The 56972-nt window shown below is 67.1% G+C and carries 55 protein-coding genes and 2 pseudogenes (1 of these 57 running past the window's edge); 23 read left to right on the top strand and 34 right to left on the bottom strand.

What is annotated here, in order from left to right; translation table 11 throughout:
* On the top strand, positions 1-10 hold the 3' end of the coding sequence (locus BN1186_RS00630) for a hypothetical protein (protein WP_040281557.1). It extends 188 nt beyond the left edge of the window; the window shows 10 of its 198 coding nt (coding positions 189-198); the start codon falls outside the window, past its left edge; its stop codon occupies positions 8-10.
* A 1-nt stretch (position 11) separates the two neighbouring features.
* Here the strand turns inward: BN1186_RS00630 and pntB are convergent, their stop codons facing one another.
* The 7 genes from pntB to dnaK all read right to left on the bottom strand — a co-directional run bounded on the left by pntB (position 12) and on the right by dnaK (position 7755).
* The gene (pntB, locus tag BN1186_RS00625) at positions 12-1418 is read right to left on the bottom strand and encodes a Re/Si-specific NAD(P)(+) transhydrogenase subunit beta (protein ID WP_040281555.1); all 1407 of its coding nucleotides are present in this window, start codon (positions 1416-1418) and stop codon (positions 12-14) included.
* Between the two features lies 1 nt (position 1419).
* The gene (locus BN1186_RS00620; protein ID WP_040281554.1) at positions 1420-2928 is read right to left on the bottom strand and encodes a Re/Si-specific NAD(P)(+) transhydrogenase subunit alpha; all 1509 of its coding nucleotides are present in this window, start codon (positions 2926-2928) and stop codon (positions 1420-1422) included.
* 216 nt (positions 2929-3144) lie between these two features.
* Positions 3145-3318, bottom strand: coding sequence for a hypothetical protein (locus BN1186_RS15300; RefSeq protein WP_180348984.1), 174 nt, complete (start codon positions 3316-3318; stop codon positions 3145-3147).
* Positions 3319-3571: 253 nt separating this feature from the next.
* Complete coding sequence (locus tag BN1186_RS00615) at positions 3572-3988, bottom strand: heat shock protein transcriptional repressor HspR (RefSeq protein ID WP_040281553.1); 417 nt, start codon at positions 3986-3988, stop codon at positions 3572-3574.
* 6 nt (positions 3989-3994) lie between these two features.
* A complete protein-coding gene (gene dnaJ / locus BN1186_RS00610) occupies positions 3995-5161 on the bottom strand; it encodes a molecular chaperone DnaJ (protein ID WP_040281552.1) in 1167 nt (388 codons plus the stop codon).
* A gap of 159 nt (positions 5162-5320) precedes the next feature.
* Complete coding sequence (locus BN1186_RS00605) at positions 5321-5896, bottom strand: nucleotide exchange factor GrpE (RefSeq protein WP_082031037.1); 576 nt, start codon at positions 5894-5896, stop codon at positions 5321-5323.
* Positions 5893-7755 (bottom strand): molecular chaperone DnaK, encoded by a 1863-nt coding sequence (gene dnaK / locus BN1186_RS00600; protein ID WP_040281551.1) that lies wholly within the window; start codon positions 7753-7755, stop codon positions 5893-5895. Before dnaK ends, BN1186_RS00605 begins: the two co-directional genes overlap by 4 nt.
* A 268-nt stretch (positions 7756-8023) precedes the next feature.
* On the opposite strand from dnaK, the gene BN1186_RS00595 reads away from it, so the two are divergent.
* From BN1186_RS00595 to BN1186_RS00585, 3 genes are read left to right on the top strand one after another with little or no spacing between them, the layout of a single operon-like run.
* The gene (locus BN1186_RS00595; protein WP_040281550.1) at positions 8024-8236 is read left to right on the top strand and encodes a hypothetical protein; all 213 of its coding nucleotides are present in this window, start codon (positions 8024-8026) and stop codon (positions 8234-8236) included.
* Complete coding sequence (locus tag BN1186_RS00590) at positions 8166-8531, top strand: hypothetical protein (RefSeq protein WP_052459610.1); 366 nt, start codon at positions 8166-8168, stop codon at positions 8529-8531. Before BN1186_RS00595 ends, BN1186_RS00590 begins: the two co-directional genes overlap by 71 nt.
* A gap of 4 nt (positions 8532-8535) precedes the next feature.
* Positions 8536-8979 (top strand): GNAT family N-acetyltransferase, encoded by a 444-nt coding sequence (locus BN1186_RS00585; protein ID WP_040281548.1) that lies wholly within the window; start codon positions 8536-8538, stop codon positions 8977-8979.
* 10 nt (positions 8980-8989) lie between these two features.
* Here the strand turns inward: BN1186_RS00585 and BN1186_RS00580 are convergent, their stop codons facing one another.
* Both BN1186_RS00580 and BN1186_RS00575 read right to left on the bottom strand, forming a co-directional pair.
* Positions 8990-9274: a hypothetical protein gene (locus BN1186_RS00580; RefSeq protein ID WP_040281547.1), complete on the bottom strand. Its 285-nt coding sequence runs from the start codon at positions 9272-9274 to the stop codon at positions 8990-8992.
* A gap of 328 nt (positions 9275-9602) precedes the next feature.
* Positions 9603-10418, bottom strand: coding sequence for a DUF2382 domain-containing protein (locus BN1186_RS00575; protein ID WP_040281545.1), 816 nt, complete (start codon positions 10416-10418; stop codon positions 9603-9605).
* 188 nt (positions 10419-10606) lie between these two features.
* Between BN1186_RS00575 and BN1186_RS00570 the strand changes: the two genes are divergently transcribed.
* The 3 genes from BN1186_RS00570 to BN1186_RS00560 all read left to right on the top strand — a co-directional run bounded on the left by BN1186_RS00570 (position 10607) and on the right by BN1186_RS00560 (position 13292).
* Positions 10607-10960 (top strand): iron chaperone, encoded by a 354-nt coding sequence (locus BN1186_RS00570; RefSeq protein WP_040281543.1) that lies wholly within the window; start codon positions 10607-10609, stop codon positions 10958-10960.
* Between the two features lie 246 nt (positions 10961-11206).
* Complete coding sequence (locus BN1186_RS00565; protein ID WP_040281541.1) at positions 11207-11395, top strand: hypothetical protein; 189 nt, start codon at positions 11207-11209, stop codon at positions 11393-11395.
* A 52-nt stretch (positions 11396-11447) separates the two neighbouring features.
* Positions 11448-13292, top strand: coding sequence for a N,N-dimethylformamidase beta subunit family domain-containing protein (locus BN1186_RS00560; protein WP_040281539.1), 1845 nt, complete (start codon positions 11448-11450; stop codon positions 13290-13292).
* A gap of 63 nt (positions 13293-13355) precedes the next feature.
* On the opposite strand, the gene BN1186_RS00555 is transcribed toward BN1186_RS00560, so the two are convergent.
* The 9 genes from BN1186_RS00555 to mptB form a co-directional block, all read right to left on the bottom strand.
* Positions 13356-14399: a glutathione synthetase gene (locus BN1186_RS00555; protein ID WP_040281537.1), complete on the bottom strand. Its 1044-nt coding sequence runs from the start codon at positions 14397-14399 to the stop codon at positions 13356-13358.
* Positions 14396-15565, bottom strand: coding sequence for a peptidase MATCAP family protein (locus BN1186_RS00550; RefSeq protein WP_040281535.1), 1170 nt, complete (start codon positions 15563-15565; stop codon positions 14396-14398). Before BN1186_RS00550 ends, BN1186_RS00555 begins: the two co-directional genes overlap by 4 nt.
* Positions 15562-16386, bottom strand: coding sequence for an N-formylglutamate amidohydrolase (locus BN1186_RS00545; RefSeq protein ID WP_218975368.1), 825 nt, complete (start codon positions 16384-16386; stop codon positions 15562-15564). Before BN1186_RS00545 ends, BN1186_RS00550 begins: the two co-directional genes overlap by 4 nt.
* Positions 16387-16460: 74 nt before the next feature.
* Complete coding sequence (locus BN1186_RS00540; RefSeq protein WP_139650715.1) at positions 16461-17222, bottom strand: hypothetical protein; 762 nt, start codon at positions 17220-17222, stop codon at positions 16461-16463.
* A complete protein-coding gene (locus BN1186_RS00535) occupies positions 17219-17611 on the bottom strand; it encodes a hypothetical protein (RefSeq protein WP_040281531.1) in 393 nt (130 codons plus the stop codon). The genes BN1186_RS00540 and BN1186_RS00535 overlap by 4 nt, the downstream gene beginning before the upstream one ends.
* 529 nt (positions 17612-18140) lie before the next feature.
* Positions 18141-19571 carry a threonine synthase gene (gene thrC, locus BN1186_RS00530; protein WP_040281529.1) on the bottom strand — a complete coding sequence of 477 codons (1431 nt, stop codon included), beginning with the start codon at positions 19569-19571 and terminating at the stop codon, positions 18141-18143.
* A 60-nt stretch (positions 19572-19631) separates the two neighbouring features.
* A complete protein-coding gene (locus BN1186_RS00525; protein WP_139650713.1) occupies positions 19632-20492 on the bottom strand; it encodes a hypothetical protein in 861 nt (286 codons plus the stop codon).
* Positions 20493-20522: 30 nt separating this feature from the next.
* A complete protein-coding gene (locus BN1186_RS00520) occupies positions 20523-21485 on the bottom strand; it encodes an ABC transporter ATP-binding protein (RefSeq protein WP_052459608.1) in 963 nt (320 codons plus the stop codon).
* A 9-nt stretch (positions 21486-21494) separates the two neighbouring features.
* Positions 21495-22895 (bottom strand): polyprenol phosphomannose-dependent alpha 1,6 mannosyltransferase MptB, encoded by a 1401-nt coding sequence (gene mptB / locus BN1186_RS00515; protein ID WP_052459607.1) that lies wholly within the window; start codon positions 22893-22895, stop codon positions 21495-21497.
* Between the two features lie 69 nt (positions 22896-22964).
* On the opposite strand from mptB, the gene BN1186_RS00510 reads away from it, so the two are divergent.
* The 6 genes from BN1186_RS00510 (at position 22965) to BN1186_RS00485 (ending at position 28314) form a co-directional block, all read left to right on the top strand.
* On the top strand, positions 22965-24320 hold the full coding sequence (locus BN1186_RS00510; protein WP_040281525.1) for an NAD(P)/FAD-dependent oxidoreductase: 1356 nt from the start codon (positions 22965-22967) through the stop codon (positions 24318-24320).
* Between the two features lie 2 nt (positions 24321-24322).
* Complete coding sequence (locus tag BN1186_RS00505) at positions 24323-24907, top strand: DoxX family protein (protein WP_052459606.1); 585 nt, start codon at positions 24323-24325, stop codon at positions 24905-24907.
* Between the two features lie 63 nt (positions 24908-24970).
* On the top strand, positions 24971-25696 hold the full coding sequence (locus tag BN1186_RS00500) for a response regulator transcription factor (protein ID WP_040281523.1): 726 nt from the start codon (positions 24971-24973) through the stop codon (positions 25694-25696).
* On the top strand, positions 25693-27168 hold the full coding sequence (locus BN1186_RS00495; RefSeq protein ID WP_074436867.1) for a sensor histidine kinase: 1476 nt from the start codon (positions 25693-25695) through the stop codon (positions 27166-27168). The genes BN1186_RS00500 and BN1186_RS00495 overlap by 4 nt, the downstream gene beginning before the upstream one ends.
* A gap of 172 nt (positions 27169-27340) precedes the next feature.
* The gene (gene deoC, locus BN1186_RS00490) at positions 27341-28027 is read left to right on the top strand and encodes a deoxyribose-phosphate aldolase (protein ID WP_040281521.1); all 687 of its coding nucleotides are present in this window, start codon (positions 27341-27343) and stop codon (positions 28025-28027) included.
* Positions 28028-28134: 107 nt separating this feature from the next.
* Positions 28135-28314: a hypothetical protein gene (locus BN1186_RS00485; RefSeq protein WP_139650711.1), complete on the top strand. Its 180-nt coding sequence runs from the start codon at positions 28135-28137 to the stop codon at positions 28312-28314.
* Positions 28315-28422: 108 nt separating this feature from the next.
* Here BN1186_RS00485 and BN1186_RS00480 read toward each other — a convergent pair whose 3' ends face one another.
* The 4 genes from BN1186_RS00480 to BN1186_RS00465 form a co-directional block, all read right to left on the bottom strand.
* Complete coding sequence (locus BN1186_RS00480; RefSeq protein WP_246043192.1) at positions 28423-30288, bottom strand: ABC transporter ATP-binding protein; 1866 nt, start codon at positions 30286-30288, stop codon at positions 28423-28425.
* A gap of 7 nt (positions 30289-30295) precedes the next feature.
* Positions 30296-30871, bottom strand: coding sequence for a dCTP deaminase (gene dcd / locus BN1186_RS00475; RefSeq protein WP_040281517.1), 576 nt, complete (start codon positions 30869-30871; stop codon positions 30296-30298).
* Between the two features lie 87 nt (positions 30872-30958).
* A complete protein-coding gene (locus tag BN1186_RS00470) occupies positions 30959-32551 on the bottom strand; it encodes an RDD family protein (RefSeq protein WP_052459604.1) in 1593 nt (530 codons plus the stop codon).
* 338 nt (positions 32552-32889) lie between these two features.
* Positions 32890-33558, bottom strand: a complete 669-nt coding sequence (locus BN1186_RS00465) for an acylneuraminate cytidylyltransferase family protein (RefSeq protein ID WP_040281513.1) — start codon at positions 33556-33558, stop codon at positions 32890-32892.
* A gap of 116 nt (positions 33559-33674) precedes the next feature.
* Between BN1186_RS00465 and mutA the strand changes: the two genes are divergently transcribed.
* Both mutA and scpA read left to right on the top strand, forming a co-directional pair.
* On the top strand, positions 33675-35546 hold the full coding sequence (gene mutA, locus BN1186_RS00460; RefSeq protein WP_040281511.1) for a methylmalonyl-CoA mutase small subunit: 1872 nt from the start codon (positions 33675-33677) through the stop codon (positions 35544-35546).
* A 1-nt stretch (position 35547) separates the two neighbouring features.
* Positions 35548-37728 (top strand): methylmalonyl-CoA mutase, encoded by a 2181-nt coding sequence (gene scpA / locus BN1186_RS00455; protein WP_040281508.1) that lies wholly within the window; start codon positions 35548-35550, stop codon positions 37726-37728.
* Positions 37729-38052: 324 nt separating this feature from the next.
* On the opposite strand, the gene BN1186_RS00450 is transcribed toward scpA, so the two are convergent.
* Both BN1186_RS00450 and BN1186_RS00445 read right to left on the bottom strand, forming a co-directional pair.
* Positions 38053-39318 (bottom strand): type II toxin-antitoxin system HipA family toxin, encoded by a 1266-nt coding sequence (locus tag BN1186_RS00450; RefSeq protein WP_052459603.1) that lies wholly within the window; start codon positions 39316-39318, stop codon positions 38053-38055.
* The gene (locus BN1186_RS00445) at positions 39315-39578 is read right to left on the bottom strand and encodes a helix-turn-helix domain-containing protein (protein ID WP_052459602.1); all 264 of its coding nucleotides are present in this window, start codon (positions 39576-39578) and stop codon (positions 39315-39317) included. The genes BN1186_RS00450 and BN1186_RS00445 overlap by 4 nt, the downstream gene beginning before the upstream one ends.
* A 385-nt stretch (positions 39579-39963) precedes the next feature.
* Between BN1186_RS00445 and BN1186_RS00440 the strand changes: the two genes are divergently transcribed.
* The 3 genes from BN1186_RS00440 (at position 39964) to BN1186_RS00430 (ending at position 43775) form a co-directional block, all read left to right on the top strand.
* Positions 39964-41055, top strand: coding sequence for a VanZ family protein (locus BN1186_RS00440; protein WP_052459601.1), 1092 nt, complete (start codon positions 39964-39966; stop codon positions 41053-41055).
* Between the two features lie 188 nt (positions 41056-41243).
* Complete coding sequence (locus BN1186_RS00435; RefSeq protein ID WP_040281506.1) at positions 41244-42440, top strand: AbiH family protein; 1197 nt, start codon at positions 41244-41246, stop codon at positions 42438-42440.
* Positions 42441-42590: 150 nt separating this feature from the next.
* Positions 42591-43775, top strand: a complete 1185-nt coding sequence (locus BN1186_RS00430; protein ID WP_040281504.1) for a zinc-dependent alcohol dehydrogenase — start codon at positions 42591-42593, stop codon at positions 43773-43775.
* A gap of 144 nt (positions 43776-43919) precedes the next feature.
* Here BN1186_RS00430 and BN1186_RS00425 read toward each other — a convergent pair whose 3' ends face one another.
* The 3 genes from BN1186_RS00425 to BN1186_RS00415 all read right to left on the bottom strand — a co-directional run bounded on the left by BN1186_RS00425 (position 43920) and on the right by BN1186_RS00415 (position 47756).
* A complete protein-coding gene (locus BN1186_RS00425; RefSeq protein ID WP_052459600.1) occupies positions 43920-45347 on the bottom strand; it encodes an HNH endonuclease signature motif containing protein in 1428 nt (475 codons plus the stop codon).
* A gap of 139 nt (positions 45348-45486) precedes the next feature.
* The gene (locus BN1186_RS00420; protein ID WP_139650709.1) at positions 45487-47187 is read right to left on the bottom strand and encodes a YncE family protein; all 1701 of its coding nucleotides are present in this window, start codon (positions 47185-47187) and stop codon (positions 45487-45489) included.
* Between the two features lie 5 nt (positions 47188-47192).
* On the bottom strand, positions 47193-47756 hold the full coding sequence (locus BN1186_RS00415) for a carbohydrate binding domain-containing protein (protein ID WP_040281499.1): 564 nt from the start codon (positions 47754-47756) through the stop codon (positions 47193-47195).
* A 273-nt stretch (positions 47757-48029) separates the two neighbouring features.
* On the opposite strand from BN1186_RS00415, the gene BN1186_RS00410 reads away from it, so the two are divergent.
* The gene (locus BN1186_RS00410) at positions 48030-48602 is read left to right on the top strand and encodes an acyltransferase family protein (RefSeq protein ID WP_040281497.1); all 573 of its coding nucleotides are present in this window, start codon (positions 48030-48032) and stop codon (positions 48600-48602) included.
* A 10-nt stretch (positions 48603-48612) separates the two neighbouring features.
* Here BN1186_RS00410 and BN1186_RS00405 read toward each other — a convergent pair.
* From BN1186_RS00405 to BN1186_RS00380, 6 genes and pseudogenes are all read right to left on the bottom strand, one after another.
* Positions 48613-48906 (bottom strand): annotated as a pseudogene (locus BN1186_RS00405) (integrase core domain-containing protein); the annotation flags it as partial.
* Positions 48907-48910: 4 nt separating this feature from the next.
* Positions 48911-50260: an IS30 family transposase gene (locus tag BN1186_RS00400; protein ID WP_425471456.1), complete on the bottom strand. Its 1350-nt coding sequence runs from the start codon at positions 50258-50260 to the stop codon at positions 48911-48913.
* Positions 50261-50328: 68 nt separating this feature from the next.
* Positions 50329-50709: pseudogene (locus BN1186_RS16405) on the bottom strand (transposase); the annotation flags it as partial.
* Positions 50710-50970: an integrase gene (locus tag BN1186_RS00390; protein WP_139650705.1), complete on the bottom strand. Its 261-nt coding sequence runs from the start codon at positions 50968-50970 to the stop codon at positions 50710-50712.
* On the bottom strand, positions 50967-51275 hold the full coding sequence (locus BN1186_RS15665; protein ID WP_040281607.1) for an IS3 family transposase: 309 nt from the start codon (positions 51273-51275) through the stop codon (positions 50967-50969). The genes BN1186_RS00390 and BN1186_RS15665 overlap by 4 nt, the downstream gene beginning before the upstream one ends.
* A gap of 84 nt (positions 51276-51359) precedes the next feature.
* Complete coding sequence (locus BN1186_RS00380; protein ID WP_040281494.1) at positions 51360-52097, bottom strand: alpha-1,2-fucosyltransferase; 738 nt, start codon at positions 52095-52097, stop codon at positions 51360-51362.
* 161 nt (positions 52098-52258) lie between these two features.
* On the opposite strand from BN1186_RS00380, the gene BN1186_RS00375 reads away from it, so the two are divergent.
* The 3 genes from BN1186_RS00375 to BN1186_RS00365 all read left to right on the top strand — a co-directional run bounded on the left by BN1186_RS00375 (position 52259) and on the right by BN1186_RS00365 (position 55041).
* Positions 52259-53008 carry a glycosyltransferase family 2 protein gene (locus BN1186_RS00375; RefSeq protein ID WP_040281492.1) on the top strand — a complete coding sequence of 250 codons (750 nt, stop codon included), beginning with the start codon at positions 52259-52261 and terminating at the stop codon, positions 53006-53008.
* A 108-nt stretch (positions 53009-53116) separates the two neighbouring features.
* On the top strand, positions 53117-53791 hold the full coding sequence (locus BN1186_RS00370) for an acyltransferase family protein (protein ID WP_052459599.1): 675 nt from the start codon (positions 53117-53119) through the stop codon (positions 53789-53791).
* Positions 53752-55041, top strand: a complete 1290-nt coding sequence (locus tag BN1186_RS00365; RefSeq protein WP_139650702.1) for an acyltransferase family protein — start codon at positions 53752-53754, stop codon at positions 55039-55041. Before BN1186_RS00370 ends, BN1186_RS00365 begins: the two co-directional genes overlap by 40 nt.
* A gap of 29 nt (positions 55042-55070) precedes the next feature.
* Here the strand turns inward: BN1186_RS00365 and BN1186_RS00360 are convergent, their stop codons facing one another.
* The gene (locus BN1186_RS00360) at positions 55071-55916 is read right to left on the bottom strand and encodes a glycosyltransferase family 4 protein (protein ID WP_139650700.1); all 846 of its coding nucleotides are present in this window, start codon (positions 55914-55916) and stop codon (positions 55071-55073) included.
* Positions 55917-56240: 324 nt separating this feature from the next.
* Here BN1186_RS00360 and BN1186_RS00355 point away from each other — a divergent pair.
* Positions 56241-56972 (top strand): glycosyltransferase family protein (locus BN1186_RS00355; protein ID WP_040281485.1); only part of this gene is annotated, 732 nt, incomplete at its 3' end.

The following is a 56972-nucleotide window of genomic DNA, read 5'->3' as shown; positions in this document are numbered from 1 at the left end:
CCAGCCGTAGATCAGGCGGTGATGGCGGGGGCGGGCAGCGCGGCGTTGATCGCCGAGACGCTGGCCTTCGCATCGCCGAAGCACATCACCGTGTTCTCCTTGAAGAACAGCGGGTTCTGCACGCCCGCATAGCCCGCGCTCATGGAGCGCTTGAACACCACGACGGTGCCGGCCTCCCACACCTTCAGCACCGGCATGCCGGAGATCGGCAGGCCCGGTTCCTCCGCGGCGGGGTTGACGGTGTCGTTGGCGCCGATGACGAGCACCACGTCGGTCGATGAGAAGTCGTCGTTGATCTCGTCCATTTCCTCGACGATGTCGTAGGGCACGTGGGCCTCTGCGAGCAGCACGTTCATGTGGCCGGGCAGGCGGCCGGCGACGGGATGGATGCCGAAGCGCACCCGCGTGCCGTTCTTCTGCAGGGCCTCGGTCATCTCCGCGACGGGGTACTGCGCCTGCGCGACGGCCATGCCGTAGCCGGGCACGATGATGACGCTCTCCGCGTCGGCCAGCAGCGCCGCGACCTCAGCGGTGGAGGCCTCCCTGTGCTCGCCGTCGGCCCCTGCGACGGCGGCGGCGCTGTCGTCGCCGAAGCCGCCCAGGATCACCGAGATGAAGGAGCGGTTCATGGCCTTGCACATGATGTAGGACAGGATCGCGCCGGAGGCACCGACGAGGGCGCCGGTGATGACCAGCACGCTCATGTCCAGCATGAAGCCGGAGAACGCCGCGGCCCAGCCGGAGTAGGAGTTGAGCATGGAGACCACCACGGGCATGTCGGCGCCGCCGATGGCCGCCACCAGGTGGATGCCCAGCAGCAGCGAGAGCACCGTCGCGATGATCAGCGGGATGATCGAGTGGGTGGCGACGAACCACCAGCCGAGGAACGCCAGCGCCACGACGATGCCGAGGTTGAGCCAGTGGCGGCCGGGCAGCGTGAGCGGCTTGGAGGCGAAGCGGCCGTTGAGCTTGCCCCACGCCACGATCGAGCCGGTGAAGGTGACCGCGCCGATGAACACGCCGAGGTAGACCTCGACGGTGTGGAAGGCGTCAGCACCGGGGTTGTCGAGGTAGACGTTGTAGCCCACCAGCACCGCGGCGGCGCCCACGAAGGAGTGCAGCAGCGCGATGAGTTCCGGCATGCCGGTCATCTCCACCTTGCGGGCGCGCCAGATGCCGATGAGCGCGCCGATGCCGATCGCCGCGTACAGCAGGGCGGCCGAGACGGGCTGCAGGTTGTGGTTGGCGTAATCGGTGTAGGCGATGGCGAAGTTCGTCGCGATCAGTGCGAAGGCCATGCCCATGATGCCGAAGGCGTTGCCCTTCTTGGCGGTCTCGTGCTTACTCAGCCCGGCCAGCGCCAGGATGAACATGAGGCCGGCTGCGATGTAGGTGGCGTCGATGAAGTTGCTCAGCATTTCAGGCCTTCCGGAACATGTTGAGCATCCGGTGCGTGACCGTGAAGCCACCGAACACGTTGATGCTTGCGATGAGGACCGCGACGAACGCGAGGATCTTGACTGTCCAGGAGTCGCTGGCCAGTTGTGTCATGGCGCCCACGATGATGATGCCGGAGATGGCGTTGGTCACCGACATGAGCGGGGTGTGGAGCGCGTGGGTGACGTTCCAGACCACGTAGTAGCCCACCACCACGGCCACCACGAAGATGCCGAACAGCCCCACCAGGCCCTGCGGCGCGAAGGTGAGCGCGGCGATCATCGCGAGGGAGCCGAGGCCGACGGCGAGCACCTGGTGCCACCAGGGGCGGGGGGCCTTGGGCTCGGGCACCGCCAGAGCGGGGGCGGCGGCCACCTGGACGGGCGGCGGCGGGAAGGTGACCTCGCCGTCGCGGGCCACCGTCATGGTGCGGATGACCTCGTCGTCGAAGTCGACGACTGCCACGCCGTCCTTCTCCGGCGTCATGAGGCCCAGCGCGTTGACCAGGTTGGTGCCGTAGAGCTGCGACGACTGGCCGGGCAGGCGGGAGGCCAGATCCGTCCAGCCGATGATGGTCACGCCGTTGTCGGTAACGTAGGCCTCGCCGGGGCGGGTGAGCTCGCAGTTGCCGCCACCCTGGGCGGCGAGGTCGACGATCACGGAGCCGTTCTTCATCGAGGCCACCATGTCCGCCGTGATGAGCTTCGGCGACGGGCGGCCGGGGATGGCGGCGGTGGTGATGATGATGTCGGTGACGGGCGCCTGCTCGGCGTACAACTCCGCCGCGCGGGCGGCGTAATCTGCGCCCACCTCCTTGGCGTAGCCGTCGGAGGAGACGCCCTGGTCGGCAGTGGCGACGTGGAGGAACTTCGCGCCCATGGATTCGACCTGCTCGGCGGTCTCGGGGCGCACGTCGGTGGCGGAGACCACCGCGCCCATCGAGTTCGCGGCGCCGATGGCGGCGAGGCCCGCCACGCCGGTGCCCGCGACGAGCACCTTCGCCGGTGGCACCTTGCCCGCCGCGGTGACCTGGCCGGTGAAGAAACGGCCGAACGCGTGCGCGGCCTCGACGACGGCCCGGTAGCCGGAGATGTTGGCGAACGCGCTCAACGCATCGAGGGCCTGCGCGCGGGACGTGCGCGGCACCATGTCCATACTGAGGGCGGTGATGCCGCGCTCGGCGTACTGGGTGGCCACGCCGTCGTTCTGCCTTGGGAAGAGGAACGAGAAGAGGATGGCGCGGGGCCGCACCAGGTCGAGCTGCTGCGGCAGCGGTGCGTTGACCGTCAGCACGACGTCGGCGCCCCAGGCGCTGGCGGTGTCGACCACCCGCGCCCCGGCGTCGAGGTACTGCTGGTCGTCGAACGAGGCGAGAGCTCCTGCCTCGCTCTCGACGAGCACCTGGTATCCGAGTTTCAGGAGGGCTTCCACCGTCTTGGGAGTTGCGGCCACGCGCGTGTCGTCGGCCTCCCTGGGCACACCGATATCCATGCCCGAACCGTACCGTTACCGATCCCCTCAGGGAGTCGCGGGGTGCCCTAGCCCCCGCTCGGGCGGCAACAACAGGCCGCGCACTGAGCGCGCCCCGCGACGAGGCCCCCCGCGCCCTCAGCGTGCCCCGCGACGAAGGAGCCGGGGCACGACGAAGGGCACCGCAGGGCCGCGGGGCGTCGAGACCTTGGGTGCGTCAGCCAGTCTGCGTTGGGTTCACTCCCCCTTGGGCTCAGCGTCGGTGTTGTCGTCGCCGCCGATGAGGTCGTCGACAGAGCGCTCCACCGTCTCGTTCAGTTCGTCGCCGGTGGGCTCGGCAGCATCGCCAGGGTGGGCAGCACCCTCCTCGTAGAGTTCCTCGCCACCGGAGGGGATGGGCTCGTCAGTCATCGTTGGGCTCCTTTGTTTCGGTCTGGCCAGTATGCCCTCCAGCGGGGCGGGCCACGCGCAGTTCGTCGAACTGGGATTGCCCGCGCCCCCCCCATCTCGCTGATCAACGCCAACGCAGATTCCAATCGGCCTCCACTCAGTGCCCTCGCCCCCGCTATAACAAGGGCGGCGGCACCTTTCGGCGGCGTTCGTCGATGTGCGTTGGCGTTTGGTGCGCTGCGTTGGCGATTGTGCTCGACGGTTGGCGCTCGGGTCAGCCGGGAGGGAGCGCCAAGCGGTGCTCGGGGCGGTAGCGGCCATGATGCACGCGGCCGCTCGACTCTGCGGTGAAGACGCGGGCGACCTGGTCTGCCGACTGAAGCCGACGCACCATGTCGCTCAGCTTGTCCACCTGTTCACGCAGCGCGTCGGCCTGCTCCTCCAAGGCGAGGATGCGGCGGATGCCCTCGAGGTTGATGCCCTCGGTCTGCGACAGGTACTGCACGTGCCGCAACTTGGCGACGTCGCGCAGCGAGTACCGCCGGCCCCGGCCCCGCGCCCGCTGGGGGACGACGAGGCCGAGCCGGTCGTAACCGCGCAGGGTCTGCGCGTGCATGTCCGCCAGCGACGCGGCCACCGAGACGGGGAAGACCGCGGCGTCAGGGTCGAACGGCTGCAGGTGCTGGCTCATGGCTCATCACCCGAACAGCGCGTCGCGCGGGTTGACCTGGTGGGCCTTCTCCGCGTACTCCTGCAGTGCCGCCTTGGCTTCCTCGCTGAGGTCGTCGGGCACCTCGACCTTGATGGTCACCAGAAGGTCGCCCTTGGTGCCGTCAGGCCTCCGCGCTCCCCTGCCACGCACGCGCATCGTGCGCCCGTTGGGCGTCGACGGCGGGATCCGCAGCTTGACCTTGGGGCCGTTCATCGTGGGGATCTGGATGTCGGCACCCAGCGACGCCTCGGTGAAGGTCACGGGCACCTCCAGCGTGAGGTTGGAGCCGCTGCGGCCGAACAACTTGTGCGGCGTGACGTGGACGGTGACGTACAGGTCACCCGGGGCGCCGCCGTTCTCACCGGCCGCACCCTTGCCCTTGAGCCGGATGCGCTGCCCGTCCTCGACGCCTGCGGGGATCCGCACGTTCATCGTCTTGGTGGACTTGCCCCGGCCCGAGCCGGCGCAATCGGGGCAGGGCGTGTCAACGATCAGGCCGCGACCCAGGCAGTCGACGCACGGCTCGCTCATGTGGAACACGCCACCGGACTGCGACGACTGCATGCCGGAGCCCTCACAGGTGGGGCACACCCGCGGGAGCGTGCCCGCCTTCGCGCCGGTGCCCCGGCACGACGGGCAGGGCTGATCCGAGACGGTCCGCATGCTCACGGTGGCGCCGTCGACGGCCTGCTCGAAGCTGATCGTCACGTCGCCCTCGATGTCAGCACCTCGACGGGGGCCGCGCTGCGTCGCCCGACGCGTGGCCCCGCCCCCGGCGTTGCCGAACAACCCGCCGAAGAGGTCCCCGAAGCCGGGCTGGGCCCCGCCCGGGGTGCCCGCGTTGCGGAACAGATCCTCGAACGACGGCGATCCCCCACCGCCCGGCTGGCCGGGACGGTTGAACCGGAAACCGCCGCCGAACAGGCTGCGGGCCTCGTCGTACTCCTTGCGCTTGTCCGCGTCCGACAACACCGCGTTGGCCTCGGAGGCCTCCTTGAACTTCGCCTCGGCTTTCTTGTCGCCGGGGTTCTGGTCAGGGTGGTTGTCGCGCGCGATCTTGCGGAAGGCCTTCTTGATCTCGTCGGCCGTCGCGTTCTTGGAGACGCCGAGAACCTTGTAGTAGTCCTTCTCCAGCCAGTCCTTCGTGCTCATCTCTGGTTCATCTCCTCTCCACGTTTCGTGCCTTGAGCCTGCCTACCGAGCTTGCGAGCCCGGCAGGCCGAAGGGTCACCGAGTTATCCTCGCCGGGGCGGCGACCTCGCATGGCGCCCTTCGACCAGCCGCAGGCGGCTGGCTCAGGGAGCGTCCGGGTCACGGGTTCGCCACGCCCACGCGGGCCGGGCGGATGACGCGGCCCTTGAGCTGGTAGCCCTGCTGCATCACCTGCGACACCGTGGTGACCTCGACGGGCTCCTCCATCGGCACCTCCATCAGGGCGTCGTGCAGGTTGGGGTCGAAGACCTCCCCCACCTCGCCGAACACCACTAGGCCGTGCTTGGCGGTGACCTTCTCGAGCTCGTCGGCCACCATCTTGAACCCGCCGGCGATATCGTCGTGCTGGCGGGCCAGGCTGATGGCGTCGAGCACCGGCATGAAGTCGCTCAACACGGACTCGACGCCGGCCGCGCGGGCCTGGTCGCGGTCACGGTCGACGCGCTTCTTGTAGTTGACGTACTCCGCGCCGAGGCGCTGCAGGTCGGCAGTGCGCTCCTCGACAAGCTTTTCCAGCTCCGCGATGCGGTCACCCTCCTCTGCGGCGGCGAACTCCACGGGAGTCTCCTCGACGGTGGCTTCTCCTTCCTCCGGAGTTGCGCCCGTGGGCGAGAGCGGCTCTTCGACGCCCTCGCCCACAGCTTCGCCGTCCGGAACGAACTGCGAATCAGTCACTTGTTGTCCTCTTCCTCGTCCACGATCTCAGCGTCGACGACGTCCTCCTCGCCCTCAGGCGCGGTGGCGTCGGCGGCGGGCTCGCCGTCGGCGGTGGGAGCGGACTCCTGCGCCTTGGCCTGGGCCGCAGCGTAGATTGCCTGGCCCATGGAGGCGGCCTTGGTGTTGAGGTCGTCGATGGCGGCCTTGACCGCGTCGTCGTCCTCGCCCTTCAGGGCCTCCTTGAGCGTGTTGGTGGCCTCAACGACGGGCTGCTTGACGTCCTCGCCGATGGTCTCCTCGTGCTCGGAGAGCAGCTTCTCGGTGCGGAACACCAGGGCATCACCCTCGTTGCGCATGTCGACGGCCTCGCGGCGCTTGCGGTCCTCCTCAGCGTGGGACTCGGCGTCCTTGACCATCTGCTCGATGTCCTCCTTGGCGAGGGCCGAGCCGCCGGTCACCGTCATGGACTGCTCCTTGCCGGTGGCCAGGTCCTTGGCGTTGACGTGCACGATGCCGTTGGCGTCGATGTCGAAGGTGACCTCGACCTGCGGCACCGAGCGCGGCGCCGGCAGGATGCCGGTCAGCTCGAAGTTACCCAGCGACTTGTTGTCGCGGGCGAACTCGCGCTCGCCCTGGTAGACCTGGATCATCACGGAGGGCTGGTTGTCCTCCGCGGTGGTGAACACCTCGGAGCGCTTGGTGGGGATGGTGGTGTTGCGCTCGATGATCTTGGTCATCACGCCGCCCTTGGTCTCGATGCCCAGCGACAGCGGGGTCACGTCGAGCAGGAGCACATCCTTGACCTCGCCCTTGAGCACGCCGGCCTGCAGCGAGGCTCCCAGCGCGACAACCTCGTCCGGGTTGACGCCCTTGTTGGGCTCCTTGCCGCCGGTGAGTTCCTTCACCAGGTCAGCGACGGCGGGCATACGGGTGGAGCCGCCGACGAGCAGGACCGTGTCGATCTTGTCGACGGAGGTCTTGGCGTCCTTGATGACCGCGTTGAACGGGGCGCGGCAGCGGTCCAGCAGGTCCTGCGTGAGGCGCTGGAACTCCGCGCGGCTGAGCTTCTCGTCGAGGTGCAGCGGGCCCTCGGCCGAAGCGGTGATGTAGGGCAGGTTGATCGAGGCCTCGGTGGCCGAGCTCAGCTCGATCTTGGCGCGCTCGGCGGCCTCCTGGAGGCGCTGGCGGGCCATCTTGTCCTTGGAGAGGTCAACGCCGTTCTTGTTCTTGAACTGCGTCACCAGCCAGTCGACGACCTTGGCGTCCCAGTCGTCGCCACCGAGGCGGTTGTCGCCGTTGGTGGCCTTGACCTCGAACACGCCGTCGGCGATGTCGAGCAGCGAGACGTCGAAGGTGCCGCCGCCGAGGTCGAACACGAGCACGGTGTGCTCCTGGTCGCCCTTGTCCAGGCCGTAGGCGAGGGCGGAGGCGGTGGGCTCGTTGATGATGCGGTCAACGGTGAGGCCCGCGATCTCGCCGGCCTCCTTGGTGGCCTGACGCTCGGCGTCGGAGAAGTACGCGGGGACGGTGATCACGGCGTTGGTGACCGACTCGCCCAGGTACGCCTCAGCGTCGCGCTTGAGCTTCTGCAGCACGAAGGCCGAGATCTGCTGGGGACGGTATTCCTTGCCGTCGATGTCGACCTTCCAGTCGGTGCCCATCTGGCGCTTGACGGAGCGGACGGTGCGGTCGACGTTGGTGACCGCCTGACGCTTGGCGACCTCGCCGACGAGGACCTCGCCGGACTGCGAGAACGCGACCACCGACGGGGTGGTGCGCGAGCCTTCAGCGTTGGGGATGACGGTGGGTTCGCCGCCCTCGAGGACGGCGACGCAAGAGTTGGTGGTGCCGAGGTCGATGCCTACTGCACGAGCCATGTGATTTCCTCCTGATATTAGGTGCTGTGACGCGTTGAAGTTCTGTTGTGATCCCTTGAGCGGGGTTGACTCAAGCTAACCACACATGCGGCTGATGCTCAAGTCAAAGTTGAGTTCAATAGACTCAACCCTCGTCAACCCTCGTTTATTCCGGGGTCGCGGATGGTGCGAAAACCTGCGCGACATTCCGTGCGCGGCTAGCCTCGATACGTCGCCATCCCGACGGCAAACCCGCGGGCAGTCACGCCCCCACCCCAAGGAGTTCCGCATGATCGACAAGCGCCACCTCACCGACGACGAGATCCTCACCGCCGATCAAAACAACCCCGCAGGCACCGCCCCCGAAGGCCGGGAGGGCGACCTCGCCGCCACTGCGGACCGCAACAACCCTGCGGGCGCCGTCGGACACGATGCTGACGGCGTCGACGGCGGGGACGCCGACGGCACGGACGGCAGCGGCGGCGGCGGGCTTCGAGGGTGAGATCGAGCAGGCCCCGGACGAGTGGCTGCTGGAGCACGACGTCCGGTACTGGGCCGGGCCGAGGTCGCTGCCGCTCTGGTTGCCCGCCGACGCTCCGGTGGCCCGTCGTCGCGACGTCTCCGCCTTCCTCGGCGCGGGCGGCAGGCTCCGCCCTCTGCGCGAGACGACCGAGCGGGCCAGGGTGGACGAGGTGGCGCGCGGCCTCGACCGCCCCCGGCGCTCCGGGCTCACCGCCCAGGAGGAGTCGGCGCTGCTGGCGCTGCGCAGCGGGAGAGAGTGCAGCCAGGGAGAATAGGGCCATGGACACCGTTCGCCGCGCCGGCTTCGCCGACCTCGACCCCCGCACCGCCTACCTGCTGTGGCAGTTGCGCTCGCAGATCTTCGTGGTGGAGCAGGAGTGCGCCTACCTCGACCTCGACGGTCGCGACCTCGAGGACGACGCGCTGCACCTCTGGATCGAGAGCGACGGCGTGCCGACGGCCTACCTGAGGGTGCTCCACGACGCCGGGACCCTCCGCGTGGGGCGCGTGGTCGTCGACCACCGGCATCGAGGGAGGGGCCTGGCCGCCCGGTTGACCGAGGAGGCGCTGACGATCATCGGTGATCGGCCGAGCGTGCTCGACGCCCAGGCCCACCTGGAGCACTGGTACGCCCGGTTCGGCTACGGGCGGGTGGGTGACGACTTCCTCGAGGACGGCATCCCGCACGTCCGCATGGTGCGCCCCGCCAGCCCGACTTCCTGACGGGGGCCGGTCAGAGGTCGTTGCGTCGGAACCGGCGCAGGCGCGCCCGTTCGACGGCCGACTCGGACTCGCGCTCGTCCCAGTTCTGGCCCGGGCCCCGCTCGATCCAGCCGTCGTCGGCCGCGCGATCTGGCGAATAGGCCTCCCGGGTGGAGGTGCTGAACACGTCGCCGTGCAGTTCGGTGTGCGCGGCCCCGCTCGGCGGTTCGGGGTAGTCGCGCCCGTAGTGCTCGTAGAGCGCCCGCTCATCGGCGGGGCTGAGGTGTCCGTGCTCGTCGGTCCTCGGGGCGTCCACGATGGCACCCTTGGAGTAGAAGGCGTCGATGCGATCGTCACCGATCGCGCGCCGTCGAGCGGCACGAAGCTCTCCGGCAGGCCGAAGAGACCGGTGTGGACGGTCACCCAACTGGGTTCACCCGTCGCGTCGTCGAGGGACAGTTGCTTCGGTGGGACTACGGAGGCTTCCCGCCACCCTCATGGGTAGCGCCCCGGAGGCCGACGCTATGCGGATCCCCCCCCCGAGCGACCGGACTTTGCTTCGCTTTCACCATTTGGGATCACACAGGCACGCAAGAAGGCGGTGGGCCCCTCAGGACCCACCGCCTACTCTGGACAGAGATTGATCAGCGGTCGTCGCGGACGCGATCGGTGTCGCCCTCAATCTCGATGTGCTCCTTGGCGACCTCTTCGGTCACCTGGCGCTGCTCGGTGACGGTCTCCTTGCCCACGTTGACGCGCTCGACGTCGTGGACCTCCTTGGAGACGACCGGCCGCTCCTCTCGGAGCACGATCTCCTCCTCGATGTCGCCGTGGTCACGAAGGGCCCCGGGACGGGCGGAGTCGCCCGTGACGGCCTCGCGCTCGACCGTGAGGACTTCCTTCTCCACGGGGACGGTGACCGTCTGCTGCTCGGTCGTGGTGTACTTCCGGAGACGGACGCGCCCAGCCTCGTGCTCCTCGGTGCCCACGTTCAGGCGCTCCTCAGAAGCGGTCAGCGACTCGCCCTCGGTGACGTGCTCACGGTCGGTACGGAGACCGCGGCCGTCACGATCGGTGTGGAGTTCGTCACGACGGTCGGTGCTGAGCACGCCGGCGTCGCGGTCGAGGTCACGATCGGTGGTTCCGTAATCGCGCTCGTAATAGTTGTAGAGCTCCTGCTCCTGGGCGGGATCGATGTGGCCATCCGCATCGATGCGCGGGGCATCCTTGATGAGAGCCTTCTCGTAGGGGACCTCAATGCGATCGCCGTTCAGACTCATGGTGTCATCCAGAGGGACGAAGCTCTCGGACATGCCGAAGAGACCCGTGTTGACGGTGATCCAGTTGGGGCGGCCGGTCTGGTCGTCCAGATACAGCTGGCCCACCTTGCCGACCTTCTCGCCGTCGCGGTCGAAGACCGTGGCGTTGAGGATGACATCAAAGTCCTTGTCGTTGAACATGCGCTCCCTTTCGTTGGACTGTTTCTCAGGACGACTGAGGCTCGAAACCTCTGCGAGCATCTCGCGTCGTCCCACCTTTTAAACATAGTTGACAGTACGTGATATTCAAGGGCGGGCGAGATGAAAGTTCCCAAACCACCCCTTTGGATGGTCGGCCGCGGCCGGGCCGCGCTCTGTGCTGTGAGCACATGACGGTGATCGACGACTGCCTGGCAGGCTACGGCGGCCCGCATCGGACCCTGATGGTCGAGCTGCGGGCGCTCATCGAGGAGGGCGCGCCGGAGGCCACCCAGGCCATCTCGTGGGACATGCCCACCTACAAGCTGACCGGCAACCTCGTCCACTTCGCGGCAGGCAGGAACCACGTCGGGCTCTACCCCGGGCCCGCCGGCGTCGAGCTCGTGGCCGACGAGCTCGACCAGCTCGGCCTGAAGCGCAGCAAGGGCGCCATCCAGTTCCCGCTGGGCAAGCCGCTCCTCCGCGGCCTGGTCCCACGGATCGTGGCCTTCCGCGTCGAACAGCAGCGCGCGGAGGGCCGCTGAGGGCGGACACGACGAAGGGCCCCGCCGCGTGACGCGGCGGGGCCCTTCCTACTCAGCTGATGCTCAGTAGGGGCGGAACATCACGATGTTGTTCAGCACCCACATGTTCTTCTGGCTGAAGTCGTAGCCGCCCTTCTCCGAGAGCACCGCGTCGTACACGGTGGTCCAGCGGAAGGTCCGGCAACCGTTGCGACCCGTAGCAGGGGTGTCGCACTCGGTGCGCCACTTGGTGCCATCGGCCGCCGTGTGTGGTGGAAGCAGAAGTGGCCCTGGCTGTTCGTCGGCGCTGTCATCATGACCATCGGCAGCGCCATCGAGCTGCCCATCGAGAGCGGCGCGATCACCAACGCCTTCGAGCTCATCCTGCTGATCAGCATCCTCGCCACCAAGGCCTTCCAGGACAAGCAGGAACAGCTGCACACCACCCACGCCTGAAACTGTCGCACCCGGCAGCTAGTCTGAGGTGACCTAGACAAGGAGCCCGTCGATGAAGATGAAGTTGCTGATCGTTGTCCTGATGGTCTCGCTCGCCGGGGCCATCGCCCCGGCGCAGCAGGCCTCCGCCGCAGATCCGCAGTGGCGGATCAGCGGGACGCCCGCGGATTGGTGGGTGCTCTCCGGCTACGCCGTGGGCGAGTCGCTGCTGCCCGGAGACCAGTTCCAGTTGAAGGTGGACGGCACGGCGGCCACGGTCGCCGTCGATGTGTTCCGCATGGGCCACTACGACGGCGCTGGCGCCAAGCTGGTGGCCCAGGCCCCGCCGCAGGCGCTGGTGGACCAGCCGGATTGCGTCACCCGCAACAAGGTGGTGGATTGCTCAGGATGGAAGGTGACCCACCGCTTCGACACGACGGGCTGGGAGCCGGGCGCGTACCTCGCGAAGCTCACCGACAACAAGGGCCGGCAGCGCTACGCGTCGATGTTCCTGCGCTCCCCCAGCCACGACGGGGCGGTCACCGTGATGTTCGCCACCTCGACGCACGCGGCCTACAACAGCGTCGGCGGCTACTCCCTGTATGTGGGCTTGCCCGATGGTAGCGCCCTGAACCGTTCCTACACGGTGAGCATGCACCGCCCCAACCGCGGCAACGGCGCGGACAAGTTCTACCGCTACGAGTTGGGGCTGCTGCAGTACCTGTCCTCCCTGGAGGAGCAGGGGGTCAAGCTCAGCTACACCACCAACTCCGAACTGCACCGCGGCGCTGATTCCTTCCGCGGCTCCAGGGCACTGGTCCTGCTGGGTCACGACGAGTACTGGTCCGTCGAGATGCGCCAGCACGCCGAGACGCTCGTGGCCCGCGGCACCAACCTGGTCTCGCTGGGCTCCAACGCCATGTACTACCGCACCCGGTTCAACTCGGATTTCACCGAGGTGACCTCCTACAAGCTGAGCCACCTGGATCCGGTGCAGGACCGCACCTCCACCGGCACGTTCCGCTCCGAGCCGTATCCCAACCCGGAGGCCAAGCTGCTGGGCTCGCAGTACGACTGCGACGGCTCCAACCCGCAGACGGATCTTGTTGTCTTCGACCCGAACTTCTGGGCCTTCAAGGGCACCGGCGCGAAGAAGGGCGCCCGGTATCCGCAGCTGATCGGCCACGAGGTGGACAAGGCCGGCCCGGATTCTCCCAAGGGCGTCCACATCGGCGCGCACTCGTCGTTCAACTGCGCCACCCGTCAGGGCATCTCGGACATCACCTACTACGTCGCCCCGTCCACGGCAGGCGTGTTCAACCTGGGCACCATGGGCTTCGCCTTTGCACTCGCCCCCGGCATCACGTACGACGCGCGCTCCGTGGCGTTCGCCAAGCAGGTCATCAGCAACGTGATCGTCGACGCCGCCAAGGGCCCGCTGGGCAACCGGCACACCGAGCGCGGCAACTACCTCGACGTGTACCCGGCCCCGGCCAAGCCCGCGCCGCTGGACATCTACATCACGCCGGGCGAGCACAACGTCAACGGTCGCCGCTGGAAGACCACGTGCGAGCCCTACTCCCGCACAGAGCGCTGCCGCACCGAGATCTGGGCCACCACGGTGACGCAGACGGGCGGCCGGTTCGTGCAGAGCAACGGGTGGGCGTTCAACAACCTCACCTACAAGGCCTCCCCCAGGCCGCTGTGGAAGGGCAACCCGCTGGGCCAGACCGGGGCCTGGACCGCGGCCGACGGCCGCAAGTGGCGCACGGAGTGCGACACCGCCGCCACGGGTCGCAACGGGTGCCGCAGCTACACGGAGTCAGACGCCATCGCACTGGTCACCAAGCCCGACGGCGCGAAGGTCTACGAGTGGGTGCGCGAGTTCCGCTTCAACAACATGGTGCGCTTCAGCTAACTGATCGCGAGCTCTACGAGCGACGAAGGGCGGGCTCAACCAGCGGGGCGGCTCAGCCAGCGATCAGACGGTGGCCAGGTCCATGTTCTTGATCTGGCCGGTGTAGTGACCCCTTATGGCGATCTTGCGCTCGAGGTCCTCGATCACCTTGACCGCGAAGTTCTCCTCGTAGAGGTGCTGGCAGGAGCCCAGGCCGCCCGGGCTGAACACGTTGACCTCCATCAGCTTGTCGCCGACGATGTCGAGGCCGACGAGGAACATGCCGTCTGCCACCAGCTTGGGCCGCACCACGTCGACCATGGCGAGCATCTCGTCGGTGACCTTCACGGCCATCGCCTTGCCGCCGGCAGACATGTTGGAACGCATGTCGGAGCCCGAGGACTTGCGGCGGAACGCCGCGTACTTGCCGTTCATCTCGAGCGGCTTGCCATTCATCACGAACATCCGCACGTCGCCGTTCTTCGCCTCCTCGAGGTATTCCTGGGCGACGATGTAGCCGTCGCGGGCGATGGCCTCGATGATCTGGCTCAGGTTGGGCGACTCGTCGGTGTTGACGAGGAACACCCCGCTGCCGCCGGAGCCTTGGAGGGGCTTGAGCACGGCCCTGCCGCCGAGGTCCTTGATGAAGGAGGTGATCTGATCCTCGTCGCGCGAGATCAGGGTGGTGGGGCGCACGATCTCCGGGAAGTGCTGGAAGTACGCCTTCGACAGGGCGTTGGCCAGGCTGCCCGGGTCGTTGACGACCAGCACGCCCGTCGACGCGATGAGTTGCCCGAAGGCGACCCCGGCGTTGTTGGCCCAGGCGGCTTCGTTGGCGTCGTCCGCCGGGTCAGAGCGCAGCATCACCACGTCGTACTCGCTGAGCGGGGTGCGCTCCTCCGAGACGGGCTTCTGCACTTCCTCGAGGTAGCGCTCGAGCGAGCGGTAGTTCTTGCCGGCCACGCCGCGGGCGCGGGCGCTGAGGGAACCGTCGGGCTCGTAGGCGAAGTTGCCCATGCCCATCAGGGAGACCTCGTGGCCCATGTTGGTGGCCTGCATGGCCAGCCTCGTGGTCGTGTACTGGGGCAGTTCGGTGCTGACGTCGTTGACGACGAATCCGATCTTCATGCTGCAACTCCTTGGATGAGTTCGGTGGGGTCGGTGGACTTGGAGGCGGCGACGAGCCGCTCGCGTCCCGTGTCGTCGTCAAACCACCGGGGCAGGACGACGGGCTCGCTGAGCACGCCACGCGCGTTCAGCTCTTCGATGAGGGGGAGATCCTGCAGGGCGAACTTGCCGAGGAAGAAGGCCCCCAGCTCGCCGCCGCTGCGGAGGTGGCCGAGGAGGTCGAGCAGGCCACGCAGGTAGCAGGCGTCCTTGGTGAGGCCGCCTGAGCGGAAGATGCGCATCACGGTGGAGAACGCGCCGCCGGGCCGGAAGCCGGCCTCCACGAGGCCCTCCCAGCATTCGCGGAACGACGCGCCGCCCAGCATCCGCGACACGGTGATCACGCGCCCCGCCAACTGCCGCAGCCGCGACGCGGTGAGCTCGCCGCAGGCCAGCTCTGCCAGGACGGCGAGGCCCTCCTGGGTCTCGTCGTAGCCGGCGAGGCCGGTGCCCATCACCTGCAGGGGCTGGTGGGACCCGTTGACCTGGGTGACGAGATGGGTGCCCACCTCGTGCTGGATCAGCGCGTTGGCGCGGTCTGCCGAGACCCCCGCCTCCGGCCCGATGATCAGCACGTTGTCGGAGACCATCACGCCGGTGGAATCCGGGCGGATCTCCGCGTGGATGTCCACCTGGGGTTCCAGCGAACGGTAGTAGTTGAGCTCCTCGTTGGCCAGGCCGAGGAACTCCTCGGCCGAGAGCCGGTCCCCCGTCCAGGCCTGGGGCTCGACGCGGGCGAGGATGGATTCGGCCGCGGTGAGCAACTCCTGGTGGACGCTGCCGAACAGTTCGATGCTGAGGTTGCGGAAATCCTCGGAGCCGCGGCACCGCAGCATCGACAGTTGGAGGTCCAGCTCGCGGTGTTTGTTGCGCAGCAGCGCGGCCACCGTCGTGTCCTGCACTCGGCTCACGTCGATGCTGTGCAGCACGGTGAGCAGCACCTCTGGCTCGATGATGTAGTCGCGGTAGGTGAACTCCGGCTCGTCGACATCGCCGGCGAGGAACGCATCCTTGACGTCGTCGGCGTCGATCGGGGTGATGTCGAGGATGAAGCGGAAGCTGGTGCTGAGCTGGGACAACTGCAGGTCGATGGCCTGGTCGACCATCGCGAGCGGATTGGGGCTCACTGGCTGTCGCCCTCCTCAGCCTCTTCGGGGTCGCGGAACTGGGGGATGTGCCGCTCGGGGATCTGGGCGAGGGCCTCCTGGACGGGGCCGAAGGTCTTCTCCAGCGCGTCTGCCAGTTCCTCGATGCGGGCGTGATCCGGCTCGCCGGTCCACTCGTCCATGAAGGTCTTCTTGAACTCGATGGCGAGCACGCAGCCGACACCCGGGTAGCGGTCGTGGATGAACCAGGCCAGGTTCTGGCCCTTGAACTTCACGTTGTCGCGCACGTCGAAACCCTGATCGATCATCGTCTGGCGGAAGGCGCCGATCACTGCGCCGAACGTGACGTGATCCGCCGAGCCGGTGCCCAGGTTGACCTCGGGGTTGTCTTCTTCGGGCTCCGGATCGGCGTCGGCGCCGTTGCGGCGGTGGTTGTAGGAGTGCACGTCGTACAGCACGAACGGACCGCGCTCGGCCACCACGTCGAGACGCTTGGCCAACTCGACGAAGAACTCGTCGTAGCCCGCCAGCGCAATGTCGACCGCGTCGTCGGGGAGCTCGCCGGTCTCCCAGACGTCGAGGCCCCAGCAGTCTTCCGGCTTCCGGTAAACGGCCTTGGAGCGGATGCGGTTGAGGTCGGTTTCGAAGCGGGACCGGTGCACGACGACGCGGGCCGGCGCACGCGACGCGATGATGTCGGTGAACGGGTCCTCCTCGCGGAAGCGATCGTCCTCATCGAGGATCATCAGCTCGGCGATCTCGGCGCTCAGGTCATGCCCGGCGTGGATCGACGTGGCGATCAACTGGCCGGACCAATCTCCGACAAACTCAAATGCTGTCACGCACCTATTAGTACCCGACAAGCGGTTATCTCGGAAGGGAAACTGCTAAAGCAGGCCGGCACCCGGCCCCTCCGTCACCAGTGGGGTGCCGTCATCTTCCGCGGCAGACACTGGTTGCTCAGCGCCTTGCCCGACAGCTCGGGGAACGCCGCCGCGCACCAGGCCTTGGCGTCCTCCTCCGAGTTGAGGCCTCCCGGATCGGCGACGGTGAACCACAGGTCCGTGCCACCCTGCTTGCCGAAGTCGGCCGTCCGCAGCATCAGCACGTCCACGTCGTAGAGGCGGCTGGCCAGGGACTCATACTCCGCGAGGATGTCGGGGAAATAGAAGGTGTGGGTCCCGTTGGCTGCGGTCTGCAACTCGTCGGTGATGCCGGGCCGTTTCGCGGAGAGCACCAGCACCCAGCGCCCGTCGTGCGAGAGCCAGGGCAGGTCGTCGGCGCGGTAGGACTCCAGCCTGGCCTCGGCGTCGAGGTGGGCCGGGTTGCCACCCCCTGCGACGTCGATCTTCACGACGCCGTCCTCGCGGGTCACCCACAGCGTGGTCTTCGCGCTGTTGCTCTTCCCGGACTTGGTGGTGGTGTGGATCGTGCACTGTGCGCGGCCCACCTGTTCGTCGACGGTGCAGTTTGAGACGCGGGCCGAGGCGATGGAACTCCAGAACTCCTGGTAGCTGTCCCAGTCCTCCACCGCCTGGCGGCGATAGGTGAGCAGTTCCCAGCCTGCACCCGGGTCGCCCGCCACGGTGGCGAGGTAGTGGTTGAGGCCGGCCGCGGCGTCGGCCGCCGAGATGCGTTCGCCGTCGGCGGGTGGGGCGGCGGGGGGGGCGGCGGTCACCACCACGGTGCGTACCGGCTGCGGGGGGCTGGGCTCCGGCTGCGCGGTGACGAAGACCGTCTGGGGGGGGCGGCGGTCACCACCACGGTGCGTACCGGCTGCGGGGTGCTGGGCTCCGGCTGCGCGGTGACGAAGACCGTCTCGACGACGGGCTCGGGCGCCACCTCGGTGGGCGAGGGTGCCGCCGGTGCGGGGGTCGTCTGCTCGGGCCTCGGCTCCTCGGTGGGTTCCTCCGTTGTCGCCACCGGGGTCACGGGGGCCGGCGCGGCGACGTCGTCGCCTTCACCGCCCAGCAACCACAGCGCCGCCAGGAGCCCGCCGACGAGGAACACCGCCACGCCCATCCCGATGGGCAGCAGCCAGCGGTTGCGCTTCTCTTCAGGCGCCATGGGTTGCGCCTCCTGCCACCCGTGCGGTGATGTCTGATACTGCGGCTGAGGAACCTGATGCTGCGGTTGAGGCATCTGCTGCGTGGGCTGGCGGTACCAGCCCTCAGGCGGGGCGCCAGGCCCAGCTGTGGTCGCCGGGGCGCCAGCCGCGGTGGGCTGCGCCTGAGGAGTGGGGATCTGCTGGGGTCCTGCCTGCTGACCGGGCGGATTGATCCACCGCGCGCAGTCCGCGCACACCTCCACGACGGTCGGCCTGCCACACGCCCGGCACTTGTTCATCGCAACCCCCCCAAGTCTCTAACGGCAGTATCCCACCCGCAGGCACGGCAAGATCGTCGGCCCACGAAACGGCCCGCTCGAGGGATCAGCGAAACGCGAAGGAGTGGCCGGATCGGAGGTACGCAAGTGCCTTCTGCTTGGGCGACGAAGGCCTCCATCAGAGACAGCGGATACGACCTGTGCATCAGGTAACAGACACGCTGCGGGGGCCCTTCGTCGTCGCCTGGCTCGCAAGCTCCCGGGGCGACGCTCAGGGACCAGATGCCTCGATGATCTCGCGGACGGCGGCGGGGTCGTTGGGGACGTCGACGACGCGGCGGGGCAGGTCCTCGATCCCTTCGAAGCGCTCGGGACGCGGGGGGACCACGCCGATCGCCTCGACGATGGTCTCGGCGAACTTCACCGGCAGGGCGGTCTCCAACACGATGATCGTGCCGTCGACGCCGCTCCCCCTCGCCACGTGCACCCCGTCAGCGGTGTGCGGGTCGATGATCACGCCGTCGGCTTCGTACACCCGGCGGATCTCGGTCAGCCGGTCCTGATGCGTCGACTGTCCGGCTACGAAGCCGAAACGCTCCTCCTGGCTCCGGAACTCGGGGGTGCCGCTGAGGTCGAAGGAGCCGTCCTCGGCGAGGGAGTCGACGAACAGCGAGCGCACCTGCTCCCCGTCGCGGCCCAGCAGGTCGAAGACGAACCGCTCGAAGTTGGAGGCCTTGGAGATGTCCATCGACGGTGAGCTCGTGGCGAGCGTCTCGGCACCGGAGCGCACGCGGTAGACACCGGTGCGGAAGAACTCCTCCAGCACGTTGTTCTCGTTGGTGGCGAGGATCAGGCGGTGGATGGGCAGCCCCATCTGGCGCGCGATGTGGCCGGCGGCGATGTTGCCGAAGTTGCCCGACGGGACGGCGAAGCTGACGGGGCCGGGCTCATGATCCGTCACCTGGAGCCAGGCGGCGAAGTAGTAGACCACCTGTGCCAGCAGGCGGGCCCAGTTGATGGAGTTGACGGCGCCGACGCGGTGGCGGGTCTTGAAGTCCGCATCCGAGTTGAGGGCCTTGACGATGTCCTGGCAGTCGTCGAAGACGCCGTCGACGGCGATGTTGACGATCGCCGGGTCGTCGAGGGAGAACATCTGCGCCTGCTGGAACGGGGTCATCCGTCCCTTGGGCGACAGCATGAAGACCCGCACGCCGGGCTTACCCTGCAGCGCGTACATGGCGGAGGAGCCGGTGTCGCCGCTGGTGGCGCCGACGATGGTGATGGTCTCGCCGCGGCGGCCCAGCTCGTAGGCGAACAGCTCCCCGAGCAACTGCATGGCCATGTCCTTGAACGCGACCGACGGACCGTTGCTCAGGTGCGCCAGCCACAGCCCGTCCTCCAGCCGCGTGACCGGGACGACGGCGGGGTCGAGGAACTTCGACGGCTCGTAGGCCCGCTGCACGATGCCCCGCAGATCTTCGGCGGGGATGTCGTCGATGAACAGCGAGACGATCTCGAACGCCAGCGCCGCGTAGCCCTCCTCGGCCAGCAGCGTGCGCCACGCGTCGAGTTGCTCGGTGCTGACCTGCGGGTAGCTCTCCGGCAGGTACAGCCCGCCGTCGGCCGCCAGCCCCTCGAGGAGGATGTCGCTGAACGGCAGCCCGGGCGCGCCCGTCAGGTCGCGGGTGGAGACGTAACGCATGGGGTGGAGTCTAGGGCATGCCCCTTTGCCGTCCGCCGGCTGACCGAAGCGCCAGATCGGTCAGTTCTTGATGTCGCGACGGTGGAACACGACCGCTGCCAACACGGCCCCCAGCACTATCAGGCCGACGAAGAACAGCAGCGACTCCTCCGGCGTGAGCGCCGTCGTGGAGCCCAGCGGGTACTGGTCATAGCTCCGGCGGGACATGCCGACGACGAGCGACTCCGCGTGCCGCGTGGGGATGAGGTGGTACAGCCAGTGCGGGGGCAGGGTGCTGTCGATGGCGAGGATCTCGAAGAGGGTGGTGCCCACGAGGATGGCCGCCACCAGCGACATCGCCACCGCGGCGCCGTGGAACAGGAACACCAGCAGCGCGCCGAGGATTCCGACGATCAGGCCCAGGAGCAGGGATGCTCCCATGACACCCAGTAGCCCGGATCCCACCGGCAGCGACGCATACCCGTTGAGGGCCACGAACCACACGATGCTCAACGCCGACGAGGCCAGCACCGCGATGCCCATGAGGATCGCGCCCAGCAGGCCCGAGACCAGCACCCGGCCGACGAGCAGCCGCATCCGGTTGGGGGTGAACGTCAACTGCGTGGTGATCACGCCCGACGAGAAGTCGCTGCCGACGTAGACCATCACCAGCATGAGCACCAGCACCGCGAGGATGAGCATCCACGGCGCGATCCCGATGTGCACCACGTCCGAGAAATCCCAGCTTTCGCGCAGATACGTCTCGACGGTGCAGTTGCCGCAGTCCGGCAGGCTCGCCTCGTAGGCGGCGGCGGCCTCCTCGTATTCCGCCGGGCTGACCGGTGCGGTGTTGCGCATCCACATGGGTGGTCCGACCAGGCTCAGGAGCAGCATGGCCAGCGCGCCGAGCAGCGCTCGCGAGCGGTACCGCAGTCTGGACACCTCGGCCAACAGAAGATGGGAGAAGCTCACTCAGCCACCGCCCTGAGCCCCGATGAGATCTTCTCCCCGGGTGAGCTCGAGGAACGCCGCCTCCAGGGAAGTGCGTTCGTTGGTCAGACGGTACGGCCAGATTCCGTGGGTGCCGAGCGCCTCGGCCACCGCAGCCCCGTCCGGCGCGGTGCCGTTGCGGGTGGTCACCTTCAGGCCACCGTCGGCGGCCTCCGCGCGCCAACCCCCCGCACGCAGGATGTCTGCGGCCAGGGTGGGACGGTCGACACCCACGTAGACGTGCGGCTCCGCGCCCCCGCGGATCTCGTCCATCGTCCCCTCCGCCAGGATGCGGCCGCGACCGATGACGGAGACCGAATCCGCCAACTGCTCGATCTCGCTGAGGATGTGCGACGACAGCAGCACCGTGCGCCCCGCATCCGCCAACTGGCGCATCGTGGCGCGGATGTCGCGGATACCGACGGGGTCGAGCCCGTTGGTGGGCTCGTCGAAGATCAGGAGCTCGGGGCTCTTCAGCAGCGTCGCGGCGATCGCGAGGCGCTGCCGCATGCCCAGCGAGTACGTGGCGAACGGGCGATCGGCCTCCTCCCCCAGCCCCACCTCGAGCAGCACCTCGGTGACCCGGCGGCGGCGCACGCCGATCGAATCGGCGAGCACGTCGAGGTTGTGCCGCCCAGTCATCCGGGGGGCGAACTTGGGGCTCTCGACGATGGCACCCACCCGGCCGATCACCGCGGGCAGCTCACGCGGCACCTCGTGGCCCAGCAGATGCACTTCGCCCGCGTCGGCGCGCACGAGACCCAACAGGATGCGGATGGAGGTGGTCTTGCCCGAGCCGTTGGGCCCCAGCAGCGCGTGGATGCCGCCTCGGGGCACGTGGAAATCCAGCCCCTTCAGGACGCTCTTGTGGCCGAACCTCTTCACCAGCCCGTGGACGTGCACGGCCCATTCGGTGGCACGCTCAGACCAGGGGACGCTCGACATGGCTCGAACCTAACGGAACTGGCGCGGGAAGGGCATCGTCCCAGGGTCTCGCGTCACCTCGGCCGGTGGGCCGACGATGCTGCGCCGCCACCGCCACCACAGGGGGACGGCGACGATCATCATCGCGACGTACGGTGCCAGTGCATCCTGCAACGCGGGCAGCAGCGCGAACGCCGCTACGACGGTGAGGAAGATCTTGTCCGCCAACTCCGAGCGCGGCAGGAACACGTACAGCGGCAGCACCCACGTGAGGTACCAGGGCTGCAGCGCGGGCGCGAAGAACATGAACGAGACCAGCACCGCCACGGTGAAGATCCACGGCTCGTCCCCCGTCGCCCTGCCCTTGGGCCCCCACTTCACCCAGCACAGCACCACCGCCACGGCCACCAGCATGGTGGAGACCAGCCCGATCGCGCCGTCGGAGACCCCCTCCGGGAGGATCTGGCGGTAGCGGAAGAAGGACGCCACCCAGGACAGCGGCGCGTTGCTGGAGGCACCCACCGGGTTGCCCGCCGTGGGGTTGCGCCAGCCGAGCCCCCAGTTCACGGAGGTCGCCAGGAAGGTCAGCACCGTGATGGCGCCGGGCACCACCGCCACTGCGGCGAGCTGCCACCAGGAGGAGCGTGCGGGCCGACGGAGGCGCCACGCCACCGCCACCACACCCAGTCCGAACAGCGCGGCCGACTGCTTGATCCCCATGGCGGTACCCAGCAGCAGGCCGGCGACGATGAGCCCCCGCCAGCCGCGCCAGCCCAGGTCGGTGACCGCCAGGAACGCGGCGACGGCCAGGGCCACCATCAGCGAATCGTTGTGCGCGCCGCCGATCCACTGCACGAGGATGACGGGGTTCAGCAGGCCCGCCCACAGCGCCAGCCGCTCGTCGACCCCGAACTGACGGGCGAGGCGCGGAAGCACCCAGGCCAGGATGACCAGCGCCAGGACGCTCTGGAGGCGCATCGCCGCCGGGGTCCAGAAGAGGTCGCCGCCGGTGAGACGGGAGAGGAGCCCGAAGATGTCCAACTGCAGGGACGGGTAGACCGACGTGGTCTCATGCCAGTGGACCCCCACCAGCAGGCCGGGCTGCCCCGCCTGCCCGATGGGCGTCTCGTACGGGTTGATGCCGCGGGCCACCTGCCAGCCGGTGGCGGCGTAGGCGTACGCATCGCGGGAATGGAGCGGCAGGGCGGCGAGCATGGGCAGCGACCAGAGCGCCGCCGTCGTCACCGGCCGGTGCCAGCGCGGGCCCAACTGCCACCAGGCGGTGAGGAGCACGACGTGGGCGGTGAGGGAGACGAACACGCGCCACCAGGGCGCGCCGCCCTCCAACAGGCCCCGTGCGTCGAGGAAGGCCGCGCCGACGAGAACCAGAACGCTCAGCAGCCCCGCCAACACCCACAGCCAGTTTCGCACCGCGTAAGCGTACTCCCACGGGGAGTCGACACTTTTCCGCCACAACTCTCTACCGATTAGTCTGGGTGAATGCATCGTGTCGTCATCATCGGGTCCGGCTTCGGCGGGCTCTTCGCAGCCAAGGCGCTCAAGGGCGCAGACGTGGAGATCACCCTCATCGCCAAGACCAACACCCATCTGTTCCAACCACTGCTGTACCAGGTGGCCACGGGCGTGCTGAGCGAGGGCGAGATCGCCCCACCCACCCGCGAGATCCTGCGCCGCCAGAAGAACGTGCAGGTGCTGCTGGGCCTGGTGGAGGACATCGACCTGACCAACCGCGTGGTCAAGTGGCGCTTCCACAACACCTATCAGGAGACGGCCTACGACACGCTCATCGTCGCCGCCGGCGCCGGCCAGAGCTACTTCGGCAACGACCACTTCCGCACCTTCGCCCCCGGCATGAAGACCATCGACGACGCGCTGGAGCTCAGGGCGCGCATCCTCAAGTCCTTCGAGGTGGCCGAGTTCACCGTCGACCCCGAGGAACGACGCAAGCTGCTGACGTTCGCCGTGGTGGGCGCTGGCCCCACCGGCGTCGAGATGGCCGGCCAGATCCGCGAACTGGCCGTGTCCACCCTGCGCAACGAGTTCCGCTCCATCGACCCGTCCGCCGCACGCGTCGTGCTGATCGACGGCGCAGACCAGGTGCTGCCACCCTTCGGCCCCCGGCTGGGCCAGAAGACGCAGCAGACCTTGGAGAAGCTGGGCGTCGAGGTGCAGTTGGGAGCCATCGTCACCGATGTCGACGACGACGGGCTGACGTACCGCACGAAGGACGGTGCCACCCACCGCGTGGAGTCGTTCTGCAAGGTGTGGGCCGCAGGCGTGCAGGGCAGCGAGCTCGGAAAGGTGCTGACGGACCAGTCCGAGGCGGAGCTCGACAGGGCGGGGCGGGTCGTCGTCGACGAGCACCTCAGCATCCCCGGCCACCCCGAGGTCTTCGTGGTGGGCGACCTGGCCGCGGTGCCCGGCGTCCCCGGCGTGGCTCAGGGCGCGATCCAGGGCGCCCAGCACGTGGCGGCGCAGATCAAGGCCCGGGCGAGCCACACCACGCCGCCCGGCCCCTTCCGGTACCGGGACAAGGGCTCGATGGCCACCATCTCCAAGTTCGCGGCCGTCACCCAGATCGGCAAGCTGCAGCTGACGGGCTTCGTCGCGTGGCTGGCCTGGCTGTTCCTGCACCTGCTGTACATCGCAGGGTTCAAGCAGCGCATCACCACCCTGCTGAGCTGGTTCATCAGCTTCGTCACCAACGGTCGCGCCCAGCGCGCGGTCACCAATCAGCAAATGGTGGGACGCCTCGCGTTGGAGCACCTCGGGCGGGGATCATCTGGCAAGCTGATCCACGGCGAGGCGATCGCCGAGGACGACGCTAGGAGCTGAAGATGGAAGCCTTTCTGAAGGTGGTGCGTGATCTTGCGCTGCTGGTGGCCCGGCTGGTGGTGGGCGTGACGCTGATCGCGCACGGCTGGTACCGCTGGACGCTCACGGGGCTCGAGAGCCAGTCGAACATCCTCGAGGGTGTCGGCCTGCCCAGCGCGGAGGGCCTCGTCATCGCCACCATCGCCTTCGAGCTGATCGGCGGCGCGCTGCTGATCTTCGGCCTCGCCACGCCGCTGGTGGGGCTGGGCATGATCATCCAGAACGTCGCTGTGGCGCTGACCGCCCGCATCGATGAGGGCTTCTACCAGCACGACGGCGGGTGGGAGTACAACGCCGTCCTGGCGGCTGCGGGGCTGCTGTTCCTGGCCTTCGGCTCCGGCCGCGCCGGGCTCGACCACCTGTTCCTGCGCCCCAAGGACGACAAGAGCGGCCCACTCATCGCCACCGACCCGCGGGACCGCGCCGTGCGGGCGCCCCGCGAGCCGCGCCCCACGTCGTACCCGGAGACGGACCTCTCCGGCAGCACCCGCGTCGACCCGGTCGACGAGGATGCCCACACCCAGGTCATCGAGCGCCCTGGACCCTGAGCGCACAAGGTTCACACAGGAACCCCATAGCTTTCACCCACCGTGGGGTGGAAGAGTAGGGGCATGGTCCACGCAGAACCCCTGACCCGCCCGGACGGCACGCCCATCCGGATCCTCACCGTCGACGACGAGCCCAGCCTCATCGAACTGCTGTCGATGGCGATGCGGTACGAGGGCTGGGATGTGTACACGGCCACCACCGGGGCCGAAGCCGTACGGGTCGCCCGCGAGGCGCAGCCCGATGCCCTGGTGCTCGACATGATGCTGCCGGATTTCGACGGCCTCGAGGTGATGCGACGCATCCGCACCGAGGATCCCGATGTGCCGGTGATCTTCCTCACCGCCAAGGACGGCGTGACAGACCGCATCGCAGGGCTCACCGCCGGCGGCGACGACTACGTCACCAAGCCCTTCTCCCTGGAGGAGGTCATCGCCCGGCTGCGCGGGCTGCTGCGCCGCTCCGGGGCCACCACGATCCGCCCGGACACGCAGATCGTCGTCGGGGATCTGATCCTCGACGAGGAGTCGCACGAGGTCACCCGCGCTGGCGAGCCCATCAGCCTGACGGCCACCGAGTTCGAACTGCTGCGGTTCCTGATGCGCAACCCGAAGCGGGTGCTGTCGAAGGCGCAGATCCTCGACCGCGTGTGGAACTACGACTTCGGCGGCCAGGCCAACGTCGTGGAGCTGTACATCTCCTACCTGCGCAAGAAGATCGACGCGAACCGCGAGCCCATGATCCACACCATGCGCGGCGCGGGCTACGTGCTGCGCCCGGCGGCGGGATGAGCCCACAGCGACGCGGCTCGCTAGCCGCCCAGATCCAGCCCCGCGTGGTCATCACCGTCGCGGTGCTGGCCATCGTGGTGGGCCTGGTGACAGTGTTCGCCGCTGGCACGATCCTGTATAACCAGCTCGACAACGAGCTGGACAGCGCACAGGTGCGCCAGAGTCGCGTGCCGGGGCAGGTCAGCGGCGACTCCGTGCCCGGCATCGAAACCCCCGGTATGCGGATGGGCACCGTGATCGCGCTGGAACTCCCTTACGGCGACGGGGTGGGCAGCGTCATCGAGGACGGCGTGGTCGACAAGGTGACCACGCAGGCGATGGTGATCCTCATCGAGCTGCCCGCCGACGGTGAGAAGCGCACCGTCACGCTGCCGGGGATGGGCAAGTACCGCGTCGAGGCGCGCAACACCCGCCTCGGGAAGGTGTCCGTGGGCCTCCCCACCGGAGACATCGACCGCTCCCTGATGTGGCTGACACTCTTCGCGATGGGCATCTCCCTGACCGCCGTCGCGATCACCGCCATGGTGACCCGAGAGGTGCTGGGCCGGGCGACCCGCCCGCTGTCCGCGCTCACCAACACCGCAGACCAGGTCAGCCGCCTCCAACTGGACCGGGGCCGCGTCGAGGTGCCCCGTGTGGCCGTGGGCCCGCTGCCGGAGAACAACGAGGTCACCCGCCTGGCCACGGCCTTCAACGAGATGCTCGACAGGGTGGAGAGCGCCCTGGCCGCCCGCGAGGGCTCCGAGGTGAAGCTGCGCCGCTTCGTGGCCGACGCGTCGCACGAACTGCGCAACCCCCTGGCCGCGATCCGCGGCTACAGCGAACTTGCCGACCGGGCCCCGGAGGGCGAGAAGTCGTTCGCGCTGCAGCGCATCGACTCCGAGTCGCAGCGCATGACCAAGCTCGTCAACGACCTCCTGCTGCTGGCCCGGTTGGATGCCGACACGCAGGTGGAGGCGCGACCCGTCGACGCCGTCGAGGTGGTCCTCAACGCCGTCAGCGACGCGCAGGCCTCCAGCCGGGAGCACGTCTGGCAACTGGACCTGCCGGAGCCGCAGGTGATCGTCTTGGCGGAGGCGGACCAGTTGCATCAGGTGATGATCAACCTGCTCAGCAACGCCCGCACCCACACCCCGCCCGGCACCGTCGTGCGCACCTGCGTGCGTCGGCACGGGGACCGGGCGGTCATCGAGGTCGCCGACAACGGGCCGGGGATCCCGGAAGAGACCCTGTCGCGCGTGTTCGAGAGGTTCTCGAAGGCCGACGACTCCCGCGCCCACTCCCCCATCCCCTCGACGGGGCTGGGCCTGGCGATCGTCCGCGCGATCGCCGAGGGCTTCGGCGGCTCAGCGATGGTGAGCAGCCGCCCAGGCTGGACGGCGTTCACCGTGACCCTCCCCTTGGCCCCTGAGAGTGGCACGTCCGAGAAACGAGGACCTCGGCACGATGAAGGGCCCCCGCAGCCGATCTGATCACGACCTCGGCGCGACATGGCCGCCGGGTTTGTTCCGGGACCGCCCACGGAGGTGTCGCAACGTGCTACCCGTTCGCACGTCGTGCTGGTCGATGGGGTCAGCGTCCAGAGTTTCTGGCGCATGGCAGGATCAAACCGACGGCTACGATGCAGGGGACGAAAGGAACACCATGCAGATCACCCGCTCGGCGCTCGCCAAGATGATCGACCACACCCTCCTGAAGACCGATTCGACGCGCGCCCAGGTGGCGGCGCTCGTGGCAGAGGCCCGCGAACTGGGCACCTTCTCGGTGTGCGTCTCCCCCTCGATGCTCCCCATCACCGAGGAACTCGGCGAGGTCAAGGTGGCCACGGTGTGCGGCTTCCCCTCCGGCAACCACACGCCCGCCGCCAAGGCTGCCGAGGCCGCCGAGTCCGCCAAACTGGGCGCAGACGAGGTGGACATGGTCATCAACATCGGGCTGCTGAAGGAGGGCCGGGCAGACCTCGTGGAAGAGGAGATTCGCGCCGTCCGCGAGGCCGCCCCGGACGTTCTGTTGAAGGTCATCATCGAGTCCGCCGCCCTCACCGACGACGAGATCGTCGCCGCCTGCAAGGCATCGGAGGCAGCGGGCGCCGATTACGTGAAGACGTCGACCGGCTTCCATCCCTCCGGCGGCGCCTCCGCGCACGCCGTGAAGCTGATGGCAGAGACCGTGGGCGACCGCCTGGGTGTCAAGGCCAGCGGCGGCATCCGCGACTTCGCCTCCGCCAACGCCATGGTCGAGGCCGGCGCCACGCGCCTGGGTCTCAGCGGCAGCGCGGCTGTTCTCGAGGGCGCCGACGGTGCCGACGTCGAGGCTGGCGACGACTACTGAGCCCTCCGGGCGCGGCCGCATCCAGCATCGACGCTGTCATCGGTGGACACATCGCCCGACGGCACCGACGCCACGCAGTTACGGGAACAGCACGGGCAGAGGTGTTGGTGAGCTCGAAGAACTCGAAGTTGTCCACGCCTGGATGGTCCGCGGCGATCTCCGTCACGACGATGGCAGGCGGCTCCACCGCGCGGGCTGGGGCGGCGACGGCCGCCACCAGGGTGGCGATCAACGACATCGCGGTGAGCAGCGCGACGAACGGCTTGCGCATCGGGAACCTCCACTGACTAGGGCGGCTCCGATGCTGCCCCCAGCACGTGAACGGAGCTCCCTACCCAGGGAAACACCACGTGAACGTTGCGGTTGGCACAGACGCTGCCATGTCCGCCACAGGGCTACTCGGCGAACTGGGTGGAGTACAGCGTGGCGTAATGTCCGCCGGCGGCGAGAAGCTCCGAGTGCGTGCCACTCTCCGCGATGCGGCCCCCTTCCACCACGAGGATCTGATCCGCGTGGCGCACCGTGGACAAGCGGTGCGCGATCACGATTGACGTGCGTCCCTCGCGCGCGTTGTCGAGGGCCTGCTGCACGAGGTGCTCAGACTCGGAATCGAGGTGGGCGGTGGCCTCGTCGAGCACCAGGATGGGCGGGGCCTTCAGCAGCAGGCGCGCGATAGCGAACCGTTGCCGCTCGCCGCCGCTCAACCGGTAGCCGCGCTCGCCGACGACGGTGCCCATGCCGTCGGGCAGCCGACGCACCAGCCCGGCGATCTGGGCGGCCTCGAGCGCGGCCCACAGCTCCTCGTCGGTGGCCGACGGCTTGGCGTAGCGCAGGTTGGAGCCGATGGTGTCGTGGAACAGGTGCGCGTCCTGCGTGACGTAGCCGATCTCGTCCTGCAGCGACGCGAGAGTGAGCTTGCGCACATCCTCGCCGCCGATCTCCACGCTGCCCGAATCCACGTCGTAGAGCCTGGCCAACAGGTGGGTGATGGTGGTCTTGCCCGCGCCGGACGGGCCGACGAGAGCGACGGTCTGGCCGGGCTGCGCATCGAACGTCACGCCGCGGAGCACCGGCTCGTTGGCCGACTCCCCCACGGCCGACGTCGGCTCCAGGGATTCCAGCGAGACCTGCTCCGCATCGGGGTAGGTGAACCAGACGTCCCTGAACGTGACGCTCGGCTTACCCGAGACGGGTTTGGCGTCGGGTGCGTCGACGATGAGCGGCTTGAGGTCGAGCACCTCGAAGACCCGCTCGAAGCTGACCAGCGCCGTCATGATGTCGACGCGCAGCGAACTGAGCTGGATCAGCGGTCCGTACAGCCGGGCCAGCAGAGCGACCAACGCGGTGAGGGTGCCGACGGTGAGCTGGCCCTGCACGGCGCCGTAGCCGCCGAAGCCGTAGAACAGCGCGGTGGCCAGCGCCCCGACGAACGTGAGCGCCGTCATGAACACCCGCGACGTCATGGCGATCTTCACGCCTGTGTCCGCCACATTCTTCGCCTGCCCCGCGAAGGTGGAGTTCTCCGTGTCGTGGTTGCCGAACAGCTTGACCAGGAGCGCGCCGGAGACGGAGAACCGTTCCGTCATGGTGGCCGACATCTCCGCCTGGTACTGCATCCGGTCTCTGGAGAGATCGGCCAGCCGGCGTCCCACCAGCGCGGCGGGCACCATGAACACCGGCAGGAGGACCAGCGCGCCGAGCGTCAGCGGCCAGGAGAGCACCAGCATGGAGCCCAGCACGAGGATCAGCGTGACGCCGTTGGACACCAGCGACGACAATGTGGACGTGAACGCCTGCTGAGCCCCGTTGACGTCAGACTGGAGGCGCGAGACCAGCTTGCCTGTGTGCGAGCGGCTGAAGAACGCGATGGGCATGCGCAGCACGTGGTCGAAGATCTGCGTGCGCATCGAGTAGATGAGGCCCTCGCCGATACGGGCTGAGGTCCAGCGTTCCAGGATCGAGATCAGCGCCGAGCCCAACGCCATCGCCGCCACCGCTGAGGACAGGATGACGATGAGGCGCACATCGCCGGCGAGCACGCCGTCGTCGATGATCCGCTGGAACAGCAGCAGCGGCACGACGGACAGTGCCGAGCCGACGGTCACGGTCACCAGGAACAGCACGATGAGCCAGCCGAACGGCTTACCGTAGGCCAGCACGCGGCGTGCGGTGCCCCTGCCCAGCTTGTGGTCACGGATCTCAGACCCGGTGGCGAGCCGGCCCAACACGCGGCCGCCGCCCATTCCCCTCCCGACGCTCACGGGCGCCTCAGATCTGGGTGCGGTGGAAGTTGAGGAAGGACCGCGACGGCGTGGGGCCCCGCTGCCCCTGGTACCGCGACCCGTACTGCGACGACCCGTACGGATGCTCGGCGGCCGAGCTGAGGCGGAAGAAGCAGAACTGGCCGATCTTCATCCCCGGCCACAGCTTGATGGGCAGCGTGGCCATGTTCGACAGCTCGAGCGTGACGTGGCCGGAGAAGCCCGGGTCGATGAAGCCCGCCGTCGAGTGGGTGAGCAGGCCGAGGCGCCCCAGCGAGCTCTTGCCCTCGAGCCTGGCGGCCACGTCGCTGCCGAGGGTGATCTTCTCGTAGGTGGAGGCCAGCGCGAACTCTCCCGGGTGCAGCACGAACGGCTCGCCGTCGGCCACCTCGATCATGCGCGTGAGCTCCGGCTGGTCCTCAGCAGGATCGATCGACGGGTAGCGGTGGTTCTCGAAGACGCGGAACCACCTGTCCATCCGGACGTCGACGGAGGCTGGTTGCACCATCTCCGGATCCCACGGGTCGAGGACGATGTTGCCCGAGTGGATCTCGGCACGGATGTCGCGGTCGCTCAGCAGCATGGGTCGATCCTAATGGTCAGAGCTGCAGACAATTCGTGCGACCAGAGCCCGTCAATGGGCGCTCACCGCCCACATCATCGGGGCCGGTCAGACGATGGGGCGGCGCAGCACGGTGAACCAGCGGTTTCCGTAACTGACCTGCTGGCCCTCGCGGACGCGCACCTGAGTGCCGGCGGGGCAGGGCTCCAGCTCGCCGCCGGCGGTCACCACGGCGGTGCCGTTGGTGGAGCCGCGGTCGACGACGTAGACGCCTCGCGGGTCGGTGCCGATCTGTACGTGCGTGCGCGAGATCATCCGGCCGTCGCCGGAGGCGGGCACAAGCTGCACCTCGTCGTCGTCCGCACCCTTCTGCGGGTTGCGGCCGAGAAGCACGGTGACCTTGAGGTCAACCTCGCGACCGTCGTCGAGGCGCACATACCAGCCCTCGTCGCCGGCGCGGCCGGCCCGCGCGGGCACGTTGGCGATCCTGGTGCCCTCGTCGTCGTCCACCTCGCCGAAGTTGCGGGGGCGCACCTTCACCGAGGGTTCGATGACCGACGCGGGGGTGGGCAGCGGGATCCACTGGGCCTGCGGCTTCGAGGGCTGCGGCTGCGGAGCCGAAGGCTGCGGCGCGGGGAACTGGGTGGTCTGCGGTTGCGGGGACTGCTGGAACCCCCCACCCGTGCAGCCCTCGAAGCCGCAGGCCCAGTGGATCCCGCTGCCCACCCCCGCGTCGGTCATCGAACCCTCGCCGAAGTTGCGGGGGCGCACCTTCACCGAGGGTTCGATGACCGACGCGGGGGTGGGCAGCGGGATCCACTGGGCCTGCGGCTTCGAGGGCTGCACGGGTGGGGTGGGCGGCTGCGAGTTCCAGGGCGAGGGCTGCGGCTGCGGAGCCGAAGGCTGCGGCGCGGGGAACTGGGTGGTCTGCGGTTGCGGGGACTGCTGGAACCCGGTGGGTGCCTGCCACTGGCCGGTGGCGGGCGGCTGAGCCTGCTGCTGAGGGTAGGGCTGCTGCGCGGCGGGCTGCACGGGCTCCGACTGCACACCGGGCAGCCAATCCGGGGCCGACGGCTGGGGCGCCGCGCTGGGAGCCGAGGAAGGCTGCCCGCCCTTGGGAGCAAACGAATCCCGGCTCTGGCTGGGGGCGGAGGTGGTGCCCGCCTGGGGGCTGAACGAGCTGGCCAGGTGCGGCGGCAGGCCGACGGTGGTGGCCTTCGCCGTCTTCTTCTTCTCGCTGGCCGTGGCGCGGGCCTCAGACTTCTTGGGCTGCACCACCACGGCCTTCGTGGCCATGTCGTGCCAGCCCTGGCGACGCTCATGGATGACGAGGAACACCAGCATCGCGATGCCGCCCACCACGGTGCCCATCAGCGCGCCGAAGATCAGATAGCGCAGGAACACGCGCCACCAGCCGATGGGCTGGCCGTCCTTGATCGAGACGAGCCTCAGGCCCGTGAGCTGCGCGCCGAGGCCGGCTCCGCGGCTGGCGTATGCCCACCACTGGTACAGGGCGAACGCCAAACTGAGCACACCCGCGGCGATGCTGGTGACCAACACCACCGTCGGCTGGTCTGACAGCCGCGTGGCGAGCCAACTCAGGCCGCCGATGAGCAGGAACGGCAGGGCGTCGATCACCGCTGCCAGGACACGCTTGCCCAGCCCAGCGACGACCGCACCGCGCGGAATCAGCCGACTCACCTTGTTCCTCCTACCAGGGACACATGCCGAAGGATACCGCCAGAGGTGCGGCACTTCGCCATCCCGGCGCTGCTTGGACGGCGCGGAGCCACAAAGCCACGACCGCCGAAACAAACGGAGTCTTCACCCCGGGCTGGGCCTTCAACAACCTCACCTACAGGCCTCACCCAGATCCCTGTGGAAGAACACCCCCCTCGGCGGCAACGGCCAGGTCGGCGGGATGAACCGCCCCAGGTTTCGATACCGCTCCGGTTCCGGCTCTGACAGCCACTGTCGGAACGCTTCGCCAAAATCCATCCTGCTCCTCGTCGGTTCCGACAAGGATGCCAGCGCAGAGGCTACAACAGCATCGATTCCGCCAGGGACGCGTCGTGCAGCGTGTCGATGTCGACGCCCTCGGCCTCGTCCATCACGAACAGGCCAATCTTGCCGCCCATCCGGTTTCCCAGCGTCTCGTAGATGTCGGGCTTGGTGACGTACACCGAGCCTGTCTCCCGGTAGCGCAGCTGCTCCGGCCTCATGTCCTGGCGGCGACGGCGGTGCTCCCAGTCCCAGTGCGCCACCGTCTGCTCCCCTTCGACGGACCACAGGAACGGCGGGTTCGGTACCACGCCCACCAGCGAGTCCACGCCGGTCTCGTCGAACTCGGCCAAGGCCCGCGCCAGCGTGCCGGGCTTCCGCACGGGCGAAGTGGCCTGCAGCAGCATCACCCGCTCCGGGCGGCCGTACTGCGCCTCGCAGGTGGCGATGGCGTGTACGACGACCGGTTCGGTGGGCGTCTCATCCTGCGCCAACTCCACTGGGCGGCGGATCACCCACGCGCCCGCGTTGCGCGCGACCGCAGAGATCTCGGCGTCCTCCGTCGAGACGGCGACGATCACGTCGTCAAGCGCCAACGCCTGCTCGATGGTCCACACGATGAGCGGTTTCCCGCCGATGGGAAGAAGGTTCTTGCGCGGGATGCCTTTGGAGCCGCCACGGGCGGGGATCACGGCCAGAGTGGTCATGTGGACATTCTCCCCCGAAAGCGATCCCTCAGCTATTCGAGCCCCGCGCTCAGATGCGAACAGCGTCTGGTCTAGGGTTGGAAAGCGGGTCTGACCCCCTAGAAAGACGGAGAGCTATGAGCGATCAAGCCACCAGTGCGGCCGATCTCAGCCTGGCCGCGGACTTCGACACCCCCTCCCAGGCTGACTGGGAGAAGGAGGTCTTGAAGGTCCTCAACCGAAGGCGCCCCGAAGGTAAGGAGCTGGACATTGAGCAGGCGTACAAGCGCCTCACCAGCACCACTGTCGACGGCCTGACTACTAAGCCGCTGTACGTGAAGAGCGATGGCGCAGACGAGCTCGGTTTCCCGGGCGTGGCCCCGTTCGTGCGCGGCACAACGGTGCGCTCCGGAGAGATGGGCGGCTGGCATGTCGCCCAGTTGCACGAGGATCCCGACGCGGCGGAGACCCGTCGTCTCGTGCTGCAGGATCTGGAGCGCGGCGGCACGGCCGTGTACCTGCGCGTGGATCCCGATGCCATCAAGCCTGAAGACATCCCGACGGTGTTGGCCGACGTCCTACTGGACCTCGCCCCCGTCTACCTCACGTCGAAGACGCAGCAGTTGGAGGCCGCCAAGGCCCTGGCCGCGTTCCTCGCGGACAGCGAGAAGGACAGCGCCGGCATGACCGGCAGCTTCGGCATCGACCCGATCGGCGCGGCGGCCCTCGCCGGCACCGAGCCGGATCTGAGCGTCCTGAAGGAGGCCGTGGAGCTGGCCAAGCCGTTCCCGAACATGCGGCCCATCGTCGTGGACGCCACCGTGTTCCACAACGCGGGCGCCGGCGACGTGCATGAGCTGGCCTACGCCATCGCCGCGGGCGTCGAGTACGTCCGAGCCCTGGTCGACGCCGGGCTCAGCGCGGATGAGGCGTTCGGCGCCATCATGTTCCGCGTCTCGGCCACCACCAACCAGTTCGCCACCATCTCCCGCCTCCGCGCGCTGCGCGGCCTGTGGAACCGGGTGGGCGAGGTGCTCGAGGTGAGCGAGGCCAAGCGCGGCGCCATCCAGCATGCGGTGACCTCGGAGCGTCAGATCTCGCGTGACGACGCCTACGTCAACCTGCTGCGCGGCACCATGTCGTCGTTCGGCGCGGCCGTGGGCGGCGCCGAGATCCAGACGGTGCAGACCTTCGACGTGGCCTGGGGCCTGCCGTCGGAGTTCTCCCGCCGCATCGCGCGCAACACGCAGCTCCTCCTGGCGGAGGAGTCCAACGTGGGGCGCGTCAACGATCCCGCCGGCGGCGCCTGGTTCGTCGAGTCAATGACCAAGCAGCTCAGCGAAGCCGCCTGGGGCGTGTTCCAGCAGCTCGACGCCGAGGGTTTCGTCAAGGCGCTGTCCGACGGCACGGTCAAGGCGCAGCTCGACGAGCTGAACGCCGAGCGTGCCAAGGCGCTGTCCACCCGCAAGCTGCCGCTGACCGGTGTGTCGATGTTCCCCAACCACACGGAGAAGCCGGTGCAGGCCAAGGCCCGCCCGGAGGCTCCCGAGCTGGGTGGCCTCACGCTGGTGCGCGACTCGCAGATCTTCGAGGAGCTGCGCGACCGCGCTGAGAAGGCCCGCTTCGACGGCAATGCCCCGAAGGTGTTGCTCGCCTGCCTCGGCACGCGGCGCGACTTCGGCGCCCGCGAGGGCTTCACCGGCAACCTGTTCCACGTGGGCGGCATCGACACCCCCATCGCGGAGGGCACCACGCCGGAGGACTTCGCGCGTCAGCTCAAGGAGCAGGGCACCACGGTTGCGGTGCTGTGTTCGTCCGCCAAGGTTTACGCCGAGCAGGGCGTCGCCGTCGCTGAGGCGCTTCGTGCGGCCGGCGCGGAGACGGTGCTCGTGGCCGGCCAGGTCAAGGAGCTGGGCGAGGGCGGCGAGGCCGCCGTCGACGGCAACGTGTTCGACGGCATGAACGTGGTCGAGCTGCTCGAAACCACCCTCAGCAAGTTGGGAGCCTGATATGACCATCCCCCGCTTTACCGATATCGACTTCTCGGCGGCCGTCGCGGCCAACGCTGAGGAGACGTTCGATTCGATCAACCATCACATCGGGCATTCGGCCGGGTGGCAGACGCCGGAGCACATCCTGGTGCCGCCGCTGTACCGCGGTTCGGATCTGGCTGACGTGGATTTTCTGGAGACCGCGCCCGGCATCCCGCCGTTCCTGCGTGGCCCCTACGCGACGATGTACGTCAACCAGCCGTGGACCATCCGCCAGTACGCGGGTTTCTCCACCGCTGAGGAGTCCAACGCGTTCTACCGACGCAACCTGGCCGCCGGCCAGAAGGGCCTGTCGATCGCGTTCGACCTGGCCACCCACCGTGGCTACGACTCGGACCACCCCCGCGTGGCCGGAGACGTCGGCATGGCCGGTGTCGCCGTCGATTCCATCCTGGACATGCGTCAGCTGTTCGACGGCATCCCGCTGGATCAGATGTCTGTGTCCATGACGATGAACGGCGCGGTGCTTCCGGTGCTGGCGCTGTACGTCGTGGCGGCTGAGGAGCAGGGCGTGAAGCCCGAGCAGCTGGCCGGAACCATTCAGAATGACATTCTGAAGGAGTTCATGGTCCGCAACACCTACATCTACCCGCCTGCGCCGTCGATGCAGATCATCGCGGACATCTTCGCCTACACCTCCGCCAACATGCCGCGATTCAACTCGATCTCCATTTCGGGTTACCACATGCAGGAGGCCGGGGCCACGGCGGACATCGAGATGGCCTACACCCTGGCCGACGGCGTGGAGTACATCCGTGCCGGCGAGTCCGTGGGCCTCAACGTGGACCAGTTCGCGCCGCGCCTGTCCTTCTTCTGGGCGGTGGGCATGAACTTCTTCATGGAGGTGGCCAAGATGCGCGCGGCCCGCATGCTGTGGGCGCGCCTGGTGCGTCAGTTCGGGCCGAAGAACCCGAAGTCGATGTCGCTGCGTACGCACTCGCAGACCTCTGGCTGGTCGCTGACCGCGCAGGACGTCTACAACAATGTGGCCCGCACCTGCATCGAGGCGATGGCGGCGACGCAGGGTCACACCCAGTCGCTGCACACCAACGCCCTGGATGAGGCCATCGCGCTGCCGACGGATTTCTCGGCCCGCATCGCGCGTAACACCCAGCTGTTCATCCAGCAGGAGTCGAAGACCACCCAGACCGTCGACCCGTGGGCCGGTTCCGCCTACGTCGAGAAGCTGACCGATCAGCTGGCTCGTCGTGCGTGGGAGCGGATCCAGGAGGTGGAGCAGGCCGGCGGTATGGCCAAGGCCATCGAACAGGGCATCCCGAAGATGCGCATCGAGGAGGCCGCGGCCCGCACGCAGGCCCGTATCGATTCCGGCCGCCAGCCGGTCATCGGCGTCAACAAGTACACCCTCGATGAGGATGAGCAGCTTGAGGTGCTGAAGGTCGACAACAAGCATGTGCGTGAGTCTCAGATCGCCAAGCTGGAGCGCCTGCGCGCCGAGCGGAACGAGGAGGAGACCCAGCAGATGCTGGAGCGCGTCACCTGGGCGGCCGCGAACCCGGATCCGACGGATCCCGATCGCAACCTGTTGAAGGTCTCGATCGACGCGGCCCGCGCGAAGGCGTCGCTGGGCGAGATCTCCGATGCGCTCGAGAAGGTTTACGGGCGCTACACCGCGCAGATCCGTACGATCTCTGGTGTGTACAGTAAGGAATCCGGCAGCAACGAATCCGTTGACAAGGCCCGCAAGCTGGTCGAGGAGTTCGAGACGAAGGAAGGCCGTCGTCCTCGTATCCTGATCGCGAAGATGGGCCAGGACGGTCACGACCGTGGCCAGAAGGTCATCGCTACCGCCTATGCCGATCTCGGCATGGACGTCGACGTCGGCCCGCTGTTCCAGACTCCTGAGGAGACCGCCCGCCAGGCCGTCGAGTCCGACGTCCACGTGGTTGGCGCCTCCTCCCTCGCGGCCGGTCACCTCACCCTGGTGCCCGAGCTGCGGAAGGAGCTGGACAAGCTGGGTCGGGACGACATCATGGTCGTCGTCGGTGGCGTGATCCCGAGCCAGGATTTCGACGAGCTCCGCGAGAACGGCGCCGACGCGATCTACCCGCCCGGCACGATCATCCCCGACGCGGCGATCGACCTGCTCACGAAGCTGACCGAGCGCCTCGACGACTGATCGCTGGTTGAGCCTGCGAGCTCTGCGAGCAGTGTCGAAACCCGACGCTGGTTGAGCCTGCGAGCCCTGCGAGCAGTGTCGAAACCTCTAAGCCTGAAGGCCCGCCCCACCACGGGGCGGGCCTTCTCGTTCCCTAAGCCTGTCGCGTCCGACGAAGGAGGACCGCGACAGGTCGAAGGGCCCCGCAGCATTCAGACCAGCCCATCCCGGTCCCTGAGCGTCGCCGACGAGGAACGAGCCAGCGACGACGAAGGGCCCCCGCAGCGTCAAGACAACCTCACTCAACGTCGCCCAAGCAGCCCGCCGCCCCGCGTATGGACCAGGTCATGAGACTCGCGGGAGCGACTTCGCATGCGCGCTGATCCGCTCGGCCAACCGACTGGCCCTGTCCCTGGCGTCCGCAGGCAGCGAGGCGACCGCGTGATTCAATGCATCATTGAGTTGGTCAGCCATCTCGCTGACTCGATCAATGTGACTCTCACCCAATCCCAACCGCCTTGCGCACGCGGCCCAGGCCGTGCGCCCTATCGATCGTGTGGTCCAGTGGCCAGCGATGCTCATGGCCATCGAATAGGGCCGGCCATCGTCATCGATGGCTGAAGCCAAGTCGTACAACGGCCCCAACTGCGCCCGATCCCCCGCCAAGAGGAGAGAGTAGTTCTTGGCGTGTGCGTCCGTGCCTGCGATGAGGACGTTGTAGACCAGCGCATCGAAGAAGCGCCTGGCGTTAACCTCGCGGTCTCGGATACCGAGCCGCGCGAACAGGTCGGCGATGGCCGCCACACCAGGCCCCCCGTCGGACTGATACTTGTGCGTAGGAGGCACGGCCAACGACTGACACAGGTCTTCCTGGTGTAGCCGACGCAATCTCCCCGCTTCGTCACGACGGCGGTCGTAGCGGACAGACACGATTGCGCGGACCCGTCCGAACTCCAAGAGCTCGGTGGTGGCGGCGGGAAGTCCGAGGTTCGCTGCAGCACCTTGGCAGAGCGCCTCGTTGATGTGGTGGTCAGGAAGCCAACTGAGCGCGGGCTTCACGATATGCGTCGTGGGCGTCGAGTCTCTTGGAATACCCCATCGCCCAGTGGCGTCATCTCGATAGAGGGCCACCTTGGATTGCGCCCCTGGCAGGCTCCATCGTCCAGCATGCCGACCTGCTCCCCAGGTGCCGGCATGGTCAGCCAGGTCCAGAAGAAGTGCCTCGAACTGTTCATCCGAAATCCATTCGATGTCCCCGTCGCGCATAGCGGCATCGTCGGCATCCTCACCTGGGGGCAAGAGTTGCACGGCCCCGGGGGCATCTCGCCCGAGGTGCCTCAGCAGCGCGAAGGCGCTGTGAGATGACACGCCGAACTGCTTGGCCCACCGTTGGCGGACCGCATCATTGTCCGGCAGCAGCCCTTCTAGATACGGGTGAGCCACCTTATTGCTGTGCCGCGGCGCGTTCAGCGGCATTGACAGGGACATCGGTGTACGCCCGATGGACCCGGCGACATATTCGGGGTCGTAACTAAAGGACAAGGAACCGTTGGAGTTGCGGAAGGTCCCCACTGGTTGTCCATCGAGGTAAGCCCGGAGTTCCTTGCTCATGACAGTGCCTGGAAGACATCAGCGAAGGGGGCCGATTCCAGTTCATCAACTGCACCTGACTCACCAACGAGGCTGATCCCCAATACTGTCAGGGCATCCAGCACCCGCTGCACCTCAAGCCGAGGGTTCCCCTGCTCGAGCCGGATGACCCAGTCCCGAGATGCGTGCAGGCGTTCAGCAAGTTGGGACTGCGTCCACCCCAGTTCCACACGAGCGCTCCGAACAGCGGCCGCAACCTGGGCCATCGTCGCGAGTTGCATGGAAACTCCTCAAGTAGTCGAACGACCACATTCTGCAATGTGGTCGAACGCCAACATTCCCTAATGTAGCCGAACGACCACACAGCGTCTACCCCCACGTACGCGGGGGGGCTTTCGTGCGCCCCGGAACTCCTCACGCCATGGAGACGGCGGAAGCCAGTCCCCCACCACCCAGCAGGTGCAAGTTGTGCAGCGGACTCGATGCACAACTTGCACCGCCCACCGACCGCCCAGTGGATGCGCGCTCGGCTTCCCTTCTGAGCCCGGCCCGAGCCCGTGGCCCTGAACCCCGCGCGACCCCAGTGCACCCCATCCCCCAAACCCCTCAACCGGGGGCATTTCCGCTGGAAACCGACCCCCGGGCCGCACTACCGTCAAAACCACGATGACTTCATGGGTTGAGAACGGCGTGATCGCCGTGGTGATCGGCGGGATGTTCTTCCTCGCCTGCTTCCTGCCTGGCCTGCTGTGGCAGTACCGCCGCTACGGCGGGTTCAGCTTCCCCCGCATGCTCGGCCTCGCGGCCATCTGCCTCTACGGCACCGCGCTGTTCACCTACACGTTCTTCCCGCTGCCGGAGATCTCGCAGCAATGGTGCGAAGCCCACGCCGCCCACATGAACCTCCGGCCGTTCCAGTTCCTCGACGACATCCGCCGCGAGACCGTCGGCCTCACTCCCCTGCAGATCGTCAAGAGCTTCGCCGTGCTCCAGGTGGCGTTCAACGTGCTCCTGTTCGTGCCGCTGGGCGTGATCGTGCGGCGCTACTTCCACCGCTCCGTCATCACCACCATCGTCGTCGGGTTCCTCGTCTCGCTCCTCATCGAGGCGACCCAGCTCACCGGCCTGTGGGGCCTCTACCCCTGCGCGTTCCGCGCCGCCGACGTCGACGACCTCATGGCCAACACCCTCGGCGCCGCACTCGGCATCCTCCTGGCCCCGGCGGCGCTGTTCTGGATGCCCCACGCCCACAAACTCCGCGAGCAGAGGCTCAACCCGCGCAAGGTCACCACCATGCGACGGTGGCTCGGCATGCTCGTCGACCTCATCCTCATCGTCACCCTCACCCTCGTCCTGCAGGCGCCCCTCGCCATCGCCCGCGGCATCCTCGGGATGGGCACCAGCGTCAACGGACTGCTCCCCTGGGCGTTCATCGGCGCATGGGTGATCGTGTTCCTGTGGCCCGCGTGGAGCGGCTCCGGCGCGTCGATCGGCCAGACGGCGGTGTGGCTCACCCCGAAGTGGCGCAAGGGAGGTCAGTGGACCGACGGCAGCCGCTTGCAGCGACTCGCCCACGCCTCCGTAATCCCGGGCATGTGCGCGCTGCTGCTACTGGTCAACTCGATCAGCCCCTCGGAGCTCGACGTCCTCACGCTCCCGCTGGTGGCGGCGGCGTTCATCGTCGTGCCCTTCACCCGGTCGCGGGGCATCGCCGGCCTGGTCACGGGCGCAGAGATGCGCGATGCCCGCGACCGTTAGCGCTTCCGCAGCAGCCATCCCACGACGGCGGCCCACCCTGCCGTAACGACCCGCTCTGCTGGTCAATCACAGATCCTGTCAATGTGATACGTCCGTTTTGCTCATGCGCTGCGGTCGCCGCTGGTCTGCCGCGTCGGAGCTATACAGTGACACCAAAGAATGCGCAGCGAAGTTACAGGAGGTCGAGAATGGGTCACACTGACTACAGTCAGGCCTTCGGAGATGTTACTGTCCAGCGCAACGTGATGGCGTTCGTCGGCAACGGCTTCGACATCCAGACGTTGAACGACTATCAGTCGAGAGTCGACACCCGGTACACACACTTCCATGACTTTCTCGAGCAGCGGCACTTCGATCCGAATGACCCCATCCTCAAGAAAATGCAGAGGCTCAAGAAAGAAGGTGTAAGTGACTGGAGCGACGTTGAAGGCGCGGTCGATCGCCTGCTAGAGCAGCCAGGCTGGCAACAGCAAATAGCCGAGTTAAGCACTGCGCTGCGGAAACTGCAGGGCCAGTTCGCGGAGTTTCTCGATAGAGTCATCCCTAGCACTCTGCTCACCGACCTTGGACGAGATTCATCTCGGAACATGTGGGCGCGAGAATCACTGATGGCATTCTTGTATGACCTTCCTGATGACGCATACCGTGCAAGCAGATTCCCCACGTATGTGAATCAGGAGCTGTACAACTTCGTGTTCGTCAACTTCAACTACACGTCACTCCTCGATGACTACATCTACCTGGATCAGGAACAGTTTGATCCTCTGCCGAACAAACGGGAGGACCGCAACTGCACGTTCCACAACAACCCTCGAGGAGTCACGAACGCGGCCGTCCGCCCTGGAGATCTGTCCTCGTCGTACGTGATTGCGGAGGTGGTCCATCCTCATGGACAACACAGCATCCCCAGGTCTCTACTCTTCGGCATCGATGAACCCGCTACGTCGAGCAACAATCACGACCCACGGCTGCGCCTGGCGAAGCCATTCTGGGCGCAAACCAGGCCCCGCTACGGCCATCTGTTCGAGGACACTGCCCTCTTCATCATCTTCGGGTCCTCCCTCGGAGCGGTGGACCGATGGTGGTGGCGAAACATCGCCGAGGCGCTCAGCCAAGAGCAGTTCAGCCATGGGCCCAGCGACAGGTGCCCGAACACTGACCACCAGCGTTGCACGTACCGCCCTGAGCTAATCATTTACTGGTACAACGACCCCGCATCTCCGATGACCGAGGACGAGGTACGAGAGAAGTTCTTCAACGGGGCGGGCTGTAAGGCAGCTGAGGAGGCCCTGATTCATGTCGTCTTGCACGACACGGGCACTGAGCGGGTATGGCTACGGACCAACACCCGACAACGCCCTGCGCGATCCGGCCAGATAGCCTGAATTCCTTCTCACTCTCGGCGACGGCGCGCTCGATCTCCGCGACGTCGATCCTGCACATCGTCACTCATGCGCCACTTCGCGCCCTCACCCTTACGGAGGCGACCCATAGAAACCCGCCATGATCCTGCGCGCATCCCTTACTTTGGTTTTATGAAAGCACTCACGTGGCAGGGCCTCGAGAAGGTCGAAGTGAAGAGCGTCCCGGATCCCGCGATCCAGCAACCCACCGACGCCATCGTCCGCGTCACATCCACCGCCATCTGCGGTTCGGATCTGCACCTGTATGGCGTTTTGGCGCCTTACCTCCATCCCGACGACGTGCTCGGCCACGAGTTCATGGGCATCGTCGAGGAGGTGGGCTCCGCCGTCGAGAACCTCAAGCCCGGTGACCGCGTCGTCGTCCCGTTCACCATCTCCTGCGGCCACTGCTTTGCATGCTCAAAGGGCCTCTACTCCCAGTGCGACACCACGCGCGATCATGAGCAGGACAACGGTGCCGCCCTCTTCGGCTACACCAGCCTCTACGGCCGCGTGCCGGGCGGACAGGCAGAACTGGTCCGCGTCCCGCACGCCGATTTCGGCCCCGTGAAACTCCCCCACGAGCTCCCCGACGAGCGGTTCCTCTACCTCTCCGACATCCTCCCCACCGCCTGGCAGGGCGTCGAGTGGGCCGCCACCCCCGACGGCGGGACCCTCGCCGTCCTCGGCCTCGGACCCGTCGGGCAGTTGGCCATCCGCAGCGCCCACCGCCAGGGCGTGCAGCGGATCCTCGCCGTCGACCTGGTCGACGAGCGGCTCGCTCTCGCCAGGGCCTCGGGCGCCGAAACGGTCGACGTCCGCGATGTCGACGACGTGGCCCAAGCCCTCCGCGACCTCACCGACGGCCACGGCCCCGAATCCGTCGTCGACGCCGTGGGCATGGAGGCGCACGGAAACCCGGTGGCGGAGAAGGTAATCGGCGCCACCACCCGCCTACCCAAGCCCCTGGCGCGCAAGGCCATCGAGACCGTGGGCATCGACCGCCTCGACGCCCTCCACACCGCCATCGACGCGGTGCAGCGCGGCGGCACCGTCTCGCTGTCGGGCGTGTACGGCGGCATGGCCAGCCCCATGCCGCTGATGCAGATGTTCGACAAGGGCATCACCATGCGCATGGGCCAGTGCCACGTGCAGCAGTGGACCGACGGTCTCCTGGCCGTCGCGCTCGAAGACGATGATCCGATGGGCCTGGAAACGCTGGCCACCCACCATGTCCCTCTCGATGAGGCGGCTGATGCCTACCGGATGTTCCAGAAGAAGGACGACGGCTGCATCAAGGTGGTCCTCAAACCCTGACCCTCTCCTCCGTCGCCACGTCATGCCCCTCGGCCGGGTTCACGCCCCGGCCGAAGTGATCTTCGTGCCCACTGAAGCAACCAGCGGGAAGGACTTACCACCTACTTACCACCCCACTTACCAGGTGGCATGTCATGTGGGAAGTTAAGTTGGGAAGCTGCTTTCCCTCGCTCCGCCGCTGCTGGCCCAGGCCGGGGAGGCGTGCTTGAGCAGGTCCTCGAGGATGAGTTCTCTGCTCTCGGGTGGGCATGGTGGTGTCCCAGCGGCGGGTTCGAGTTTGATGTGGTGGAGGATGAATCTGGCGTTCTGCCGGGGCCTTCGCCGCGGATCAGCATGCGTGGGTGGGGTGAACCACGGCAACCCTGTCACCTCGTCGAGATGCACCTGCCACTGCGATTCTGGCGACTGGGTGGGGTCTGGTTCCACCACCCTGTGATGATGCGGACACAACAACACCCCGTTCGAGACGCAAGTAGGGCCCCATGCCCACCACGGCACGATGTGGTGCGCGTGACACGACGCTGGCGGGACGTGACAGTTGGGGAAAGCACATCCCTTGTCCCGTTCAGCCAGCGCGGCGATCATCGCCGGGGTGAACAACCGCTTCTCACGCCCCACATCCAGTGAGAGGGATTCCCCATCCAGGACCATGGGCACGATCCCCGCATGGCAGGCCAGCCGCCTGGCTTCACCGGCCGAGATCCCGTCAACGGAATCATGACCGAGCATCCCGACGCGGCCCAGGCCGGAGACGAGCGTGTCGAAGTCCATGGTGATGTGCACCGTGGGACGGTCCCCACCATGGGCCGGCAACTCACCGGCGTTCGCCGCTGCCTGGCACAACAGCACCAGCGCGTCAGCGCGCCGCACGTCCGGGCCCGGGACTTCACCGGTCTCCGCATACGACGAGATCGACGGCATCAACGCCTCCAACTGGGCAGACAGCTGCGCGGCATCAGCCACAGGCAACTGCCCGGTGATGCGCATCGACCCATGAAAGTCCGGGGACAGCCGCAGGAACCGGCCCCGCCGCGCCGCCCGCTCTTCCGCAGCCAGGCGCTTGGCTTCCTCGGTCTCGGCCTGTTCCGGGTCGATGACCTCCAGTAACCGCGCCGCAAGGATGCGCAGCTGAGTGGGGCCGAAGGTGTCGGTGTACTCCAGGATCGTTTCCTGACACCGGACCATCTCCGAGCCGGTGAGCCGCGTAGGGAGTTTCCGTAGCCCGGAGACGATCGCTTCGGCCTGCGCCAGCGAGATCCTGGCCTCGTTCAACGCGGCACCGATCACCTCGAATCGCTCACCCAGCTCGACGGAAAGTTTCAGCGTGGAGGTGGCCTGCACTGTGGTGGTACGTACCGATTCCTTCACCCTCGCCAACACACCGTCGGCACCGGAGAGGCGGGCCTCGTGCAACAGATGCAGCTTCAACCCGGCCAGTTGAGCCTCAGCCTCGGCCACATCCTCAACCAGCCCCGCCAACACCTCGTGAGCGGCTTCGTCGGTTCCGAGTGAGCGCGCGGTGTCCCACAGCGCGGCGATGTACCGCTGTGTCAGATCCCGCGTCTCGTTCATACAACCGATATTAAACGGCCACTCTGACAAAACCGGACGGATCCAGAGTTATCCACAGAAGACGTTTTGGAGGCGAATGCATCTCCCTAGTGGCACAGACACGACGGAGGGGCCGCGCATCCACCGGATGCGCGACCCCTCACCACCTCAGGTCACTTCGGAAGCGGGATGCGAGCCAGATCCTGGCCCCACATGCCCCACGTCGACTTCCCGTTGGGCACGAAGGCGAACATCGGGTTGTTGTACCACCCGTTGGGCACACCCGCGTACAGCAGCCCGCCGTCGGATTTCTTGCTGGGCAGTTCACGCATCTCCAGAGCCCAGTGCACCAGCTGAACACCCGGCCGCCCACCGAATCGAGGCCGCCGTAGCCGGCCAGGTCCCCGGCGTGGATGATCTGCTCGGTGGCCAGGTCATAGGCCACCCACTGGCCGCGGGGGCGCCGCCCCACCAGGTAGAGCACGCCGTCGACCACCTCCACCTGCTCGTAGGATTCCCACGGCATCAGTTCACGACGCCAGATCAGCTCGCGCGTATCCAGGTTGACGGCTGCCACCTGCCCGACGGGGCGCAGCGGGCCAGGCGTGCTCTCGCCGTAGGTGTCGCCCACGATGTAGGCCACGTTGCCTTCGATGGAGATGCTCATCACCCGCTGCTCGGGCAGGTAGTCCCTCCGCACGTCGAAGGTGCCGGTGCGCAGGTCCACGAAGGTCAGGGCGCCGGTGTGCTGCCCGCCCGTGGGGCCGGTGGCCACCACCAGCTGGTGCCGCGGCCTGTCGTAGACCATGTCCATGGCGCGCATCTGGCCGTTGCCGATGAGCCCCAGCACGGTGACCTCGAGCGTGTTCGGGTTGATGGCGATGATGCTGGCGCTGGGATACAGCGCGGCGTAGATGGTGCCATCGCGACCCTCGGCCAGGGCCTTGGCCTCGCCGTTGACGTGGATGCGCTGCTGCGTGCCCGACGGCGGGTGGTGCACCGTGATCGAGTAGTGGCCCGCCACCCATACGCGCTGGCGGCTGCTCAGCAGCATGGCCTGCGCCTGATCCGGGTAGCCGTAGCCGAGCATGGCCGGGTCATACAGCTGCGTCTCGCCGCCGATGGTGTGGATCCAGAAGTGGCCCAGGGCGCTGACGCCGACGATGCGCCCGTCGTCGAGCACTTCGAGGTGGATGTTCTCCACGTTGTCGAACGGTTGGGTGATCTTCTCCAGGCCGGCTTCGGTGACGCGGTAGAGGTTGGTGGTGAGGCGGGCCAGGGCGTAGACCTCGCCGTCGGGGCCGACGGCGAGCTGATCGACGTAGCGATCCTCCTCCGGGATGCTGTGGGAGTAGCGGCCCGAGCCGTCGGGGTGGATGCTGATGACCTGGCGGCCGCTGGCGATGTAGAGCCTGTCGCCGGCCTTGACCATGTCCAGGATGCCGACGGGCGAATCGCTGAGGTACTGCGTGAGGTCCAGCTGGTTGCCGCCTCCCTCACGGTCCCAGCGCAGCGGCTTGCCGGGTGCGGCGGAGCCGCCGTAGACGTACTGCTCGTCGATGGCCACGCCCGTGGCGTACAGCGAGGTGGAGACGCGGCCGTAGACCTCCACTTCGGCGGTCTCCAGGTTGATGCGACGCACGGTGGCGTCACGGTAGGTGCCCACGTAGAGGTACCCGTCGTGGACATCCATGGCGTAGGCCCAGGTGGTGGCGGGCCCGATCTCGGTCCAAGCCTCCACCGTGCCCGTGGCCGGATCGAAGCGCCAGATGTACGGGCTGCCGGCGGGGCCGATGTAGACGTAGCGGTCATCCGCGGTGGCCTTGCTGCCCGCCGGGCCGCCCACGTCCAGGTCATGCATGGAGATCATCTCGCCGGTGGCGACGCCACCCCGCGGGTATTCGCGGGGGCGTAGAGGAGCAGGGTGGCCCGCACGGTGCCCTCAGGGGCGGTGGCGCGGAGGTCAACCCGCTGCCAGACGCCCGGCAGGCTGAAGGTCTTGAACGACGTGGCGATGCGGGCGCCCGCCGCGTTCCAGAACTCGAGGTAAACGGAGAACTGGGCGCCGCTCTCCACGTAGGCGAACACGGAGCCCTCGTAGGTTTCGCCGACGGTGGCGTCCACCGAGGAGCTGCGCAGGCCGATGCCGCCGGTGGCGCCGTCGCCGAGCTTGAGCCCGTAGCTTCCCGGGCGCGCCCGCTCGGTGGAGGGAACGGCCTTGCCCACCGAGGACGCACCGAACGGCGTCCAGTGCGCGGCCGCCCCGTCGACCACTTCCTCGAAGCCGGGGTTGAGCAGCATGTTGGTGACCGCGCGGGCGGCGACCGGATCACTCCACGCGAGGCTGCCGGCGGCAGCGACGGCGAGGCCGCCACCGATGGCGGCGCGGCGGGAAAGAGTTAGGGACGGGAACTGGGTTGGACTAGTCATGCTCGACTCCTTCGTCGATAGAAAACCCTTTCTCTCAGCTACACATCGCCCGCCAGGCATTGACAAGGGCCACTCGACCGCTTGGCCTAGTGCGCATCCGTGAGGCGCGACGCGGGGCAAGCCCTCCACGAATGTCCAGCACCGGAGCCCAGGCAGGCATAGAGGCTCCGGAAGGCTAGCCGATCCCCTTATGCACATTCCCCCCAGGTCAGGGCAGACATCTCCCTGACACCCAGCGATAGGATCATCGAGGCCGAGGGGGAGGACCTGGGGATGACCGCTGAAGACGCTAAGTCTGCGCCGACGCTACTTCGTGACGTTCAAGGATTGCGCGCGGTTGCCGTTCTCTCCGTGATAGCCGCTCATGCTGGGCTCGCCCTGCCAGGAGGGTTCGTCGGCGTCGACATCTTCTTCGTAATCTCTGGCTTCATCATCACCCTGATGTTGCTGCGCGAACACAGTAATTACGGGCGTATCCGATTCGGCCGCTTCTACCTGCGAAGGATCAAGAGACTCGGCCCAGCTCTGGCGGTCACCTCCATCGTCACAGTCATCCTCGCGTCCCTCTTCCTATCGCCACTGGGACCGCAGGAAGTCACCTACCAGACAGCCCTTGGAGCAACCTTCGGCTTGGCCAACGCGGTGATCGCTTGGAACACAGGCGACTACTTCGGGACCGCTGCTGAGAAGAATGCACTCCTCCATACCTGGTCGCTCTCCGTTGAGGAGCAGTTCTACCTTGTGCTGCCAGCGCTCATGGCCGTGCTCCTATGGGTGTCCGCGCGAAGCAAGATCAAACTGGTAAAAGCCCTCCCGGGTCTGCGGGTCTGCTGCACGGATAGGTGACAGTTTCTAGTCACGCAGCCAGGTCGGCTGGTGTGGTCATGATTGTCTCGAATTCAACAGGGGTCAAGCGGCCGAGTCGGGACTGGCGTCGTCGGCGGTGGTAGGTGCGTTCGATCCAGGACACGATCGCGATTCGCAGTTCCTCACGGGTGGCCCAGGATTGCCGGTCGAGGACGTTCTTCTGCAGCAGGCTGAAGAACGATTCCATGGCGGCATTGTCCCCAGCCGCGGCCACCCGGCCCATCGACCCGAGCAGGTCGTGACGGGTCAGGGCCCGCAGGAATTTCCTCGAGCGGAATTGGGCGAGTTCAACCGGTCGATGCAACACCGCCTGTTTGGAGCAACTGTAGTTGCTCGTCGAAGACCTCGGCCGGGGTGCGCCAGCCGAGGACTTTGCGGGGCCGGTTGTTGAGCGCAAGAGCGACGGCTTCGAGGTCTTCAGCGGACCAGCGGGACAGATCGGTGCCCTTGGGGAAGTACTGGCGCAGCAACCCGTTCGTGTTCTCGTTCGTGGGTCGCTGCCAGGGCGAGTGCGGGTCGGCGAAGAACACCTTCGTGCCCGTGGCAAGAGTGAACGCGGCATGTCCTGACAGTTCCTTGCCGCGGTCCCAGGTGAGCGTCTTGCGCAGCTGAATGGGAAGCTTCGTCATCGACGCGGTCAAGGCGCTGTTCATCGCGAGGGCACCGTATCCGCCCAGGGACGCGCCGTTCTTCACGGGTGGGCTCTCGCCCCAGCCTTCCAGTCGAGGCAGATGCACCAGCAGCGTGGCCCGGCTGGAGCGTTCGATCACCGTGCCGATCGCGGACCGGCCGGTGCCGATAATCAGATCTCCCTCCCAGTGCCCGGGAACCGCCCGATCCGCGGCCTCAGCGGGTCGCTCGCTGAGCACGACGTCCTCGGTGACGTGCCCCTGCGGCTTGTTCTGAGACCGTGCCCGCGGCTGGCGCAGTGCACGGCCGGTGCGCAGGCACGCGACCATCTCCCGTTTGAGCGCTCCGCGTCCCTCGATGAACAGGGCCTGGTAGATCGCCTCGTGGCTGATGCGCATGGACTCATCATCGGGGAAGTCGATCCGCAGCCGATGAGAGATCTGCTCCGGACCCCACGCCGTCGCCCACCGACGATCCTGCCGGTGCGGCTTATTGCGACCCTTCCAATCCGCGGTCACCGGCCCAGCAACGACCGTTCCATCAGCACGCTTCACAGACCCGTCGAGGCGTTCCTGGACATACTCGCGAAGACGATCATTGACGATGAGCCTGGCGACTTTCGGACGCTTGGCCACCTGCTGCGCCTTCCACTGCGCCACCGTCGCCCGGTACTCCTGCGTGCCGCCACGCGTGGCGGCATTGCGACGCAACTCGCGTGAGATCGTCCCCGGATCCCGCCCCAGGACACGGGCGATCTCCCGCACGCCCTTGTCCTTGGCGCGCATGATCGCGATCTCCTCACGCTCCTCGAACGACAGGTATCGGCCGGTGGGTTCTGCCAGTGAGATCGGAGGCATGCCGCCAGCGTGCCGAAACCAGCGGGTGCCGACCGGAACCGACACGCCGACCGCTAACGACGCTTCCGCTGTCGTGACGCCTGTCGCGATCATGCGCCAGAACTGGCGTTGCACCGCACGCGACGGATCCGGCCGCCCCGGAGAGCGCATCGCCGGACGCAACGCCCGGTCGGCGCGCCACTGCCGGCGCAGTCTCTCCAGAACATCACTGGTCTTCCTGCTCCAGTCCGCCGTTGCCATCGTTGAACACCTCCGAGATCAAGGTGTTGCGACGACCGATTGAATCCGCCTTGCGATCCGCGGTCGGAGTGGACGATGCAGCCGGCGACGTCGCCGCGGCGGGCAACGGCACTGTCGAGCGCGTTCACCGCGATCCGGGACTTCATCCTGGAGTCGATCGAGTAGCCGACGATTCGGTTGGAGTAGACGTCCTTGATCGCACAGAGGTAGAGCTTGCCTTCGGCGGTCTTGTGTTCGGTGATGTCGGTCAGCCAGAGCTCGTTGGCCGCCCGGGCGGAGAAGTCGCGCTTGACGAGGTCGTCGTGGACGGCGGGGCCTGGACGCTGGTTCTTGCCCTTCTTCTTCCCGAACCTGCTCCACTACCGGTTTGAGCGGCACAGCCGCCACGCGGTGCGATCGGCCATCGCCTGGCCGGCCTCACGGGCTTCGTCGGCGAGCAGCCGGTGCCCGAACTCCGGATCATCCTTGTGGGCGTCGAACAGGGCGTTGGCGCGGTAGGCAGCCACGACCTCGCTTTCGGGGATGGGTGCGTTCAGCCACCGGTAGTAGGGCTGTCTTGCGAGCTTGAGGACCCGGCACGTCACCGTGACGGGGATACCGTCGGCGGCGAGCTCTTTCACGAGCGGGTAGTACCTTTTCCCGGCAGGTTCGCCTGGGACAGATACGCCGCTGCGCGGCGCAGGACCTCGTTCTCCTGCTCCAGCAACCGGATCCGTTTGCGGGCCTCCCGTAACTCCGTGGCCTCGGCGCGGGTCTGGCCGGGCTTGGAGCCGGTCTCGACGTCGGCTCGTTTCAGCCATTTCTGCAGGGTCATCGGGTGGACTCCGAAGTCTTTGGCGACCTGTTCGATCGTCACTCCGGGTTCACGGTTCCGAGCGACTCGAACGACGTCGTTGCGGAACTCGTCGGGGTAGGGCTTGGGCACGATGGCATCCTTCCAGACCTGCCCCATAGTTGGGGGCAAGCCAGATCAGATGTCACCTACTCGTGCAGCAGACCCAAATTCCCGTTAGTCGTCGATGATCTCGGGTACGCCGTCTCCGACGACCCGCCAGTGCCGACGCAGCAGGTGCGCGCGACCCCCGTTCGAACTCCGCGCCCAGAACCACGGGGCCGTCACCTCCCGCCCCGGATACAGCACGTCCCCGATGTACCCGCCCCAGTAGGAGAAGGTGGAGTTCGGAAGAACGAGCCGTTGCGCATGCACGACGGTGGCCAGGTCGTGCGCGACGTCGCCGTCGCGCACCTCCACCGCCGCGATCGGCGCCAGCATGGGGGCGAGGTGTCGACGGCACCATTCCGAGTCGTCAGACACCACGACGAACCGGGCCGGCACCCCGTTGTCGGCAAGCGAGCGCTCAACCGCCTCGCGCACGTAGCCGATCTGGTTCATCCCGAATTCTGCGCGATGCTCCGGCACCGAGTAGTAGTCGCCCCTCCGGACGTTGACCACCAACGCGCCAGCGAGACCATCCGGGACGCTGGCCACCTCCGACCCCGGCAGCACAAGGTCCCCTACGAAGCCATCGAGTTGCGCGGGCTCGTAGAACTCCGGCCGGGTGTCTTCGCGCCACGGCATCGCGCGGCGCGCTGTGAAGGGAACATCCTTCCGAGCGATGAACTTCTCATCCAGGAGACGGGGTGCCAGCCGACGTAGCGCGGTCACGTGACGCTCGTGGAGCAGCACCCGTCCGCCCGGTTCCTCGTAGGACCACTGACCGAGGAACAGCAGGTTTCCAAGATTCATCCACTCAGGCGTCCAAGCCACGGGCCGTCCACGACGCAACACATCAAGTACACGCGCCTTCATCCCCATGTCCGGATCCTAGCAACGGTGCCCGCCTTCCATGACTACCAGCCTTCCGCACGCAGGAGGTCCACCGTGCGGCGAGACTCTAGTATGACGCCATGATCAGAGGGCAGTTCTCAGTCATCATCCCAACCCTTCAGCGGGCCGCCGAGTTGTGGGCGCTGGTTGACCAGTGCGCGTCCCACCCCTTGGTCGCAGAGGTACTCGTCATCAACAACTCGCCCGAGCCGCTGACGTGGGAGTCACCCAAAGTCCGAGTGCTCCAGCAAGCGGAGAACATCTTCGTCAACCCCGCGTGGAACCTTGGCGCACGCGAGGCCAAGGCGGAGTGGCTGGCCATCGTCAACGACGACGTCCGTTTCAAGGACGAAGCCTTCTACGAGGCGGCCCGCGTACTCAAGCGCGGCTGGTTCGCGATGGTGAGCGCGGACCGGTCTTGTTTCGCGCAATCCTCGTGGGACAAGCCCATCTCGCACCGCCTCGCCGTATCCAACAACAAGTTCATGGGCGTCTTCATGGCCCTGCGTCGCTCCGACTACATCCCCATCCCGGGCGACATGTTGATCTGGGGTGGCGACGACATGCTGTGGTGGGCACAACGGCGCCCCAACGCCGTGCTTATCCGGACGCCGTTCGTCACCGACATGTCGACGACCACGAGGTCCCCAGAGTTCCAGGCACTGTGGGATGCGGAGAGGATTCCATTCCACAGGATGATGCAGGAACTGGACGGAGCACGGTGGTGGCACCGTCCAGTTCGTGCTTACCACAGGCTGAAGAATCTTCGGTACACCTGCATCCAAAGACTCAAGGGGCTCCGTGGCACTTCAGCCAAGAAAGAACCCTGAGCGTCCACTAGCCCCCGCCACAGCAGGATCGCTGCCTGACAGTTAGTCAAGCGCTCTCGACCCATCGGCACCGAGCAAAGCGGATAGCATTCGGCCGAAGGGGGGATCATGTCTGCGCAGCAACATCAGGGAACGACCATCCTGCGGGATGTCCAAGGCCTACGGGCCGTTGCCGTCCTGTCGGTGATCGCGGCCCATGCTGGTCTTCCCCTCCCGGGTGGCTTCGTCGGAGTCGACATCTTCTTCGTCATCTCCGGCTTCATCATCACGTCGATGCTCGTACGGGAACACAGCAAATACGGTCGCATCCGGTTCAAGGAGTTCTACATTCGTCGGCTCAAGCGCCTCGGCCCTGCGCTAGCCGTCGTGTCCATCGCCACGGTCATCATGGCGTTCCTGTTCCTCTCCCCCTTAGGCCCTCAACAAGTGACGTATCAGAGCGCGCTGGGTGCCAGTGTCGCCGTCGCCAATGGCGTCATCGCCCTCCAATCCGGTGACTACTTCGGCACCGACGCCGCCAAGAACGCCCTCCTGCACACGTGGTCACTCTCCGTCGAGGAGCAGTTCTACCTCGTCCTGCCCGCCGTCATGGGGGCGGTCCTGTGGGTGGCAGCGAAGAGCCGTCGACGGGTCGTCGCCGTTCTCCCCTTCGTGTGCTTGGCGCTCCTGGCAGTGGTGTCGATCTACTCGACCCGGCTGGGAACCGCCTTCCCCTTCGGTTACTACGGACCGTTGCCCCGGGCTTGGGAATCTTGGCCGGCGCGCTGCTGGCGCTGTCAGTAAGAGTCGTCCGGCGGCTTCCCCACCTGATCCTCAGCCTGGGTGGACTCGTCGGCGTCGCCGCAATGGCGGCGAGTTTCGTGCTCATCACCCCTGACACACCCTTCCCCGGCAAGTGGACGATCCTGCCGGTGGCAGGCACAGTCCTAGCCCTCGCCGCAGGGCGCGGTGCGCCGACTCTGGTCTCGAGACTCCTCGGCACCGCCCCGATGGTGTGGATCGGAGACCTGTCCTACTCCCTCTACCTGTGGCACTGGCCCTTCATCGTCACGGCTGCGGCCATCTGGCCATTCTCGACCGCGGCCCCAGTGATCGCTGGGCTCGCATCGGTGATCCCCTCCTACTTCACCTACCGCTACGTGGAGCAGCCGTTCAGGGCGCAAACGGTCACCGGCGCCAAGGGCGTGACGCGTCTGGTCGTCGGCATCCTCGCTCCGCCTCTGGCGGTGGCCACCGCTGCTTGGCTCGCCCTCGCACTGCTGGTGCAACCCGCCATGGCCCCGGGCGGGGCCTTGGCCTCCCGGTTCGGTTCCGTCGAATCCGCCGACGTTGACCGACAACTCCTTCCATGCCGGGACGAGGCAATGGCTGCGCTGAGCAATGGGCTGTGTGGCACCACCCTGGACGGTGAGGCGTCGGTGCTCCTCATCGGGGACAGCCACGCGGAGCACCTCCTCCCTGCTTTCGAGGCACAGTTTCCCAAGACAAACATCGAGGTCATCACGGTCCGTTCGCCGAAGCCGTTCGGCTCCCAACAGGGCGTGGCTGCGTTGCTGGACTATGTGGAAAGGAATCCACAGCTCACCAACGTGATCTACAGCAGGGGACTGGGACGCGACGGCGGAGGGCTCTCACCCGATGAGCGCTTGGGCATGGAGTCAACGTTGAACGGTCTGACTGAACTCAACAGAGACGTGTTCGTCCTCGACGACAATCCGCTGTGGCCGGTTGACATGGCGAGTTGCACGCACCGCCACGCATTCATACTCCCCGACACGCTGTGCGCGTGGGATGCCAGCTACTTCGAGCCGCGTCACGCCGCCATCACCGCAGACCTCGAGGCCGTAGTCGCCGGTTCGGAGGCCGAGGTCGTATCCGTCCATGGAGCCTTCTGCGACGACAACACGTGCATGAGGGCTTCCGCGAGCACCCCGCTCTACTCCGACGAGGATCACGTCACGGCGGAGGGAGCGCAACAACTCCTCATCCACGCACTCCAGCGGAGTCCCCAGCTTCGGGACGCCCTCGGCTAGCACTGCCCTCCAGAATGCCGGGGCACGGCCTACAAAGCGGCACAGTCGACGAGGTGCTGCGTCCGGCGCTCGAACTCTCGCTCCATCGAGTGCTCCTGCATGAACGCGAAACCCTTCTCACGCGCCACACGCAGTGCCGTGCCATCCCGAGCAACGCGCACCATGAGGTCGGCAAGATCGTCGACCCTGCTCACAGGGACGGTCCAGCCCAGACCCTGGTCTGCTAGGTAGGACGCCTGGCGGTTGTCAAAGGCGACGATCGGCCCACCACAACTGACGCCTTCCAGATAGGTGCCCGCGGGATCAGATTGGGGATACGGCAGCAGCATCGCGTCAACGTCGGCGGTGACCCGAGCCAGCCATTCTTTCTCAAAGTCGACGGCGCCATGAACCGTGACGCTTGCGTCCACATTGTCTGGGAGTGCGAGGGGACCGGCACCGAAAACGTGGAGACGAATCGATTCGCCCCTTGACCGGACTCGACGGTGGGCCTCCAGCGCTTCGTTGAAGCCCTTCTGCTTCAACCAACGACCCGAGAACGCGAAGGAAAACTCTCGGCTGCTTCTTCGCATCTCTGTCTTTGCCTCGGGAGTCACGAGCTGTTCCCTAGAAATCCGTGAGTCAAACGTGAGGAGCGGCTTGCGGTTGTGACGGTGGTACGTACTCCACGCCGGCCAACCATTGAACTGGACCCCTGCGGCTCTCCCGATCAAGGCCAGATAATGCGCCTCGAGTTTGAGCAGGCCAGCAACGACTCTGGGCGACATGCCAGCACCACCCTCGATCCGGGCCCACGTCAGCCTGTTGCGGAAGTCGTTCTCGACGTTGAGAACCACAGGTGCACGCACGCCCTTGATGACAGGAACTTCTGACATCGCTAGGTTCGCCAAGACCACGGCCGGTTTGATCGCCTCAATTGCTCTGAGCCGGTCACCCGTCCCAAGTACCCGGAAGGGCAGATCAGCAATGCTGCGGGCAACGGTGCTCAGGAGCGTTGGGGGTCGTCACTTCGGTCACGTAGACCACGTCGCCCGGCCAACGCCTCGCGAAGGACTCCAACCCGGAAAGAGTCTTGCCCGCGGTTCGGATCATGCCATCCCGAATCACGACAGGGCCGGGAACCAGCACCACGAGAGTGTCCACCATCCGATCCCCGGGGAAGGCGACATTGCCCGTGGATGCCTCGGTAAGGTTGGCCCATGCGAATCGGCGTTGTCACGCCTTGGGAGGCCGAGAACCCCAGATCATGGTCTGGGGTCGTGAAGCCGATGGTCGATGCCCTGCGTGGCTTGGGGGAGGTTGTCCCGTTCGTCACCGGGGGTGTGCCCGATTCTGTGGTTGACCGCGGGTTGGCGCGGCTCATCGACGGGCGATTCGGTCGTCGCTACCTCGTCGGTCACGCTCTTGCAACTGCCATCAAACGCGGACGATCATTGAGCAAGCGCCTCGAGTCCCGCCCGGTGGACGTCATTGTTGCCATCGCGGCTTCGCAGGACCTCGCGTTCCTCAACACGAGCATCCCCGTCATCCAGGTCTCGGACACCACGCTCAAGGCCATTCGCGATTTCTACCCCATCTTCTCGAACCTCAATCCGGTGAGCGCCTGGCAGGCGAGTATTCAATCGTCCCGATCAGCGCAGCGGGCCACGCACACGCTCGCAGCTACGGACTGGGCGCGCGATGCCCTCATCCGCGACGACAGGCTCCCACCAGACTCGGTCACCGTCGCGCCATTCGGCCCCGCAGTCGCGCCGCCCAAACCCGTGTCACCCAAGTCGCTTCCCCCCGGACCGATTCGCATCCTCATGGTGTCGAGCGACTGGAATCGGAAGGGCGGCCCCGACGTCATCCGGGTCTGCGAGGAGCTACGACGCACCGCCACCCCCTTCGAGCTGACCGTCGTCGGCGACACCCCGCCCCTCCCCCCGTGG

This window comes from Tessaracoccus massiliensis, from assembly GCF_000826065.2.
In the GTDB taxonomy this organism is placed as follows: domain Bacteria; phylum Actinomycetota; class Actinomycetes; order Propionibacteriales; family Propionibacteriaceae; genus Arachnia; species Arachnia massiliensis_A.
This window is presented reverse-complemented; position numbering and strand designations above follow the sequence as displayed.

Bases quoted from the DNA above. Each gene is read 5' to 3' on its own strand.
- pntB (WP_040281555.1), bottom strand. From the start codon at position 1,418: ATGCTGAGCAACTTCATCGACGCCACCTACATCGCAGCCGGCCTCATG.
- BN1186_RS00620 (WP_040281554.1), bottom strand. From the start codon at position 2,928: ATGGATATCGGTGTGCCCAGGGAGGCCGACGACACGCGCGTGGCCGCA.
- BN1186_RS15300 (WP_180348984.1), bottom strand. From the start codon at position 3,318: ATGACTGACGAGCCCATCCCCTCCGGTGGCGAGGAACTCTACGAGGAG.
- BN1186_RS00615 (WP_040281553.1), bottom strand. From the start codon at position 3,988: ATGAGCCAGCACCTGCAGCCGTTCGACCCTGACGCCGCGGTCTTCCCC.
- dnaJ (WP_040281552.1), bottom strand. From the start codon at position 5,161: ATGAGCACGAAGGACTGGCTGGAGAAGGACTACTACAAGGTTCTCGGC.
- dnaK (WP_040281551.1), bottom strand. From the start codon at position 7,755: ATGGCTCGTGCAGTAGGCATCGACCTCGGCACCACCAACTCTTGCGTC.
- BN1186_RS00595 (WP_040281550.1), top strand. From the start codon at position 8,024: ATGATCGACAAGCGCCACCTCACCGACGACGAGATCCTCACCGCCGAT.
- BN1186_RS00590 (WP_052459610.1), top strand. From the start codon at position 8,166: ATGCTGACGGCGTCGACGGCGGGGACGCCGACGGCACGGACGGCAGCG.
- BN1186_RS00585 (WP_040281548.1), top strand. From the start codon at position 8,536: ATGGACACCGTTCGCCGCGCCGGCTTCGCCGACCTCGACCCCCGCACC.
- BN1186_RS00575 (WP_040281545.1), bottom strand. From the start codon at position 10,418: ATGTTCAACGACAAGGACTTTGATGTCATCCTCAACGCCACGGTCTTC.
- BN1186_RS00570 (WP_040281543.1), top strand. From the start codon at position 10,607: ATGACGGTGATCGACGACTGCCTGGCAGGCTACGGCGGCCCGCATCGG.
- BN1186_RS00560 (WP_040281539.1), top strand. From the start codon at position 11,448: ATGAAGATGAAGTTGCTGATCGTTGTCCTGATGGTCTCGCTCGCCGGG.
- BN1186_RS00555 (WP_040281537.1), bottom strand. From the start codon at position 14,399: ATGAAGATCGGATTCGTCGTCAACGACGTCAGCACCGAACTGCCCCAG.
- BN1186_RS00535 (WP_040281531.1), bottom strand. From the start codon at position 17,611: ATGGCGCCTGAAGAGAAGCGCAACCGCTGGCTGCTGCCCATCGGGATG.
- thrC (WP_040281529.1), bottom strand. From the start codon at position 19,571: ATGCGTTACGTCTCCACCCGCGACCTGACGGGCGCGCCCGGGCTGCCG.
- BN1186_RS00520 (WP_052459608.1), bottom strand. From the start codon at position 21,485: ATGTCGAGCGTCCCCTGGTCTGAGCGTGCCACCGAATGGGCCGTGCAC.
- BN1186_RS00510 (WP_040281525.1), top strand. From the start codon at position 22,965: ATGCATCGTGTCGTCATCATCGGGTCCGGCTTCGGCGGGCTCTTCGCA.
- BN1186_RS00505 (WP_052459606.1), top strand. From the start codon at position 24,323: ATGGAAGCCTTTCTGAAGGTGGTGCGTGATCTTGCGCTGCTGGTGGCC.
- BN1186_RS00500 (WP_040281523.1), top strand. From the start codon at position 24,971: ATGGTCCACGCAGAACCCCTGACCCGCCCGGACGGCACGCCCATCCGG.
- BN1186_RS00495 (WP_074436867.1), top strand. From the start codon at position 25,693: ATGAGCCCACAGCGACGCGGCTCGCTAGCCGCCCAGATCCAGCCCCGC.
- deoC (WP_040281521.1), top strand. From the start codon at position 27,341: ATGCAGATCACCCGCTCGGCGCTCGCCAAGATGATCGACCACACCCTC.
- dcd (WP_040281517.1), bottom strand. From the start codon at position 30,871: ATGCTGCTGAGCGACCGCGACATCCGTGCCGAGATCCACTCGGGCAAC.
- BN1186_RS00465 (WP_040281513.1), bottom strand. From the start codon at position 33,558: ATGACCACTCTGGCCGTGATCCCCGCCCGTGGCGGCTCCAAAGGCATC.
- mutA (WP_040281511.1), top strand. From the start codon at position 33,675: ATGAGCGATCAAGCCACCAGTGCGGCCGATCTCAGCCTGGCCGCGGAC.
- scpA (WP_040281508.1), top strand. From the start codon at position 35,548: ATGACCATCCCCCGCTTTACCGATATCGACTTCTCGGCGGCCGTCGCG.
- BN1186_RS00450 (WP_052459603.1), bottom strand. From the start codon at position 39,318: ATGAGCAAGGAACTCCGGGCTTACCTCGATGGACAACCAGTGGGGACC.
- BN1186_RS00445 (WP_052459602.1), bottom strand. From the start codon at position 39,578: ATGCAACTCGCGACGATGGCCCAGGTTGCGGCCGCTGTTCGGAGCGCT.
- BN1186_RS00440 (WP_052459601.1), top strand. From the start codon at position 39,964: ATGACTTCATGGGTTGAGAACGGCGTGATCGCCGTGGTGATCGGCGGG.
- BN1186_RS00435 (WP_040281506.1), top strand. From the start codon at position 41,244: ATGGGTCACACTGACTACAGTCAGGCCTTCGGAGATGTTACTGTCCAG.
- BN1186_RS00430 (WP_040281504.1), top strand. From the start codon at position 42,591: ATGAAAGCACTCACGTGGCAGGGCCTCGAGAAGGTCGAAGTGAAGAGC.
- BN1186_RS00425 (WP_052459600.1), bottom strand. From the start codon at position 45,347: ATGAACGAGACGCGGGATCTGACACAGCGGTACATCGCCGCGCTGTGG.
- BN1186_RS00420 (WP_139650709.1), bottom strand. From the start codon at position 47,187: ATGCATGACCTGGACGTGGGCGGCCCGGCGGGCAGCAAGGCCACCGCG.
- BN1186_RS00415 (WP_040281499.1), bottom strand. From the start codon at position 47,756: ATGACTAGTCCAACCCAGTTCCCGTCCCTAACTCTTTCCCGCCGCGCC.
- BN1186_RS00410 (WP_040281497.1), top strand. From the start codon at position 48,030: ATGACCGCTGAAGACGCTAAGTCTGCGCCGACGCTACTTCGTGACGTT.
- BN1186_RS00400 (WP_425471456.1), bottom strand. From the start codon at position 50,260: ATGCGCTCTCCGGGGCGGCCGGATCCGTCGCGTGCGGTGCAACGCCAG.
- BN1186_RS00380 (WP_040281494.1), bottom strand. From the start codon at position 52,097: ATGAATCTTGGAAACCTGCTGTTCCTCGGTCAGTGGTCCTACGAGGAA.
- BN1186_RS00375 (WP_040281492.1), top strand. From the start codon at position 52,259: ATGATCAGAGGGCAGTTCTCAGTCATCATCCCAACCCTTCAGCGGGCC.
- BN1186_RS00370 (WP_052459599.1), top strand. From the start codon at position 53,117: ATGTCTGCGCAGCAACATCAGGGAACGACCATCCTGCGGGATGTCCAA.
- BN1186_RS00360 (WP_139650700.1), bottom strand. From the start codon at position 55,916: ATGTCAGAAGTTCCTGTCATCAAGGGCGTGCGTGCACCTGTGGTTCTC.